The following is a 57671-nucleotide window of genomic DNA, read 5'->3' as shown; positions in this document are numbered from 1 at the left end:
AGTCTTTGTTCGGTCACGTCGCCCTCCTGCTGGTTATATCCTGCGTTCAACGCCGTGCATGCATGCCAGGGGAAACCGTTCAAACCCGCCGGTTATGATCCGGCAAAAGGCAATATTTGACCGTCACGGGCACATCTCTGTACGCGCGTTGTCAAGATTGCGGTTTGTGATTTCCCCGATGGTGGATTTACCCACCCCTATTGCCGCTGCACATCACGTCAGCGCCAGGTCTTTGCCGATATCCAGATCGATCAGGACTTACTTCTGGATGCAGTTCCGGTGTTGATATGCAAGCTATAATCCCTTTTTGTTCTCATTGTAAAGGATTAATTTCCTATTTTCTCAATACCCTGAAATTGCTCGACTTGGGGCCGTTTGAATGAATAATAGGCCCTTGATCAACACAAGATAAGGCAAAGACTCCCATGGGCTGGTTCAGCATCAAGATGACAGAACAAGAAGCACTGGGCATCTCAAACAGCTTTATCGAAAGTTTTGAAAAACTGTTCCAGGCGGCCAACACACCAGAAAATGTGGGTCTTTTCTGCTCGCTTCAGCTTGGCACGGATGATGCCTATTTTCTTTCGCCAGATGCCAAAAAACTTGCCGAACCCGCCCTTGCCATGCGCCCGGCGACAGCCTGCCCACGCCCCTCGAAAAAGGATGTGATCTTGCTGGTTGGAAATGAAAGCGCGCTTAAACTTCTAAGCTGATCGCATTGGCGGAACCTTTGACAAGCAGCACAATGCTAAAAGTGGATTTTCAAAATCCCTAGCATTCCTTGCATAATCACGCCGGAGCTACGGATTAAAAGCCCCATCAAGACTTCTTCTTATATTCGCCCAAAGCCTGAGCAAGATACAAAGGCTCAAGCTTTTTATTTATGTCAATAATACAGTCTACTGCTGACGCGAGGAATGTAACCTCACGATCAGTTTTGTCAGACAACTTTTTGAAGTGTCTGTCCAATTTCGTGGAAGCGAAATCTACCTCAATATCGGAATGAGCAATGTCATTTCTTATAGCGCGCAGTACATGCAATGTTTCATAAGAATTCTGTGAAACCGCACCGAGTGCATATGCCAAGTCAATTTTAGCGCTAAAACTGCCCGCGGGCCCCCGATAATCGAACAGTTTATCCATTAATTTACGGGATTTGTTTTTGAAGTGCAGTTTGACAGCTTTTTCCAACAACATCTCAAGCTTAGTTATCGTAGTTAGTGCAGTTGTGGCATGCCCCTTTTGGTTCCAAGTATCAAGACTCTTCTTGAGAGACGTTGGATCAAAAACTTTGCCTAAACTGTACAGGCCGCTGATTTCAAAGGACATGATGGCTTCGCCTAACAAAGGATCAGAAACATTCCAAACTCTGAACCATACACTGCTAACAATACAATCAAACCAACAATATCAGATTAGCATCGGGTATGGTTGTGGCGAATAGCACTTCAGTTCAGGGCAGGTTTTCCTTCACCACGACTTCCATGGTCAGTTTGGCAACATCCGCATTGGCATCAAGCCCGTTGCGCAGATTTTCAAAAATCCGCAGCGTATTTTGCACAATCACGCCCGGGCTTTGAGTGATGACGACATCCATGATGTCTTCAAGCAAAAACCGCCGTGTATCGGGCGTCAGGCCATGGCCGATAAAGATGATGTCACGCCCCCGACCGCTTTCGCGTAAAGCCCGCGCCACCCCGTCTGAGGATCCCCCGACATTGTAAATCCCGATCAGATCGGGATATTCCGCCAGAAGCGATTTGGTGTGCAGATAGTTTTCGCTGCGATCATCATGGCCTTCGCGGGCCGCGACCACCCGGATATCGGGAAAGGCTTCTTCCATCAGACTAAGGAAACCCATTTCGCGTTCTTCATGGGCGCGATAGGTCCGGCTGGCCGCAATCATCGCTACCCGACCTTGCGTCGGTTTCATGAACCGGCCCAACAAATAGCCTGCTGTCCGCCCCACCGCCCGGTTATCCAACCCGACATAGGCCGCATGCGGCACGCCGGAAATATCGGAAACCACCGTGATCATGTGTTTGCCCGCATCCTGAAGATCCGACACGGTTTCACGCACCAACGGATGATCAATCGCCATAAAGGCAATGCCATCGGCCTTTTCGCCGTGCTGGCGCAGGGCTTCGGATAAAAGCTGCGGATTGAAACTGTCGATGAAAAAGCACCGTGCGCGGATGTTAAAGCCCGTAATCGCCTCTGCCGCGGTTTTGATCCGATCACCGAGCAATTGCAAATAGGGATTGGTGCCTGATGGGAGCAAAAACACCACCCGCATCGGCTTGGGCCGAAAGACTTCCTGCATATCGGTTTCAGGCAGATAGCCAAGTTCGGATGCGGCCTGCAAAACGCGCTTTGCCGTGCGTTCGCGCACACCGGGGCGTTTGTTCAAAACACGGTCGACCGTTGCCGGTGAAACACCGGAAATGTCGGCAATATCCTTGATAATCGGTCCGCTTGTTTTTGGCATCTCACCCTCAAAAACATCAAAACACATCAATTTATGATGTTTGATGATGGGAAATGTTTCACGTACTCTGAGAACATTCAAGGGAAAAGAAAAACAAAATCCCAGCAAAATAGACTAGGGTCAGCGCCTGCTGGTTAACGGCTTCTGCCCCTAAAGAACGCATAGACCATCACGGGAGGAAACCATGGTCATTCAGAACAAATTTCGTCTTATCGCGACGACCCTCGCTGCTGCTGCATCCCTGACCGTCATGGCGCATGGCGCACAGGCGCAGGAATATGAACTGAATTACGGCCACATGAATTCCCCGACCAGCGTGGTTGGTCTACAGGCCGACTGGCTGGCAGAAGAAGTTGCTAAAAACACCAATGGCGCGGTCAAGATTGACGTGTATCCGTCATCCCAGCTTGGCAAGATTCAGGAACTGGCCGAAGGCGTATCGATGGGCTCCATCGCCTTGTCGCATAACACGGCGGGTGCGCTAAGCTCGCTTTATGAAGATTTCGGCGTGCTTGATACCCCGTATCTCTATCGCGACTATGATCACCTGATGAAGGTTGTCGATATCAATTCCCCTGTCATGTCCGAACTTAATCAGGGCCTGATCGACAATACCGGCATGCGCGTTCTCTATGCGTTTTATTTCGGCACCCGTCAGCTGACCGCAAATATGGCCGTTAAAACCCCGGCGGATCTGGCCGGTGTTAAAATCCGCGCCATTCCGTCCCCGGTTTACCTGACCGCGGTTGAAGGCCTTGGTGCGGCACCGGTGCCGGTTGACTGGTCCGAAGTTCCGACCGCCCTTGCCACCGGCATCGTTCAGGGCCAGGAAAACCCGGTCAATGTGGCCGTGGACCACAAACTTTATGATGTACAGACACACATGATGTTGACCGGGCATATTTCAGCCGCCGAGATCGTCGTGATCAACGAAGACCTGTGGCAGAGCTTCCCGCAAGACATCAAGGACGCCATCACCAAAGCGGCCGAAACCGTGCGGATGAAAGCATCCCAGATGATCCTTGATAAAGAAGCCGGCGATCTTGCCAAGCTTAAAGAAGCCGGCATGACGATCATTGGCCCGGATGACGGGCTTGACGTTGCCGCCTTCCGCGCAGGTGTCGAGAAACTTGTTCACGAACGTTTCGACGACAAATTCGGCAAATATTACGAAGCAATTGCTGCCGTAGAATAATCGCGCTTCGGGGCGGCTTTGTGGAACATTTTGTTCGCCAAAGCCGTCCCGAATTTTCTGTGCCCAATTGATTTTCAGGTATCGTCATGCCCTACAGGAACTCCCCGATTTATAGGGGACTGGACCGTGTTTGCCGGGTTCTGACCGCATTTTCGATGGTGATGCTGGCACTGATGACGGTGCTGGTCGTTGGTCAGGTGATCATGCGCAATATGTTTGATCTTGGCCTGCCATGGGCGGATGAGTTGTCGCGCATTTCAAATGTCGCATTGGTGTTTTTCGCGGTTCCCGCCCTGATGCTCCATAACCGCCATATCGCAATTGATCTGCTTTATAGCGCCTTGCGTCCACGCGGCAAAGCCATCCTGCGCTTTGCCAATTACACGCTGATTTCGTTGTTTTCCGCCATTTTCCTGTTTGGTCTTTATAAATTTCTGATCCGGGCGGGCAAGTTCACGACCCCGTCGCTCAATCTTTCGAATTATGCGGTTTATGCCCCGGCGGTGATTGCCATTTCACTGCTGCTGGCTGTTGCGCTTTATCGGTTGATCACGCGCACTGAAACCGCCCCTGACTATGAATCTGATGATGGCAGCAACGCAATTGCCGATGCGATTGCGCAAGAAATGTCGTCCGAACTCTCGCCTGATCCATCCCGTGGGGATTCCGACAAATGATGAGTGCAACCCTTCTTATCCTGTTTCTGGCACTCATGATCATTCGCTTGCCGATTGCCATTTGCCTTGGCCTGTCATCGGCAACCGTCATGATCCTGTTTAACCTGCCGATGACGGTTCTGGCCCAGCGCACGGTCAATGCCCTTGATTCCACCCCGCTTCTCGCCGTGCCGCTGTTTATCTTTGCCGCCAATCTTCTCAGCCTGTCGGGTGTGACCAACCATCTGTTTGAACTTGTGCGCATGATGGTCGGCTGGATCCGGGGCGGCACGGCACAGGTCAGCGTTCTGGTCAGTTTGATTTTCTCAGGTGTTTCTGGTGCGGCCCTTGCCGATATCGGTGCCTTGGGCGCGGTTCAGATCAAAATGATGCGCAAACAGGGCTATACGCCTGAATTTGCATCGGGCATCACCATGGCAGCAGCCACCATTGGTCCGATTTTCCCGCCAAGCATTCCGATTATTATCTTTGCCTCGGTCGCCAATGTATCTGCGGTCAAATTGCTGATTGCCGGGATCGTTCCCGCCATTCTGATCACGCTTCTTTTGATGGCACAGGTGGCAGTAATGGCAAAGATTTATAAGCTGCCGCGTGACGATGTTAAATTCAACATTGCCGCCTTTGCCCGCAAGTTTGTCATTTCCCTGCCCGCCCTTGCCGCCCCGGTTCTTTTGATCGGCGGTTTGATTTCCGGCTATTTCGGCCCGACCGAGGTTGCCGGTGTGACGGTTGCCTATGCGCTTTTGATTGGCAAATTCGTCTATCGTCAGCTTGATCTGAAACGGGTTGTGCTTGCCGCACGTGACAGTGTCGATGCAACGGGCAACGTCCTGTTCATCGTATCGACCGCGGCCCTGTTTGCCTGGGTTCTGACCATGGACCGCCTGCCGGTCACGGCCAGCGAGTTTTTGCTGGGCCTGTCAAGCGATCCGCTGGTGTTGCTGTTGATTGTCAATGTGCTTTTGCTTGTTGTTGGCATGTTCCTCGAATCAATTGCCGCCATCCTGATCATTGCACCGATCATAACGCCTGCCATGACGGCCGCAGGCGTTGATCCGCTGCAGCTTGGTGTGGTGTTCGTGCTCAACCTTATGATCGGGCTTCTGACCCCGCCTGTCGGCATGAGCCTGTATATGGTCAGCATCATTGCCAAGATGCCGCTGCACCGGGTGATCCGTGGTGCATTGCCCTTCCTTCTCCCCCTGTTTTTGTCACTGCTTGCAGTGACCTGCATACCGGCAATCTCTACCTGGTTGCCCAACCTTCTGGATTAAGTGAGGAAACATGAGCAGATTTCTTGGTGAAATTCGCCAGCTCGGTTACGTCGTGCCCGACATTGAAGCGGCCATGGACTATTGGGCCGAAACAATGGGTGTTGGCCCGTGGTATTATAATCCGCGCGTTCCGATCGAAGATTACCGCTATGACGGCAAATCTTATGACGTTCACAACTTGGTCGCGCTTGCCAATTCCGGGTATGTTCAGGTCGAACTGATCCAGACCCGCAATGATGCGCCATCGATGTATCGCGACTTCCAACGGGCCGGAAATACCGGTCTGCAGCATGTTGCCTATTGGACCGAAAGCTTTGATAGCGATCTGGCCCTGATGGAAAGCAAAGGCTTCACCGTCAAGATGAGCGGCAAGGTCGGCGATGCCGGTCGTTTCGTTTATTTCGACAAGGAAATGCATCCGGGCACCGTGATCGAACTTTCCGAAGTTGTCGGCCCGAAAGGCCGCCTGTTCAAATCGATCTATGAAGCGTCCCTTGACTGGGATGGCACTGATCCGATCCGTCCTTTCCCATCGCTTTCGGAAATCTGACCCATGGACTTGATTGAAGCCCGGTATCTTATTGAAACACCGATGGACCCTGAAAAGATCGCCACCATCATGGCTGGCGAGCAAAGCAGTGGGACATTTGTGCGTGTGGCAGGTGAAACCGACGAGCTGCGCGAACGCTGTTCGGCACGGGTGTTGTCCATTCGCGAACTCACCCCGGCCAATCAGCCCAGCCTGCAAAGTGCGTATTTGACCGCACGCGGCGTTACGGGGCCATACCGCCGGGCTGAAATCCGCATCGGTTTTCCGACCGGCAATATCGGGCGCAATCTGGCAACCCTGGCATCAACCGTATCGGGCAATCTTTATGATCTGGGTGAAATCACCGGGCTTAAACTGATTGATCTCAAACTGCCCAAATCCTATCGCGATCTTTATGACTATCCGGTCGCCGGGACCAAAGGCACACGGGCGCGCATGAATGTGCAGGATCGCCCGTTCTTTGGCACGATCATTAAGCCAAATGTCGGCATGCGCACGCCTGATATTGCCAATCTGGTTGAACAGCTTTGCGAAGCCGGGGTTGATTTCATCAAGGATGATGAAGTCTGTGCCAATCCGGAATCCTCCCCGCTTGCCGAACGCATTCCGGCCGTGATGGACCGCGTGCGCCGCTATCGCGATCGCACCGGACGCGATGTCATGATTGCGTTTAACATCACCGATGAAACCGATGCCATGCGCAAGCATGCCGATCTGATTGAAAAAGAAGGCGGTGCGTGCGCGATGGTCAGCATGAACTGGGCCGGGCTTTCGGCCCTTCAGACCCTGCGCAAATCAACCGGCCTTGTTTTACATGGCCACCGCAACGGCTTTGGGGCGTTTTCGCGCCATCCATTGATTGGCATGGCGTTTCCGGCCTATCAAACCCTGTATCGTCTGACCGGCATGGATCACATGCATGTTCATGGCATGGGCGGAAAGTTCTGCGACGAAGACAGCGAAGTTCAGGCATCCGCCCAAATCTGTGCCCAACCCCTCGCCCCTGAAAATGGTGATGAAGACCACGTTCTTCCGGTCTTCTCGTCTGGTCAGTGGGCCGGAACGGTTCCGGCCACCCATGACGCGGTTGGATCGGCTGATTTCATGTTCCTTGCCGGGGGTGGCATTCTGGCCCATCCATCAGGCCCGGCAGCCGGGATAACCAGCCTGCGCCAGGCATGGGAAGCCTGCGAAGCGGGCATTAGTCTCGAACACCATGCCAAGACCAATTCGGCCTTGTCCGAAGCCCTGTCCTTTTACGGGGCAAAAGGCTGATCATGACCAAAATCGTTTTTTGTGCCGATGATTTTACCGGGGCGTCCGATACGCTGGCGACGCTGGCGCGTGCGGGTCTGAATGCACGTCTGTATCTGTCCGCCCCGGACCAATCAAAGTCGGCCGGCAAAAACGATCCTGATCTTGGTCCTGACAGTCTTGACGCCTTTGGTGTCGCAACGTCGCTTCGTGCTATGGGGGTCGAAGACGGCGTTGCCACCATCGGTGCGATTGCCCCCAAACTGGCGGGCGCTGGTTCTGGCCTTTATCATTTCAAGATCTGTTCGACCTTTGACAGCAGCCCTGAAACCGGCAATATCGCCGCCGTTGCCGATCGCTATGCCGTTTCTGTCGGCGCGAAATGGAAGGCGGTTATTGGCGGGCAACCATCGCTTCGCCGGTTCTGCCTGCTGGGCAATCTTTTTGCCGGGGCGGGCAACAGCAAACTTTATCGCATTGATCGCCATCCGGTGATGTCGGTTCATCCCGTCACCCCGATGCATGAATCTGATCTACGCCGCCATCTTTGCGCACAAGGCTGGCCCGATATCGGCTTGATTGATTTCACCATCATTCGCAAAGGCAAGCTTGCACTCATTGCGGAAATTCGCCGCCGTCTGGCAACCGGGGAAACCGAAACCCTGTTTGATGTCAGCGATGAAGCCGATCTTGTGACCATTGGTGAAGCCATCCGCGAGATTGCCAAAACCACCGCAACACTGTGCGTTGGCGCAAGCAGTGTCGCACAGGCGCTGTTTCCGTCGCTCAGCGCCAATACAGAACACCCATCACAGATGTATCGTCGCACAGGCCCGGTTTTTGCCTTTGCCGGAAGCCGATCATCTTTGACCGCCGATCAGGTCGCACTGGCGCGCAACTATGTCAAACGCAGCATCGCCCCATCCGATCTTTGCGATCCAGCAGCCCTTGATGCCCTGCGCGCTGAATGCCTGTCCATTCTGTGTGATGGCAAACATCTTTTGGTGTCGCTTTCCGATGATCGCGACCATGCCATTGCCAGCAACGATCTGGCCCGGGCAAGTGCCGCCTTCATTGCCGGTATCAGTCAAACCGTCAAACTTGGCTTTTTGCTGATTGCCGGCGGCGATACATCCAGCCTTGCGGTTCAGGAACTTGGCATTAACAGCCTGTCATTCGCCGCTGATTTTGACGCCGGTGCACCAATTATTTGTGCGCATGCGTCTTTGGCGACACTTGATGAACTGCCGATGTTGCTTAAAGGCGGGCAAATGGGCAAACCGGCCTTGTTTGATAATATAACGACATTGCCGGTTGCCGCCGTTTAGTCCGCCAACCAGACGACAAAGATTTGACCAAAAGCAGGAATTAATTCCTTTCGCTGGGGCTTTTGCTCCTGCTAGGATGGGGCATGATCCGACATCAGCAAATCTGGGCCGCCCTTGACCAAATCGCAACAGACCACGGTTTAACCCCGTCTGGTCTGGCCCGATTGGCGCAACTTGATCCGACCACCTTTAACCGGTCCAAACGCACGACAAATCAGGGCAAGGCCCGCTGGCCGTCAACCGAAAGCATTTCCAAGGTGCTTTCCGTCACCGATGTCAGTTTTCGTGAATTTTCCGAACTGGTGGATGGCAATGGTGCCGGGCGCATTCCCGTGATCGGCTTTGCCCAGGCAGGCAATCGCGGATTTTTTGATGATGCGGGTTATCCGGTTGGCGGATCATGGGAAGACATCACCTTTCCGGCCCTGCATGATCCGACCGCCTATGGGTTACGGATTTCAGGTGAGTCAATGGCGCCGGTTTTTCGCGATGGCGATCTGATCATTGTCAGCCCCGCATCCAACATTCGCCCACAGGACCGCGTGGTTGTCAAAACCATCGAAGGTGAAGTCATGGCCAAGGAACTGATCCGGCGCGGCGCACTTGGCGTAGAACTTAAATCCTTTAACCCGAATTTTGAGGACCGGTTTGTCCCGGCCAACGAAATTGACTGGGTCGCCCGTGTTCTCTGGTGCAGCCAGTAAATCAAAACGATTTCTGGTACGGATGACGTCAGCGCGTAAATTAAGTCGATTAGGCCAATGGTCTATTCAAATTTGAGATACGCCACCTTACATTAAGGTCCATGACAAAAAGCGATACAGGTCGCACCAAGAAGGGGAAATTTGCTTGAATTTGCAACGCCATTATATCGCGCGCACCTTGGTGATTGCATTTAGCTATTTTCTTACCGGCTATCTTGGTCTGAATCTTTCCTTCTTTGGCACCAGCGTCACCCTTGTCTGGGCCCCTTCCGGCATCGCCCTGGCGGCGATGATTTTCTGGGGATGGCGTTATTTCCCGGCCGTCTTTATCGGGGCCCTGCTTGTCAATCTGGCAACCTCGCCATCGATTGCTGCGTCTTTCATGATTGCAAGTGGCAATACGCTTGCTGCTGTGCTGCCGGCCTTGCTGATCAGACGTCTTGCCGGGAATTACCCCATCACGCAGTTCCGCGGCATCGTGATTTTTTTAGTCATTGGTGCAGTATCTGGCCCGGCTCTGGCGGCGTTTCTTGGTGCAACTTCGCTGAGCTTGACCATCATTGGCGACTTTCAGAAATTCGCCCATATCTGGCAGGGCTGGTTCCTTGGCGATCTGGTCGGGGCCATGGTCATCGGCCCGCTTGCCCTTCGTTTGATGAATTGGCGCGCATTGGCCCGTGCCCCAAAGCAATATCTTGAACTTGTCCTGATCAGTCTTGCCTCAATTGTCATCTCATCTGCGGTTCAGACAACGCCGCTGATCTCAAAACCGGAATATCTGTTTATCTTTGTATCCCTGCCCTTTGTCATCTGGGGGGCCTTGCGGTTTGGCCTGTTGGGCGCGGCACTGATCAATGCGATTGTTGTGTGCGATATCATTGTCTTTGCGACATTAGGCAACAGCACCTTTGTCACGGGCGGGCTTAATACCGGTTTGCGGAACCTGTATGGATATGTCATTGCCATATCCGTCGGTGCCCTTTTTCTGGCCTCTGGCATGGAACGCATTTCATCGATCACCACCCGTGCCGGGGACGGTAGCCTGTCACATGACGTGCACCGCATGCGGCGCACACTTTCCATCATTATTGGTGTGATCGGCTTTGGCGTATCGGGCGTTGCATCCTGGTACACATATACCCAGCTTGTCGAAGCTGATCGGGTATCGACAGAACAATACCGCCTGGCATTTGAAGCATCCCTTCGCGAAGAACTGGGCGGTGCCACCGATGCCTTGATCGCGGTGCGTACCCTGTTTGACGTGCATGGCAGTGTCTCGGCAAGTACATTCGATGCCATGATCGCGCCCTGGGTCAACCGGCGCCCCGGCGTTGCCGCACTGGAATGGGCCCCTTTTGTTGAACATCGCGCCCGGGCATTGATCGAAGACAATGCGTCTTTACGCGGTGTTGAAAACTTTGCCATCCGCGAATTCAAGAACGGAGAACCAGAAGCAGCAAGCACGCGCGATGAATATTACCCGATTTTCTTTGTCTTCCCGCGTTCGGGCAATGAAATGGTTGTCGGGCTTGATCTTGCCAGTGAACCAACCCGTCGCCGTGCCCTTGAAACGGCCCTTCAAACCGGCAACGTGACCTTGACCGAACCGATCAGCCTTGTGCAATCGCAATCTGCTGTTGTCACATCGCTTGCTTTTCTGGCCGTCAATAATCGCCGCAATCCGGGTGGCGACCCGTTGGGGATTGCGATTGGTGTCTTGCGCCTTACCGACATGATCACCCGTGCGGCAAGGGTCGCACGTATACCTCCAGGATTTGAAATCCACCTTGCCGACTTCAAATCCGAAAGCGAAAACAAGCTGATCTATTCCAACCGAAACGCCGACTATGCCATCGGCCATATCAAGGACGAGCTCGAAACCGCCTTCAACCCGAATATTTCGAACTTCACATTCGGCTATCGCGACTGGACGATTGTGCTTCACCCATCGAAAAACGGAATTGCCGGACTGACGTACTGGCAACCTTGGGCGATCTTTGTTTTTGGCAGCATGATCACGATCTTGTTGCTGTTTTACCTGCAATCTTTGAACCGCACCGAAAAGCATATCGTTGATCTGGTCGCCATCCGGACAAAGCAACTTGAAAACGCGCGTCAATCTGCCGAACTGGCAATGAATCAGGCGCAACAGGCCGATCAGGCAAAATCTGAATTCATCGCCCATATGAGCCACGAATTCAGATCGCCCATGACATCCATATTGGGCTACACGCAGCTTGCCGAAGACAGCCTGCAAGCCGAGCTTTCTGTTGAAACCCTGAAAAATTATCTGTCGACCATTCGCGGTGCCGGACGCCATGTCTTGTCGCTTATCGGTGATATCCTTGATATTTCCAAGATCGAGGCCGGAAAGCTTATCCTTGAAGAAGTGCCGTTTGATCTTCGTCGGGTGTGCGAGGAAGTCACATCCATGATGCTGGTCCCTGCCAGCAATCAGGAAAACAAACTTCATCTGGAAATTGATCCCGACATGCCCGGTTGGGTGATTGGGGATCCGGTTCGTCTCAAACAGGTTTTGACCAACTTTGTCTCCAATGCGATCAAATTCACCAAGTTTGGCAACATTTATGTGCAAACATCTGCCGTAAAGATAACCGATGCCGAACTGACCTTCCGCATTACGGTTAAGGATGAAGGGATTGGCATCCCGCACAACAAACTGAAATCGATCTTCGAGGCCTTTGCACAGGTCGATACCTCCACCACGCGGCGGTATGGGGGAACGGGCCTTGGTCTGGCCATCTGTCAACGTATGGTGCAAACCATGGGTGGAATGATCGAGGTTGAAAGCATCGAAGGCAAAGGCAGCACATTCTGGTTTGACCTGACCTTGCCGCGCAGTTCCGAAAAAGCCGCGCGCGAACATGAAGATCAGGACGAAGCAGGCCTCGATGCACAGGAAGAAGTCGAGGTTATCGGGCGCAACCTTCTGTTGGTTGAAGACATTGCAATCAACCGTATCCTTGCGCAAAAGCTCCTTGAACAACAAGGTCACACCATCACCCCGGCGGGCGACGGTCAGGCCGCCCTTGATATCCTTGCACAGCAGGATTTCGATGCTGTTTTGATGGATATTCACATGCCCGTTCTTGACGGGCTCGAAGCCACTCGTCAAATCCGCGCATCCGAAGACCGGGTCAAGGCGACCATTCCTGTGCTTGCCCTGACGGCCGATATTTCCAATGACAATCTTACCGACTTCCGCACAGCAGGGTTTGACGCCTATTGCACCAAACCGCTTGATATTAAGGCGATCAATTCCGAACTTGCGCGGCTTGCCGACCGCATGTTTGTCCAGCGCAGCCAAATCGCCCAAAAGGTCGATGATTAACCATCGCCACTGGTGATGTTTTCTTTGACCCGGCTTGGGCAAAAATCCTATTCTGTGCCCCGGAAAATACCGCCCCACCAACATGACCAAGGCTTTCCTTGGCATCCGCGCAGATTATCAGGAGCATAGAATGGGTCATCACGCCGCCACCGACAGCACCGTCACCACCTGGACGTGGTACAAAGACGAATGGCATGAAGGCAACCCCAACATCATGGGCCCGCAAACCCACGGTGTGTGGATGGCCTCGACCGTCTTTGATGGTGCACGCCGCATGAATGGCAAGATGCCCGATCTTCATCCCCATTGTGCGCGTGTGCTGCGATCGGCTGAATTGATGGGCCTGAAACCGGCCATAACGACTGATGAAATCGTGGCACTGGTCAAAGAAGGTGTCACCAAATTCGACCCCGAGCTCGCCCTTTACATCAAACCGATTGTCTATGGCGGTGAAGGCTTCCTCGCCCCCGTTCCCGAAAGTGCCCAGTTCGTTTTATGCATTTCGGTAACCGAAATGCCCGCAGCCGTTCAAACCGGATTTAGTGCGCGAAAATCAAGTTTCCGCCGCCCGTCGCCCGAAAGTGCCCCGACCGAGGCCAAGGCAGCCTGCCTGTATCCCAATGTCGGCCGTGCCGTGACCGAAGCAACCAGTTCCGGCTTTGATACCGGCGTGATGCTTGATCCGATTGGCAATGTCGCCGAGTTTTCCTATGCCAATCTGTTCTTTGCCAAGGGCGGCACGGTCTATACCCCGGCGATCAATGGCACGTTCCTCAACGGCCTGACCCGGCAGCGCGTCATCACCCTTCTGCGTGAAGACGGTATGGAAGTGGTCGAGAAAACCTGTAAATACGAAGAACTTGAAACCGCCGATGAAATCTTTGGCACGGGCAATTATTACAAGGTCGCCCCTTGCGTCAAACTTGATGAGCGTAACCTTCAACCCGGCCCGATCACGCGGCGCGCGCAAGAGCTGTATCAGGCCTTTACAGCCGCCAGTAAAGACTGATCAACACATCATTTAAAATGCAAAACGGGCCGGAAATTCCGACCCGTTTTTGGTTTCGGCATCTGTAAAAAGATTACTGTGCCAATGGCACCGGCGCACTGCTGCCCGCGACATAGGGATATTTGGCAAAGATCGATGCGACCGCGGTGCGCATGCTTTCATTTGGTGCTTCGCGCACTGAACTGGTAACCCGTCCAACTGCGGTGCCTTCCCAGATCATCTGGTTTGACTGGCGATCAACAAAATCAACACTCAGCGTGCCTTCGGTATAGGTGCTGGTGGTGCCCGGTTCGACATAACCCGGCCAACCGACATACATCCCGCCACGATATCCGTAGTATCCGCCCATATAGACCGGGGCCGAGGTTTGGGTTTTTTCTTCGGTTTTCAGATGAAAGTTCACAAGGAAATCCGGATTGTGGATATCAACCCGATAGCCGCGTGCTTCAAGTGCGGTACTGATCGCATCTTCGATACGCTGGCCTGACAGGGTTGTGTATTTTTCCTCGGCTTCCTTGCCCGCCGTTTCAAAGAAGGCAAAGGTTTGATAGCGGCCAAAATCGGCTGCCGGGTCCGCATCGGTATAGACGCGCGGCCCGCTCGCACAGGCCGCCAGCATCCCGACGAGAATGCCCGCAATGGCGGTTTTAATGATCTGCATATTCTCGATCCTTTGCGATACGCAAAAACGGTCTTTGATTATATGACGTTTCGATCGCACAATACCATCACCAGAAATTGACGTCATGATGGCAATTTTAAAGTGCATATCCCATCGCGCTAAAATCAGCGGTCAGAAACTTGGGGTCAGGACCTAAGCGATTTCAATCAATTGCCGGGTTCGTTTTCGCAGATCCTTGATCTCGTCATCAAGAATGGAACGGTCATTCATCGAATGGGCCAGAACGATTGCACCTTGCCAGCGAACAATAATCCGCTGTCCTTCTGCGGCCGCATCAACCGCGCCTAATCCGCCTTTGATCAACTGGTCTGCCAACCAGTTTACAAGCGATTGAAACACCCCCTGCCCGATGTCACGCGCAGGACCAAACGCATTCTCCTTGGGAAGGTCAAGCATCAGTCTTGCCAACGGGCAACCGTGGCTAACCCGGCGCGGCGTCATCGCATCAAGATAATCAAAGAAGATCGAAAGTCGCTCCCCGGCCGTTCCGTTTGGCGCAATACTTGCCAAAAGCGGGGCAAACTCGCCCGCCATGGTTTCCAATGCCGCCTGTGCCAGATCGTGTTTTTTCGGAAACCGGTAAAATACGCCACCGGCAGGCAATCCGGCCTCCTTGGCGACGGTTTGAATGGTGGCGGCATGATATCCATCGCGCCAGATCACATTCATTGCCGCACGCGCCAGCTTCTGACGTTTTTCTTCGGAACTGAGTTTGACTGCCATATCACCATCACCCAAAACAAGTAAGTTAACTAACTTAATATTGGATTGATAAAAAAACTGTCAACGTGCCGCTTGCTATTTCCCGCGCCCCACCCCGAACGCTGCCCTTAAAAAATGCCGCCAGATCAATCGGGCGGCATGTGAAGGGTGAAGGGTCAACGGTTCAGGCCAGATCGCAACAATAGACCAAGATTTCGCGGGTTTTCGCCAACCCGACGCCAGGCATATGCCCACCAGTCATGACCAAATGGCGCATACAGGCGTAACCGATATCCGGCATTGCGCAATTCGCGCTGCAACGGCTGGTTCACGCCATAAAGCATTTCAAATTCAAACGCATCCCGCGACCATCCGTTTTGATCCGCCAGCGCACCAATTTTGATCGCAAGGTCGCGATGATGGGTGCCAAAGACCGGAAAGAACCCGGATTTCCGCGCATCATCGGACAACATCTTTCCCGCAAGCATCAGATAATTGGCATCGATATCGGGACGCTTGGTAAAGGCCACTGTATCTGGCGGCGCCATGGCCCCTTTGACCAGACGCACCATCGCCCCGCGCCGGATCATCCCATCAAGATCATCCTCGGTTCGATACAGGCGCGCCTGTAATGTCTGCGCTACCGGCACCCCGGCATCATCAAGCCGGTTATGCAATGCCAGCGTCTCGTCGATCATGTCGAAATCTTCCATATCGATCATTAATCGAATGGTTCGCGCCGTTTGCTTTTCACCCTGTACTGGCCCAAGGCCACGGATCAGATCGGCAATGGCATCAACATTGCGGTCCAGAATATCGCGGCCCTGCATATAGCCCAGCTGGGACGGATCAATTGATATATGCACATCCCCGCCTGCCTGATTAAGGGCCGGGACAAGGTCGCGCAATTGCGCAGTGGTTTCCGTTACCTGCGCAATGTCGGTGACATATTCGCCAAGGTAAAAGCTTGATATGCCGACCCCTTCGCCCCCAAGCCGGGTGGCGCGCGCAACATGCCCTTTGATATCAGCAGCACTGACAAACTGTTCTGCCAAACCGGTTTTCCGACCGACGGCCTCGCCCGCACGGCGCAGCGATGTGTTACAGGCAACTGCAATCATGCATTTCTGCCAGATCCCCATGTATGTCTCCTTTCTGATGGCGCAGATCAACGTAACACGGCCTCAAATGATCAATATTGAATGATATGCGCCACAGGCCCAACAAATTTGGACGATCTACTGTCTAAATTGAACCTGACGTGATTGCCGTGTATCACAGTCATAGTCAACGAGCCCCCGAAACAACAAAGAACCGGAGCATTGGTGGAAAACCGTCAATTCACACTTGCAGACATCCGAAATGCCATCTCGGCCGGTGTCATAAGCGAAGAGTCTTTCACAAAGCTTGAAAGCTTCCTGACCGCCCAATCACATCAAGCCGCCGAAACAGAGAAATTTACGCTGTTTCGCGGCATGAATGATATCTTCATTGCCCTTGGTGTTGTCGCCCTGAGTGTTGGCTGGTTCATTCTGTGGGGCATGCTGATCGCAAGCCCGGCTTTCTGGGTCGCCCCATTACTTGCCATTGCGGCCTATGTCGCGCTGGCAGAATATATTGCCGGAAAGCTTAAGGCGTCTCTGCCTTCCATTGCGATCATGGTATCGCTTGGCGTGACGATCATGCTTTATGCGGTCGCGCTTTATATGTCATTTGCCGTGCAGTCAGATGCGGCATCGTCCCTTGAAGAAATCGCTGAATTTGGCAAACGATCGGTCAATGTGCTGGTGGTGGTGTCCCTGATCGGATTTGCGTTTCAGGTCGGATTTTTCCTGCGCTATCGGCTGCCGGTATCCTTTGCCCTGATTGCAGCCGGGATCCTTGGCGTGATGTGGTCCGGCTTGACCGCATTGATCGGCCCGGACATTGCAAATTATCAGCATGCCCTGATTACCGTGACCGGGCTTTTGGTGCTCGGCCTTGGTGTCTATATCGACACCCGCGATCCTGATCGCATCAATGGTTGGGCGGAATGCGCGTTCTGGCTTTATGTCATGGGTGCGCCAATGACCATCCATTCGGTTGCCATCGCCTTTGAGGCATCCGCATGGGTCATGGTGCCCGTCATCATCATTGCCATGCTGTTTTCACTGATCGTTGACCGCCGGTCCCCGATCATCAGTGCGCTGATCTATGTTGGCTATTTGCTGCAATCGGGTTTCGAAGGCGTTGCCATTGATCCATCACTCACGGTTGTTCTGGTCTGCTTTATCATTGGCGGGCTGGTCATGGCCTTTGGCGTTGGCTGGCAAAAAGCCCGCCATGTGATCCTGAACCCGTTCGAGGATCATGCATGGCGGCGTTATCTACCGCCAAGTTAACGCTGCACACACGCAAACACAAAGGCCCGCATCATCACGATGCGGGCCTTTTCATTTCGGATCAGCAAACCGTAATCAGGCGCTAAGATCTTCACCGGCAAGCGCGCGGTCAATCAAGGCAACGCTTTCATCAAGGCCATACAGGGCGATGAAGGAGCCCATGCGCGGGCCCTGTTCCTGCCCCAGCAGGATTTCATAAAGCGTTTTGAACCAGTCACGCAGGTTTTCGTAATTGTGGTTTTTGCCCACGGTGAAAACTTCGGTCTGGATGTCGGATGGCTCCGTACCCTGTTCGATTTTTGAAAGGGTGTCGCGCAAGTCTTTCAGGGCTGCCTGTTCGGCCTCGGTCGCAGCACGGTACTTTTTCGACGGTTTGACGAAGTCGCTGTAATAATTGATCGCATAGCCAACCAGCTTATCCAGATACGGCGAGGTTTCCGGGGTTGCGCCCGTGGCATAGCGTGAAATGAACTTCCACAGAAGATCGCGATCATCGGTATTGCAAACCGACACCAGATTCAAAAGAATGCCGAAGGACAGCGGAATTTCACGGTCCGGTGCGGTTCCGGCGTGAATGTGCCAGGCCGGGTTCTGCAAAATCTTGGTCGGATCGGTTTCGGTTTTAAGCTTTTCGGCAAAGGTCAGATATTCATCAACGGTTTTCGGGATGACATCGAAATACAGACGTTTGGCGGTTTTTGGCTTCTGGAACATAAACAGCGACAGGCTGTCTTCCGGTGCATATTTCAGCCAGTCTTCCATCGAAATGCCATTGCCCTTGGATTTCGAGATTTTCTGTGCGTTCTCGTCCAAAAACAGCTCATAGTTAAAGCCTTCCGGCGGGGTGCCGCCCAATGCCTTAACGATCTTGTTGCCAAGCTCAACCGACGGAATAAGGTCCTTACCGGCCATTTCGTAATCAACACCCAGCGCATACCAGCGCATTGCCCAATCGGGTTTCCATTGCAGTTTGCAATTACCACCGGTGACCGGGGTTTCAACCAGTTTCCCGGTTTCTGGATGTTCATAGACAATGGTGCCGGCTTCGACATTAAGCTCGGTCACCTTGGCCATCAGGACTTTATTGGTTCCCGGTTCGACCGGCATGAACGGGCTATAGGTCGCGCGGCGTTCTTCGCCCAAAGTCGGCAGCATGATTTTCTGGATCGCGTCATAGCGTTCCAAAAGACGCAAGAGTGCCGCATCAAACATGCCCGAACGGTAACAATCGGTCGATGATTTGAATTCATATTCAAATCCGAACCCGTCCAAAAAGTCACGCAGGCGCGCATTGTTATGATGGGCAAAGCTTTCATGCGTGCCAAACGGATCGGGCACAGAGGTCAATGCCTTGCCAAGATGTTCGCCAACCATTTCCTTGTTGGGAATGTTGTCAGGAACCTTGCGCAGGCCATCCATGTCATCGGAAAAGCAGAAAAGCTTGGTCGGAATATCGCACATGGTTTCAAAGGCACGGCGCACATAGGTCGTGCGCGCCACTTCGCCAAAGGTGCCGATATGGGGCAGACCCGACGGACCATAACCGGTTTCAAAAAGGACATAGCCCTTTTCAGGCGCCTTCTGTTTATACCGCTTGACCAGCTTGCTGGCTTCCTGAAAAGCCCAGACGTTGCTGTTAAGTGCGGCATCTCGAAGATCGGCTGTCATTTTTGAAACCTTGTTTGTCAGTTGGATCGGTAAAAATTTCTGGAAAACGTCAAAGCACGTCATCACCCGGACGACGCGCGTGCGAAGCTATACCCCACTCTGGCGCAAGATCAAGCTTCTGTTGCGCATGGCTGCCAAATAATCCCCGAATTGCAAGCACCGGAAATCCACCAAAAAAATGGCAACCTACCCCGAAGTGTAGTTGAAACACATATTTTTACGACAGATATCAAAGTTGGGTACAACTTTGTGTCGTTCGCAAAATTTCGGGCCTGAATGCCTGCCGTTACGGCGCAAAGCAGAATAAGTCAAAAGCCATACGCTTGGTTATGGCATTGGAAAACGGCCAGGTATTTAAATTTACAGGGCCGTTTATAAGGGGGCTGCATGTCGCCTGGCGACAATCTATTGCATCACGTGACCGATAACATTCCGGCCGACAGTGCTGATCAAAGATTTGAACGCGTTGTTGAATACGCGCCAAATGCCATGATCCTGATCAGTGCGGACGGTTTAATGGAAATGGTCAACGCACAGACCGAAATCATTTTCGGCTATGCCCGTGCCGAACTGCTTGGGCAACCGATTGAAATGCTGGTGCCCGAACGTTTTCGTCCCGGGCATCCCAAGTTGCGCGGGTCCTATTCAAACAATCCCAACCCGCGGCCAATGGGGGCAGGACGTGATCTTTATGCCTTGCGTAAGGATGGCAGCGAATTTCCCGTCGAAATCGGCCTGAACCCGATCACCAGCGGCGATCGTCATCAAACCCTTGCCGCCATATCCGATATTTCCGAACGCAAACACCGCGAAGAACAAATCGCACGGTCCCTGCGTGAAAAGGAAACGCTGCTTTCAGAAGTGCATCATCGGGTTAAAAACAACCTGCAAATTGTCCATAGCCTGCTGGATATGCAAACCGCCTCGGTCGAAGATAAGCAGGCCCGTGACGCGCTGGTAGACAGTTGCAACCGGGTCCGCTCGATGGCGCAAATTCACCAGTCGCTGTATCAAAGCGAAGATATCGCCAAGGTCGATTTTGCCAATTTCTGCGAAAGCCTGATTTCATCGCTTTTTGCCGCTTACAATGTTGATCTTGAACGCATCAAGGTTGTTACCGATCTTGCCGAAGTTGAACTTGCCATTGATCAGGCAGTTCCCTGCGGCCTGATTGCCAATGAACTGATCTCAAACGCCCTTAAACATGGCTTTGCCCAAGGGCACCGCGGCGACATCCGGGTTTCGACCCGCAAGGATGAAAACAACATTGTCGAACTGACCGTATCCGATACCGGGCGCGGCATGCCCGACGGGTTCAAGATCGGTCAGGATAGCGGCCTTGGTCTGCAACTGATTGAATTGCTGGTCGATCAAATCGGCGGAACGCTTCTGGTCGACACGAGTACTGCGACCACATTTGTCATTACCTTCGCGATAAGGAACTGATCAGATGCGTCATCCAGTCCATATCATGATTGTCGAAGACGAACGCATCATCGCACTGCATTTGCGCAAGCAATTGGAAAAGCTTGGCTATGAGCGAACCAGTGTCCACACGCAAGGGTCTGACGCCCTTCATGCGATCGAGCGCGATCCGCCTGACATCATCCTGATGGATATCCGCATTGATGGCGACATAGACGGTATCGAAACGGCGGCCGGCATACCGCCAAACCTTATGATCCCGGTGATTTACCTGTCGGCCCATTCCGAAGATGCCACCTTGGCCCGTGCGCAGAAAACACGTCCTTATGGCTTCCTGATCAAGCCGTTTTCGGACCGTGAACTGCATGCCACCATTCAAATGGCGCTTGAACGGCGCATTGCCGAACTGGCCCTGCGCGAGGCGCAGCAACGTCTTTCACTTGCCATGACCGCCGCCCAGATGAGCTGTTGGGAAATTGACGTTGAAACCCGTCAAATGCACAGCACCGGACTTGGCAATTTTGGCCAGACACACGAGACCGAAACTGTCACCGAAGACTGGGATGCCTTTCTTGACCGTGTTGCGTCCGAAGACCGCGACATGGTGCGCAAGGCCTTTGCCTATGCTGTGCGCAATGGTGACTTTTATGATGTCGTCTTCCGCACACTAACAGCAGATCAAAGCTATCGCTGGCTGCGCGCCCGTGGGAAATCCTTTAGCGGAGATAACAACACCCCCCAACGCATTGTCGGCATGATGCAGGACATCACCGATCAGCGTCTGACCAAAGACAAGCTGCGCGAAGCCATGGCGGTTTATGAAACCACACAGGATGGCATTCTGATCCTTGACCCTGATTTGAATATCACCAATGCCAACCGTGCCTATTATCGCATCACCGGCCAAAGCCCGAAAACCACACTGGCCAAACCACCCTACTTCATTGCGCCAGAAGAATTCCCGGCGGAATTCTATTCCGAACTGTTCCTGACCTTGCGCAACCGTCGCCATTGGAATCGCGATATTGAAACCCGAAGTGCACAAGGCACGCCGATCTCGTTGGCAATCCAGATCATCGCAGTGGAAGATGACGAAGGTGAACTGACCCATTTCGTCGCCATTATTTCGGACCGAACTGCCATCCGTCAGGCCGAACAGGAATTGCACTATCTTGCGCAATATGACGGGCTGACAAGCCTGCCCAACCGGCTTCTGGCGACAGATCGGCTAAACCGCGCGATTGAACGAAGCGAAACCCGTGGGTCGATGGTTGCCTGCCTGTTTCTTGATATTGATGGCTTCAAGAATATCAACGACACCCTTGGCCATGCCGCGGGTGATCAGGTGATTGTCATCGCATCAACCCGGATCAAGGCGGTCACCAACCGGGACGATACCGTATCACGGCTGGGTGGGGATGAATTCCTGATCATTCGCGAAAACATCCAGAACGAAGCAGCTGCATCCACCCTTGCCAGCAAAATCCTTCATGAACTTCAACGGCCCTTCTACATTGTTGGCCATGAAATGACCCTGTCGGCCAGCATCGGCATTTCGCTTTATCCGGACAATGCCCTCTCGCCACAGGATCTGATCCGGCTTGCCGATACGGCAATGTATGCTGCCAAGGATCGCGGCAGGCGCACCTATGCCTTCTATGAATCCAAGATGACCGAGCATGCCACCCATTATCTGACCCGATCCCTTGAACTTCGCCGTGGCTTGGAAAATGACGAACTGGTTTTGTATTATCAGCCGCAATTTGATGCCACGGGACAAGAGATGGTCGGCGTCGAAGCATTGCTGCGCTGGAACCATCCGGTTCACGGATTGCTTGGCCCCGGTGAAATCATCCCGATTGCCGAACAAAGCGGCCTGATCGTTGAAATTGGCAACTGGGTGATCCGCGAGGCCTGCACACAAGCGCGGCGCTGGCAGGATCAGTATGATGCGAAAATCCGGGTTGCTGTCAATGTATCGGTGCGTCAGATGCAACTCCCGGGCTTTGCCCAAGTTGTGGAGCACGAACTGAACATTTCAGGACTTCCTGCCGAATATCTTGAAATTGAAGTCACTGAAAGCATGATTCAGGACGAAGACATGATGATCCAGACCCTGCATGAACTGCGCGAGGTCGGCGTATCCCTTGCCATTGATGACTTCGGCACGGGATATTCCTGCCTGCGGTCGATCAAAAGTCTTCCGATCAAACGCATCAAAATCGACCGCGCCTTTATCAAAGGGATTCCGAATAACAAGGATGATGTCGCCGTGGTCGATGCGATGCTGGCCATGGTCAAAGCCCTTGGTCTGGTCGTAACCGCCGAAGGTGTCGAAACCCGCGCGCAGCACGAATATCTTCGGGATATCAAAGACATCGAGTTACAGGGTTTCCTGTTTAGCAAACCCGTTCCTGCTGACCAAATCTTTGCCAGCAAAATCGCCCGAACCAAAATTTCATAAATCGGTCGGGTGCCTGTTCTTTCGAACTTCCGCATAATCAATTCTGTACGTCGGGATAGGACGCGCAAAAAGCGCATCTGAACTCAACGCCAAGTTATTGAATTGATGGGCCTGATATCCATATGGGATAAATACCCCGAAAGAATAGGTCGGAAGGACGGCTGAATGAATTTCTCCACTTTGTCCCTTGGTGCGAAGCTGACACTTGTCAGCGGATTTGCCATCGCCACCTGCCTGATCATCGGCATTTTCTTCCAGACACTTGAAACAAGTGACACCACCGAAGAACTCACCGTTGGCGAGGCAAGGTCAGTCGCGCTCTATCACGCCGAACAGGCAGGCCACGTTTTAAACGGCGGTATGGCCGTTGCCCAAAACCTTGCCGGGGCGTTTCGCGCCATCCGCGATCAGGGGGGTGTGGATCGTTCGGCCTATAACGAAATCCTTAATCGAACCCTGATCGATAATCCGTCTTTGGCCGGGGCATGGTCGGGGTTTGAACCTAATGCCCTTGATGGCAAGGATGCCGATTACAAGGATGAAGGCGAACCGTTTGGCGACGGGTCGGGGCAATATGTCACCTATTATTACAATTTCGGTGATGGCATTACGCCCTATCACCTGACCGGCCTTGATAACCCGGAAATCAACGAATATTACACCGCGCCCAAGGCAACCAATCAGCCCTATGTCACTGATGCAATTACCTATGACATTCAGGGACGCGATGTCGTCCTGACCTCATTTGTCTATCCGGTGCAAGACAAAGCCAAAAAGTTCCTTGGCGTTCTTGGGGTTGATCTTGAACTTAACGCCCTGTCCGAACGGTTTGCCGAACTGACCCCGTTTGGCACCGGCACGGTTAATCTGGTTTCTGCACAAGGAACCTGGGTGGCCCACGAGGATCCCGACATTCGTGGCACCAAGCTTGATTCAAACAATGCGGTTAATGCGGCCATTCTGGCTGCGATGAAAGGCACCGAACCGCTGCGCATTGATGACGAAACCACAATGCACATGATCGTTCCTGTCGAAATCGCGGGCTATCCAAACCGCTGGAGCGTGGTTGTCAATGTCCCGCTTGCCACGGTATTTGCCCCGGCAGACAGTCTGCGCAATGTCACTTTGATTGGTGGCGTCATCTTGCTTGTCATTGTGATTTCAGCTGTTCTGTTTTCAACCAACATCCTTGTCTCGCGCCCGATGACCCGTGTTGCCGGGGTGATTGATCACTTGCAAAAAGGCGATTTTGCCGTCGCGGTTCCCTATCTTGGCCGTCATGATGAAATTGGTGCAATTGCCAAGGCCCTCGAAGCTTTCAAGGAAGCGTCTTCTGGCATGCAGCAGGCCGAACGCGAAAAGCTGGCGGCCGAACAACGTGCCAGCGAAGAACGCAACCGCACGCGCCTGCAAATGGCGGACGAGTTTGAAAAATCGGTTGGTTCGATTGTGGTCAATGTTTCGGACAGTGCCGGAAACATGGAAGCTGTTTCCCGACAGATGCGCCGGGCTGCCGATCAAAGCTCCGAACAGGCTGTTGTTGTTGCCGCTGCCGCCGATGAAGCCAGTGCCAATGTGCAAACGGTTGCCTCGGCCACCGAAGAACTGTCTGCCTCCATTCAGGAGATTAGTTCTCAGGTGACAAAATCATCGGATATCTCCAACACCGCCGTTGAAGAAGCATCCCGCGCCAATGCGATGGTCACCGGCCTTGCCGAGGCCGCAGACCGTATTGGCGAAGTCGTCAACCTGATCAATGACATTGCTGCGCAGACCAACCTTCTGGCCCTGAATGCAACCATCGAGGCTGCCCGTGCTGGCGAAGCGGGCAAAGGCTTTGCCGTGGTGGCACAAGAAGTCAAAAACCTTGCCAATCAAACGGCCAAGGCAACAGACGACATCGCCCAGCAAATCGGATCAATCCAGTCCGAAACCCAAAACACGGTCGGGGCGATTGAACGGGTAACCGAAACCATTTCAAGCATCAACGAAATCGCAACCGCCATCGCATCGGCCGTCGAACAACAGGGTGCCGCCACCGCCGAGATTTCCGGCAATGTCCAACAGGCCGCCGCAGGCACGAACGAGGTATCTTCTTCTATCGGGATTGTGCGCAATGCATCGCAGGAGACCGGTGAAGCGGCCTCAAACGTTCAGGCCGGGGCAACCCAGCTTGCCGAAGAAGCCCGCAACCTTGATACACAGGTCAGAAGCTTCCTTGATCGTTTGCGCAATATCTAGGGCAAACCTAACCCAGACAAATATATTAAAGGCGGCATCGTTCTCGGTGCCGCCATTTTGTTGCTACATAATCCATTCAGTGGTTGAATTGCCAAAGGTGATTGCACCTTGTGCCACTTGCGCGACTTGTGCCATTCTCAAAGGATCAACCTGATGCTGCCAATTCCTGTCACGATCTGCACCATTGCAGTCTTTGCCATCATGCTTACCGGGCTGAGCCTTGCCGTGTCATTCCGGCGGCGTGAATTGAATCTTGCGATCGGGGATGGCGATGACCGTATCTTGCGGCGCCGTATCCGGACCCATGGCAACTTTATTGAAAATGCCCCGCTCTGTGCGCTGGTCGTGCTTGCTTTGGAATCACTTCTGGCGACTTCGGGCATGGTCGCATTTGTGGCATGCCTTCTCATCGGGGCGCGCATTCTGCACGTTTTGGGAACCTTCCAGCGGATGCGCAAACATCTTGTCGCCCCGGCAATGATCATTCAACATCTGACCCTGCTGATTACCGCGGTCTGGCTTTTGATCCAGACCTTTGGAAACGTATTGGCAAGCTTGTCATTATGACCACGCCTGCCTTTCAAAGCGATGAAGTCGCCTCAAAATTTGCATCCTACCCCCAACCGGCCGGACAGATGCTGTTGACCATTCGCGGCTGGCTGTTTGATTTGGCCATGCAAAAGGAAGCCGTCGGCACCCTGGTCGAAAGCCTGAAATGGGGGGAACCGGCATGGCGGCTAAAATCAGGGGCGGGCATTACCATCCGGGCCGACTGGAAAGAAAAAGCACCCGATCAGGTGATGGTGTTCTTTGATTGCAAGACCGATCTGATTGATCGCACGCGGAGCCTGCTGTCAAACGAGCTGACCTGCGAGGGCAACCGCGCCATCATCTTGCCGCTTACGAAACCGCTTAGCGAAGACGCGCTTAAAACCGCCCTTGGCTGGGCATTAAGCTATCATCATGATCGTAAGGTAAGCGCGGGTTAGGCTTACCAGATCAAAGCTTTTTGGCACCGACTTCAAGTTGCGCACGCAAATCACGCAGATCACGGTTCAACCGTTTGGCTGTTTCAAGATCAAGCCCGGTGGCATCAAGAATACAGGCCGGGATTTCTTCGGCCTTTTGACGCAAATCTTTGCCCTCTGCCGTCAGGCTGACACGGACGGATCGTTCATCCTTTGGATCGCGCTTGCGCACGACAAGTCCATGACCCTCAAGCCGTTTGAGAAGCGGTGTTAAGGTGCTTGATTCCAGATACATCTTTTCGCCGATGCTGCTGACCGACTGATCATCTTCCTGCCACAAGGCCACCATCACCAGATATTGCGGATAGGTCAGGCCCAGCTTATCGAGCAACGGCTTATAGATGCGGTTAAAGGCATGGCTTGCCGAATAGACCGAAAAGCACAGAAACTTTTCAAGCTCTAGAAAGTCTTCCTTTGTCGCTTCATCCATCGGTCTCATCCTGTATCTATATCTGAATGGTGTGTCTGCTTACCATTAAGCCAGACCCTATCAAATCAGCCCAGACGATCAAACCCCAGTCATCCCTAACGGGCCGCCGAAACAGGCTGGTTAAAATCAAAGCCAATTAATTTACATCGCACGCGATTTAATAACAAGCGATTTTATTGCATAGCTGGCATTCTCATTTTTATATCGTGCACGATTAATTATTGTGCGATTAATAATCCAACGAAACGACACGCCGCCCGACCGGACGGCCTTTCAAAGGAACAGATCATGACACCGTTCAAAACCAAACTTGCTTCTGCCGCCGTTGCATTGACCACAGTCCTGTCCGCCACCACTGCACTGGCTGAACCCGTTCTGGAACCAACCACCCAGAAATTTATCGATGCCCTGTCCGCATCTGGTGGCCCGGCGATCTACACCCTGACCCCGGCTGCGGCCCGTGACGTTCTGTCTGGCGCACAGTCAGGCAATGTTGCCAAACCCGCCGTTGATATCACCGATACGGTCTTTGCCGTTGGCCCGACCGGCCAAACCAAAGTGCGCATCATCCGCCCACAGGGCAATCAGGATCGCCTGCCGGTGATTGTTTACTTCCATGGTGCTGGCTGGGTGATGGGCGATACCGGCACGCATGACCGATTGGTCCGCGAACTTTCGGTGCGTGCCAATGCGGCCCTGGTCTTTGTCGATTATGAACGCTCCCCCGAACAGCGTTACCCGATCGCCATCGAACAGGATTACGCGGTCACCAAATATGTCGCCGAACATAGCGAACAGCTTAATATAGACCCGACCCGTCTGGCGATTGCCGGTGACAGTGTTGGCGGGAATATGACAGCCGTTGTGTCCCTTCTGGCACAGGAACGCGGCGGACCTGCGATCACGACACAGGTTCTGTTTTATCCGGTGACCGATGCTGATTTCGACAATGGATCCTATACCGAATTTGCCAACGGCCCATGGTTGACCAAACCCGCCATGGATTGGTTCTGGAACCAGTACCTGCCTGACGGCGTTGATCGGACGGATCCGAAAATCACACCGATCCATGCATCTGTTGATCAGCTTGCCGGGCAGGCACCTGCCCTTGTCATCACCGCAGAAAATGACGTTCTGCGCGACGAAGGCGAAGCCTATGCCCGCAAACTCTCAGAAGCCGGCGTTGATGTCACTGTAACCCGCTACAACGGAACCATTCATGACTTTGTGATGCTTGACGTGCTTGCCGATACACCTGCTGCCAAAGGCGCGATTGCGCAGGCAGGTCAGTATCTTCACACCGCCCTTCACGGCAAATAATCACAAATCCGTCACATAATTTCGGGCAGGTGCGCTTGCGCCTGCCCACCCCCGGCGACATATCTTAGGATCAATATCCAAAGCAGCCGGGTAATCACCAAGTCCGAACCAATGTTCAAACAAAGGATGAAACCATGTCTGTAGATGTAAAATATACCGCACACGCTTCTGCCACTGGTGGCCGTGATGGCCATGCCAAAACCGACGATGGCAGCATCGATGTCAAACTGACCACGCCAAAAGAACTTGGCGGTGCCGGCGGTGATGGCAACAATCCCGAACAACTTTTCGCCATGGGCTATTCGGCCTGCTTTATCGGCGCAATGAAATTTGTGTCATCCCAGGGTGGCCCGAAAGTCCCGTCTGATGTTTCTGTTGCCGCCGATGTCGGCATCGGCCCGCGCAGTGCAGGTGGCTTTGGCCTTGCAGTTACCCTGAATGTTTCGCTGCCGGGTCTGGATAAGGCCGAGGGTGAAAAACTGGTCGAAGAAGCCCACAAGATTTGCCCTTATTCCAATTCGGTTCGCGGCAATGTCGAAGTCACGACCGTAATCGTCTAGAATACACGCTCCCCCCTGCTGGTCGGCTCCCCCCAAAAATGGCCGACTGGCAAATACAGGCCCGGTGTTACCCCGCACCGGGCCTTTTCTTTATCCCGGTCTTTGTGCCCGCAACAGACACGCTCGCGCAAAAAAATCGCTCACCATCAGGCAATTAACTGTTGCCCGACCGGCCCCGGGTGGGGATGATCTGCCGATCAGAAGAAAACAATCCAATCTCAGGAAACAGCCATGTCAGACCAGCTTACCCTTGTTGTCTATTCCCGCGCCAAACCGGGCATGGAAGAAGAACTGGGCAAACGCCTTTTGGCCCTTGTCGCCCCGTCCCGCGCCGAAGAAGGCTGCATCAGCTATGACATGCACCAGTCAAAAGACGATCCGGCCGTCTGGATGGCCTATGAAAACTGGCGTTCCGAAGAAGATCTGGAACTTCATTTCCAGAAACCCTATTTGCGCGCGTTCGCCGATTGCAAAGACGAAATCCTTGCCGAACCCCTTGATGTGCGCAAATTTTCGCTGAAATCTTGATCCTTTGAACAGGGGATTTTGGCCCGAGAAGGTCGAGCCCCCTGTTCAAACTTCCGCACTTGCAGCCGAAAGACGCACCTGCGCCTGATAGACCACGCCATCTATCGCAATCTGAAAGTCCTGATCCGTGCTTTGTTCCTGCGCGTTTTTGTCCGAGATCGACTTCTGATTGATCGTACCCGCACTTTTCACGGCATCTGCATCCATTTGCACAAATTTCTCGATCATCTGGGTGATGCCTGATTGGGCGGATTCCAGAAGGGTGACGGCATCTGCAACCGGGCTGATCTGATCGCTTTTCGGTGGTGTCGTCAGCTTTGCCATCGTTGCATCCACCTTGCCCGCAACCGACAAAAATGTCTGATATTTCGGGTCCAGAAGTTTAAGGTAACTCTCGTCGCGCGACGTTACCGACTTGTATTGCGACCATGCCTGGCTGCTCAGCTGCACAAAAAGACCATCGGCCATGATTTTCTCCTTTTTGAATCTGTCAGATATGTTCAGGTAAAATTCAGAAAAACGACGAACCGATTGATGCCAAGCTGGCTGAAGAAAGGCTGTTTTTCCAAGCCTCTATCGAAATCGGATGCATGAAGTCGTCAAACGCACAGGGAACAAGGCGCGTTTCGCTCAAGGCAAAATTACCGCCCGCCCAAGCAACCTGATTTGCCGTAGCATCAAGTAACCAAGCAGCGCCCACCCCCGCCGCCCCGCCGACGGCAGCGGCAGTGGGCATATGCCAATGGGTGAACAATTGCGCCCGCACACCTTGCGCGAAGGCACCGTCATCAATTTCAAGGGTGATTTCGCCATCATACTGCATGGATCGATAGGTCCAGTTACTGGTCCCGACCATCACATATTGATCATCAATGATCGCAAGTTTTGAATGCGGATATGTCCATTTCGTCGGTTCGTTATGGCGATATGTCTTTGGTGCAAACATCACGTCATTGTTCGCCGCAATATCCCAGATATAACGAAGACCAATCTGCGTTGGCACACCTGCTGCGGTGTTAAATGTCACGCGATAGGCCGTCGCAGGGTTAAGGGTCGCCATGTTTGCCGGGTTATAGCCCGCCTTGTCGACATGCGCGCCGACAACATTGGCGGCAGGATAGTTGGTAAGCGGCCCTGCGCGACCGCGCCAACTGTCCGCTGCATCAAACGCGTTCAAATCGGCCAAGGCCAATTCAACATAGGTGTAATACATCAAGTACGAGAACCCCTCAAAACCATCCATTGTCTTATTTGCCGGATGATTCACAACCGGGATCACAGTCCCACCGCCTTGTTTAAAGGCGGCAAGGTCTTCGACAATTGACGGATCGGTCAGGGCGTAATTTTCAAGATAGACATAGTTCGCAGCCGCACCGATCCTTGCTTGTAAACCTGCACGAATGTCACGTTCTGCCGGAATGGCTTCCGAGTTCGTCGTCATCATCGTGATCGTCAGATTGGCCGGGTCTGGCGCGGCAACACCAATTGTTGCTGCCGGTGCAGGCAGCGTTGTTTGCTTGTTCCAACGGCGCACCCATTCACCTTCAATGTCATCGACAATCTGCCCGGTTACGCGAACCGCCGCATCGTGCCACCAGTTCTCCGGGTCATGAATATCTGACGACAAATACTTGTGTGCCATGTTCATGCCACCGACATAGGCCTCCTTTAACGGCCCGGTCGACAGCACAACAATTTTCTGATGTGTGCTCATGCCAAAGGTCCGCCGACCATATGACTCCATATAGATTTCAATCGGGCGATAACCGCCAAGAGCATTGTTGCGCCTGTTGACCTGTTGCACCCATGCGCGTGTTTGCCAGCCCGACTTCATTTCAGGGACAAAGTTATTGAGGACCTGTGCGCCCGCCCAGGCAATGATTTCAACCCGGATACCCAACCGCGCAATCGCTTCAAGCTTGTCGACCAAAAGCGCCCCGGCGCCTCCGCCATACCCCGGAAGAAACGCATCGGGCGCGATCTGCCAAAATGCCATCCGGACAAACCGGTTTGCGCCCGCACCCGCGGCGATGACGCCATCAAGGCTTTGACGAAGACGCGCAAAATAGGCATTCCCGTCCAACAGGAACTGCGCATTGCTATTGGCCCGCGTGACCTGCATGTTTTAATCCTCACACGATATAAATCCTGATTGATTAACTGACGCAGGAAACCGGCATGCGTGAAATTCTAATCACTGGACGGTTCATGCATTCCGGTTTATCGAAGCGTCATGACCACGACATTGACATTGCTTATCGGCCTGTTTTTCTCGGGCCTGACATCCGCAACCCTCCTGCCCGGCACGTCTGAGGCCGCCTTGGCGGCACTGGTTGCATCAGGCGATCATGCAATATGGCTATTGGTGATTGTCGCCACGGCGGGAAATGTTTTGGGGTCCTTGGTGAACTGGGCGCTGGGGCTTTATGTGGATCATTTCAAAAACCACCGCTGGTTCCCGATATCACCCGATCAGCTTGACCGCGCATCGCACTGGTTTGCGCGCTATGGCCTTTGGTCGCTTTTATTGGCCTGGTTGCCGATTATTGGTGATCCGCTGACCCTGTTTGCCGGGGTCATGCGGGTGCGGTTTATTCCGTTTCTGATCCTTGTCACCATCGGCAAGGCCGCACGATATGCGATGATTGCGGGGGGCGCGACCTTCCTGATCTCAGCCTTTGGCAGCTAAAAACATCGAAATATTTCTGTATCAACGATAAATAAAACCATGTTTTCATTCGAAATATTAAAATTAAAACCACTTTAAATTTAAATATAATAATATAAATCAATTGTAATTATTCACAGTAAATGTTTCCCTTTTACATAACAGATCCGTGAAAAATGCTTTTCATAATCTTGATAAAAGGAATTTTATTATGTCAATTACAATTGCCTCATGGGTAAAGCCCGGAATTTGGGGCGGCATTGTCGGTGCTGCGCTTATTGCTATTATCGGTTTCAGCACCGGGTCTGTCGTCTCGGGTAGCACGGCCGAAAAAATGGCCGACACCAGCGGCAAGGAATCCGTTATTGCGGCAATGGCGCCGGTTTGCGTCGCCCAGTTTCAAATGCTGACCCCGAACAATCAGACCGAACAGCTTGCTGCCTTGAAAGAAGAAGCTTCTTACAAGCGCGACGATTTCGTCATCGCCAAGGGTTGGGCCACAATGCCGGGCAGCGAAACAGCAAGCAACGACATCGCAGAACGATGTGCATCGCTTCTGATGGACCTGACGGCAAGCTAAACGCGCCGCCCTATCGGCAATCAATCCTTGCCCAAGATCATATCTTCGCAACCGGATCAGCATTCGGTTGCGATTTTTTTTGCGTAATTCCTGCAAAGGGCAATTTTGTTCAATAAACGCGCCCCAGATCAAGGCAGACTTTGAACATATAAAAACCACCCAAGGAAACGCCTGAATGCTCGGTTTTAGCGCCACCATGAGCCTTTATCTTTCAATGGCGGCATTCGCCCTTGCCGCTTCGATCACCCCCGGCCCGGTCAATATTCTGGTCCTGAGTTCCGGCGTGCAATACGGCTTTCGCCCGTCGCTTCGCCTTGTTTTCGGGGCAACGGCGGGGTTTTGCCTGTTGTTGTTGCTGATCGGGCTTGGCTTACATCAGTTGCTTGAAACCTTCCCGCACCTGACCACAATCATTCAGTGGGCGGGTGTGGCGTTTTTAGTGTTCATGGCCTGGAAACTGTTTTCAAGCAGCGGCGAACTTGGCAAAGGCGACACGAATTCCGGCCCATCGGCCCTGACCGGGGCGGTGATGCAATGGCTTAATCCCAAGGCATGGCTGGCCTCCATCGCCGGGATGGGCGCGTATGCCGCGTCCGGTGCCCCGACCCTGATCTGGGAATTTACCGCAATTTACTTTGTGGTCTGCTTTGCCTCGGTCGCGTGCTGGGCCTATGCCGGGGCGTTTTTATCGCGCTTTCTGGGTGATCCGTCGCGCATTCGCATCTTTAACCGCGTGATGGCGGCATTGCTGGTGGCCAGCGCGCTGTATCTGATTTTGGGATAATCCCCCGCAGTTTGCATTTTTTGCACAGCCCAAGATGCAATCTGCGGCCTTAAAGGCGGGTGGCCATCGTACCCGCCTTCTTTTTTAGTTAAATCTATGCCGCCTGCGCGCGGGCATATTGCCGCGGGGTTGCCGCCATCAGGCGTTTGAAGATGCGTTGAAAATGCGCCTGATCGGCAAAACCGGTTTCAAGCGCAACATCGACTATTCTTTGTCCACGGCGCAAAGCATGCCGCGCACGTTGTACCCGGCAATTGATCAGATAGGCATAAGGCGTCATGCCAAAAGTCTTCTTAAAGGCGCGGACCAGATAAGACCGGGAATAGCCCACCAGTCCGGCAAGTTCATCAAGACTGATCGTTTCGGCATAATGGGTGCGAATATAATCGCCCACCATGTTCATTTTCCAATCAGTGATCGCCCCGATCCCGGCATCAAGCACGCCCCGCTGGCTCAGCTTTACATGCAGATCGCCAAAGAACGATACCAGTGCGGTTTCCTTGCCAAGGATATCAATATCGGCATCAACCAGCGTGTCGGCCAGATCCAGCAACCCACCATAAATCCGGGGATTGTGGCTGAGCGTGTCGGAAAACATCGCAAATTTTCCGGCTGCATCGGCATCGCTTTCAATTTGCACATCCAACAGCCAGTCCGGATCGACAAAAAGCATATCATAACACCAATCCGCCCCCGGCACCGGATTGCAGCCATGGACATCTTCCGGGTTCAGGATCACGACCGACCCGGCCTGCGTTTCATGGGTTTTGCCGCGGTTCCAATAGGTGCTAAATCCCGCATTCACCGTACCGATTGAAAAGGTATCGTGGCTGTGGCGTTCATAACAAACCGCATGCCCGTCGGCCACACGCCGCAACTCGACAAACGGCAAAGCCGCGTCGCGCCAGAAATGCTGATTACGGGTGTTGGGTGCTGCCATCAAACGTGATCTTGTTGCGATTGGGGTCAAAGTCGATAAATTCAAAGATAGGTCAATTTCCCCGGTGGCGCCAGTCGCAGCCTGTGCTTATAGTGCCCCAAATGTTCGATGATCGTTCCGAAGAGTCCCAACCGCGATTTATGCCGCCCAATGCGCCCGTGATGGTCGTTGGATTGCGGCATGCCGTGTTTTTGTCCCCCGATGGCGAGATCGAAGAACTCCCGCACGGGGCGGCCGCCAAAAAGGCGCGATCAACCCGGCCGATCCTGGTTCATACCCCGGCCTGCGCCCGGCGTTTGAAATCCGATCCGTTTCCGGCCCATGATTTGTTGGAACTTTTTGCCTTTGTCCGCCCGGCACAGTTTTGTGTGCCGACCCCGCGCGGCATTGCGCTGGCCACCGGGCAAAAGCCATCAGACGATTTAATCGGACAGGCCGAAGCATTGGCCGAGGCCATGAAGCGATTGCTTCAGGAACTCGCCACCCTTCATCGCAATAAACGCGCGCCCGCCACATCAATCGCATGGCCGATGGCGCGCGGGCATTGGCCGTGGGGCATGTCGGTTCTGGCCGCCCTTGGTGCGGATGGTGATGGTCCGCATCGTTATGCGGTGTATGAAGGACTTAAAGTCTGGAAAAAGCTTGGCGAATGGGCCGAACATGCCCCGCCCCCGCCACCGGCCAATTATCCGGTGGATCCCAAGGATGCCCGTAAACGCCTGAAAGAATTGCTAGGCGATGGGGCGGAAGAACGCCCGCAACAGGCCGATTACGCGTCATCGGTTTGCTCGGCCTTTGGCCCGCGTCTTCATGATGGCGCCCCCAATATCGTTCTGGCCGAGGCCGGGACAGGGACCGGCAAAACATTGGGCTATGTCGCCCCGGCGTCCCTTTGGGCACAAAAGAATGACGGGGCGGTGTGGATTTCGACCTATACCCGCAATCTGCAACGCCAGATTGATCAGGAACTTGATCGCCTGTATGACGATCCCAAGGATAAGCGTCTTAAGGCCGTTGTCCGCAAAGGCCGGGAAAACTATTTCTGTCTTTTGAATTTCGAAGAAGCCCAAAGGCCGCTGAACCAGCAACCGCATCAAGCCACCCCGCTGGGTCTGATTGCGCGTTGGGCATTGCATACCCGCGATGGCGATATGGTGGGTGGTGATTTCCCCGCCTGGCTGACCGAACTTTTGGGCAATCGCTTTACCGGGGCCCTTGCCGATCAGCGCGGCGAATGCATTTATGCCGCCTGCCCGCATTATTCACGCTGCTTTATCGAAAAGACCGTGCGCCGTGCACGTTCGGCCGAAATCGTGGTGGCCAACCATGCGCTGGTGATGGTGCAAGCCGCCCTTGGCGGGCTTGATGATGCCTCTATGCCAACCCGTTATGTGTTTGATGAAGGCCATCATTTATTTGATGCCGCCGACAAGGCCTTTTCATCGCACCTGACCGGGATGGAAGGTCAGGAACTCCGCCGTTGGTTACTGGGTGCTGAGCAAAAAGGATCATCGCGCGCACGCGGTCTTAAACAGCGGCTTGAAACCCTGATCCTTGATCGGGATGAGCTGCGCGATGCGGTCAATGCCGTGATTGTCGCCGCCCAATGCCTGCCGGAACAGGGATGGTTATCGCGCATTCATGATGGATCGCAATATGCCAAGGGTCCGGCGGAATTGTTCCTTGCCCATGTCCGCGCGCAGGTTATGGCGCGATCTGCTGAAGGGGATCGGGGTTATTCGATTGAAACCGATTGCAAGCCGGCCCTTGATGATGTGTTGGCCAGTGCGGCCGATCTTGATCGCGCGCTGGAAGCGATGGAAAAACCGGCCAAGGCGCTGATTAAAATCATCGCCTATATGCTGGATGAAAAGGCCGATGAACTTGAATCGGCCGAACGCCAACGCCTTGATGCCGCGATCCGATCCCTTGAACGCCGTGCGATCATGCAGGTCGCTGCATGGCGCGAAATGCTGTCATCCTTAGTCGATGAAACGCCGAAAACCTTCGTCGACTGGTTTGCGATTGAACGCCAGTTTGGTCGGGATTTTGATGTCGGCATGCACCGCCATCACCTTGACCCGACCCTGCCCCTGACCTTGGCACTGGCCCCGACCGCCCATGGCATGGTGGTTACATCCGCGACCTTGCGCGATGGCACAGGCGATGATGATTTCGACTGGGCCGTGGCCGAGGACCGAACGGGGGCGGCACATATGCCGCTTCCTGCCATCCGGGCGGCGATGAAAAGCCCGTATAATTACCGCGAACAAACCCGCGTTTTCATCGTAAATGATCTGGGCCGGGATAACCCGGACCATATTGCTGCGGCTTACCGCGAACTGTTCTTGGCATCCGGCGGCGGGGCACTTGGCCTGTTTACCGCCATCACGCGGCTGCGCGCAATTTACGAACGCCTGACCGGGCCGATGGATGATGCCGGATTGCAATTGCTCGCCCAGCATATTGACGGCATGGATGTCTCGACCCTGATTGATATTTTCCGGGTCGAACGCGATGCCTGCCTGCTCGGCACCGATGCAGTACGCGACGGGGTCGATGTGCCGGGTGATAGCTTACGCCTGATCGTCTTTGACCGCGTGCCTTGGCCGCGTCCCGACATCCTGCACCGGGCCCGCAAATCAGCCTTCCACGGCGCACGCTATGACGACATGCTGACACGTTTGCGGATGAAACAGGCCTTTGGCCGACTGGTGCGCCGTGCCGAAGATCGCGGAGTGTTTGTCCTGCTTGATAACCGCATGCCATCGCGTCTTTTGGCGGCGTTTCCTGAAGACGTTGAAGTCCAGCGTGTTGGATTGCGTGAGGCGATTGAGCAGACGCGCGCATTTCTGCATCCGAACGAGACTTAACGCCGCGCCTTACACCTCATCGCGTTATTCCGCCATTATGTCCGCATCAATATCATGCTTGAGCGCAAGCCGGAGCGCATTGAGGATGGCAATCACATCAATGCCTTCCTGCAAAAGCGCGCCCGCGACCGGGGTGATATACCCCCCTGCCGCAAAGCCCATGGCAACAATGGACAGCACCATGCCGCCAATGACGCTTTGCAGAAGAATGCGACGCATCGCCATGCTGATGTGAAGAAGTTCATCCACCGTGGCCAGTGATGCTTCGGGGATCACCGCACCAGCAGCATCGGCGGTCACGGCACTTTCTTTGCCGAACGCTATGCCAACCGTGGCAACGGCAAGTGCCGGGGCGTCATTGATGCCATCGCCCATGAACAATGTCGGGGCCTTGGCGGTTTCGGCCCGGACAATAGCGACTTTTTGCTCCGGGCTTTGCGATGCCAGACTTTCGGGAATGCCCAGAAGATCGGAAAGATAGCTGACCTCGCTTTCGCGGTCGCCAGATACCAGCATGACCTTTTTGAAATGATGAATGTCACCCAGATGGCCGACAAAGCTTTCGCCCTCCGCCCTTGGCGTATCGCGGAAACGGAATGTCGCGCCATATTTACCATCGATCAGCACCACACATTCAAGTCCTGCGGCGGTTTCGGGCAGAAGTGCCGCAATATCCGGATCAGACTTCATCAGTTTATTCCGATGGGTCACTGCAACCTCATGGCCATCAGCCTGCCCGCTTAACCCCTGCCCCGGCTTTTCCGACGCATGGGAGACGTCATCAAGCGGCAGGGTGCGGTCCCTGGCTGCGGTCAAAACGGCTGAGGCCAGCGGATGCTTGGAATAGCGTTCCAGACTGGCTGCAAGACGCAAAACCAGATCGCCCGAAAATTCCGGACCGGGAAGGACTTCCACCAGTTCCGGTCGGCCATAGGTCAGCGTACCGGTCTTATCAAAAATGGCGGTTTGGCAAGTCGGCAACCGTTCCAGCACAGTCGGATCACGAATGACGATCCCGCGCCTTGCCGCGATGGAAATCGCACTCATCACCGTGATCGGAATGGCAATCAAAAGAGGACATGGCGTTGCGACCACAAGAACGGCCAAAAACCGCGATGAATCACCGCTGAGATAGCCCACCAAAAGTGCAAATAAAAGGGCCGCCGGAGCAAACCACGCGCCGATCTGATCGCCAAGTCGGCGGATATGCGGGCGTTTTTGCTCTGCCTCGGCCATCACATTCATGATCTGGGCATATCGGGAATCCCGGGCGCGCTTTTCCGCCCGAATGATCAGAACGGCTTCGCCATTGATTGCGCCCGACAGCACCGCCGTTCCCGGTGCCTTGGCCACCACATAGGGCTCCCCCGTCAGATAGCTTTCATCCATGCTGCCGTGGCCATCGATCACTGTGCCGTCAACCGGAGCGGTTTCGTGCGGAAACACGGCAATCTGATCACCAATCTCGATGTCATCAAGGGCGATATCGACAATCTCTCCGCGTGCCGTTTTGCGGTGCGCTATGCTGGGCATGCGACGTGCCAGCGCATTAAGTGCCGAGGATGCCTTGCGCATGGCAAAGCTTTCGAGAACCTGCCCGCCAGTCAGCATCAGAATAATCAGGCTGGCCGCCAGATATTCGCCCAACCAAACACCCGTGACAAAGGCAATGGCCGCAAGAAAATCCGCGCCCATTTCACGCCGCAGTAACTTTAGGGCAAGCTGGGCGAGGATCGGCACCCCACCAAACACAAACAGCACAAACAACGGAAAATCTGGCGCATGAACGCTGCCAATCATCTGAGGCCCGAGCCACAGAACGGCGAAATGGGCGATCAGAGCACAAAGGGTAACAATCAGGATCGCACGATTAAGGCCCGGCGCGGACAAGGTGCTGTCTAGGCGTTCAAGAACTGTGTCAGCTGCATGTTTCGCCATGATCATCTCCCGAAAGTGGTCAGTTGATCATGGCGCAGTTTCATCCCCCGCGCCATTAGCTGTGTCAAAGACATCAACGGCATGCGATGTTATAATTTGTCGGAAATTTTGCGATCTAGCCTTGGGAAACCTTCCCCATCGCCATCGACACCATCAGGTAACTAAAGCCCGATGACAAAAGATTGACGCCCAAAAGCAAACCAATCGCCCATGTCGCGGAACTTGGCAGTTCGGCAAAGATCAAAACGCCGGCCAAAATCGCTACCCCGCCGGAAAACAGCATCCATTTCCAACCGGGAAACTGGCTCAGCCGCGATGCCATCAGGATTTCAAGCAAGCCTTGCAGGATAAAGGCAATCGCCAGCAACACCGTTAGGGTCACAATCCCCCCCAACGGGAAGAAGGCCAGCCAAACACCGATCAATCCGAAAATAACCCCTTGGACAATATCGACACTGCGCCGGGTTGGCGTATCGGCATTCCATGCGCCGTAAAAATGACCAATCGCCCCGATCAGGAACAACCAGCCAATCACGGTTTTAAAGGCAATTGTCGTGGCAAAGGGAAAAGCCACCGCAAGAATGCCAAGCACCAGCATGATCACGCCAACATTGCGCAACCGTTTGCGCCCTTTGTCCAAAAGCCCGCGCATTTCGGGCGTTCCGTCATTTACGATCTGTGTCATGATCAGATTCTCCCAAGGACAATTCACCGCGCATGAACGTGAAAAACTCAATTTACAGTAGCTCAAATAACAACATGCGCACACTAAAAGTTCCATCCCCACAACGAGATGGCCAGGGTCAGCTTTAAAGTCCCGATGTTTTCTCTCAGAAGACACAATCACCCTGACATAGCGCAGCAGTCTGGAGCGATTATAAAGAAACAGTGATAACTGGTTCACAATTGCAGGCTTTGACAGGCGGGTTTCAAAGGTCTATTGAAATCTCGTATCTTTCCAATATGGATAGAAAGCCGTGTCCGTCACCCGCAACAACAATCCGGTCGTTCGACGCACGCTGTCACTCTTTGTCGGGTGGCTGTTGTTGGTCAACGCCTTGATGTTCGGGTTCATGCATGCACCGGTTGCCTTGGCCTCAGTACCAAGCGGCGCGGAAGCATCCGAGATGGTCTATGTTCCGCTGATCATTTGTACGGCCAACGGGATCAAAACCATTTCGGTCCCGGCCGACATGGCCAAAAATGGCGGCACATTCCCCCACAGTTCAGACGCCTATGAAGGGTTCCAATGTGCCAGTTGTGGCCTTGGCAACCATGCGGTTGGTTTGCCGGTTGAACCGGAATTGCCCGTTTTACATCGGCTGAAACTTTCCAATCAGGTCACTGCCCTTCACATCACCGCACGGCTGCATGATTTCTGCCCGATTGCGGCCTCGCCGCGCGCACCGCCTGCGGCCATCTGATCTTGTTTTGGCTCCATTGGGCTACTGACGCCACAGATGCGTCCGAATGCCGCGAAACGTGATCAGAACCCATCCTTTTTGCCCATCCAAACGGGCACTTATCCCGGATGCCATGCCGGGTTCACAGACTGGTGTCGATACGCGACCCCGCCTTTGCCGCGTATCTTTATTTTGCCAATGGGGGAAAACCCATGAACAAAGAAGACGCCCTGACCGTTCTGGAAAAACTTGCTGAACCTTCTGCCTTGAACCTGCCCGCGGATGCCAGCATCGGTCATCATGCCGATGATCAGTCCTTTGTCTATTTGCTGGCAACCGGACTGGCACTTCGGTGTAAATATACCGAAGACGGCGAAAGACAGGTTTGCCGGGTCTATCGACCGGGAGATCTGATTGGTCTGGAAATGCTTGCCGTGACCGATCCGTCGCTTGTGATCGAAACCATTTCGCCGTCCATGATCAAACGTATCCCGATCAGCCGGATACGCACCGCCCAGCAAACAGATCAAAAGATACAGGCCGCCGTCATGTCGCTTCTGGCAAGCGAGGTGATGGATGGCCAGCAGCTTAAGATCAGTTTTGGCACCGGATCGGCGATGCGCCGCATTTGCCGGTTCCTGTTATGGGCATCGCACAAGGATCAGGTGGCCCTGCCCAACCGCGAAAAGCTTGGCAATATCATCGCGACAACCACCGAAACCGCCAGTCGCATGATCGCCAATTTGCGGCGCGACGGGGCCATTTCCAAAAACCCGGTCATGCCCGCCATCATGCAGATCAACCGGGCAAAGCTGTGCAAAGGGGCCGGAGATGCCCAGCAGCAAACAGCGGCCTAGGATCATTTACTGATCAAGAACAAACCAAAGGCGCACGGGACAAATCCGGTGCGCCTTTTAAAATTTTACCCAATGTCCGAAACAGCACGGCCTAATGCGGGCCCATCCCCTGATCAAGCGGGAAATGGGTTGGTGTGACCTTGTTCGATTTCAAAAGGCTTTCCATATCACCGGCTGAAATTGGCTTGCTGAAATAGAAGCCCTGAACTTCGTCCACCCCTTCGGATGCAATATGTTCAAGCTGGGTTTCGGTTTCGATCCCTTCAACATTAACAGCCATGCCAAACGATCTGGCAAGGAAGACAACGGCGCGGACAATCGCGGCATTGCCATCCGAACTATCAATATCAATGATAAAGGATCGGTCGATCTTGATTTTGTCGACCGGGAACCGTTTCAGATAGGCCAGCGACGAATAGCCGGTACCGAAATCATCTATCGCAATCCGGATCCCCTGATTGCGCAAAATGCCAAGGGTAATGGCCGCTTCGCGCGGATTGTCCATCACCGCACCTTCGGTTACTTCAAACTGCAACTGGCGCGGATCAAGCCCGGATCGGGACAAAACATCGCCGACACTTTCAATCAGGTCTTCATGGCGGGCAAGTTCAAGCGGCGACAGATTGACCGAAATGGTCAAATCACCATATCCGTCATCAAACCATGCACGGGTTTGATCGCACGCCCGGTTCAGCACCCATTTTCCGATATCGGCAATGATCCCCATCCGTTCGGCAACCGGGATAAAATCAACCGGGCTGACCAGACCGCGTGACGGGCTGAACCAGCGGACCAAGGCTTCCATCCCGATGATGCGGTGCCCGCCCATATCAATGATCGGCTGATAGAACAGTTCCAGTTCATCATTTTCAATTGCGTGGCTCAGGTCGCGTTCCATCGCCTTGCGTTCCTGAACCTCAACCTGAAGCTTGGGTTCAAAGAAATGGTAACGATTGCGGCCTTCAGCCTTGGAGCAATAAAGCGCAAGGTCGGCATTGCGCAAAAGGTCTTTTTCATCGCGCCCGTCTTGCGGATACATACATATCCCGACCGAAGTCGATGCCTGAACTTCGTTGCCTTCCAGCATGAAGCGTTCGGAAACCCGTTCAATCAGGCGCTGCGCAACAAAGGTGACTTCTTCGATTGATCCGGGCTCATGGATCAGAACGGCAAATTCATCCCCGCCCAAACGCGCCACGACATCTTCATTGCGCAGACACACCCGCATGCGTTCACCCACCCCCTGTAAGAGTAGGTCGCCAATCGGGTGGCCAAGCGTGTCGTTGATGTCCTTGAAGTTATCAAGATCAAACATCATCAGAACGAAGTTGCGTTTTTCGCGTTTGCTGCGCTCGACCGCAGCGCCAAGGCGTTCCTGAAACAGGGTCCGGTTGGGAAGACCGGTCAAGCCATCATGATGGGCAAGGAACTGAATACGGGCTTCGCTGCGTTTGCGATCGGTAATATCCGTGATCGATCCTTCGATCAGATGCGGGCGACCATGCTCATCGCGCACCAATCGGGCATTTTCCTCGACCCAGATAATCTTGCCATCGGTTCGGCGCAGTTCGGTTTCATACCCTTGAATCAAACCGTCGCGCAACAAACGCCCCGTCAGGCGCAACCGGCTTATCGGGTTCAAATAATGGTTTTGAAGTTCTTCTTTCTGGGCCATCAGTTCATCAACTGATTCATATCCCAAAATTGAAACGAATGCAGGATTGGCCGACAGAACCTGACCCAACGGCAAACTTTGATAAAGTCCCTCGGCCGAATTTTCAAAAATGCCACGGAATTTTTCTTCGGCATAGCGAAGCGCGCGTTCGACCGACAGCTTTTCGGTTACGTCCTGCCCGATGCAGATCACACCGGCAATATCACCATCTTCGCCAAAATGCGCCCGCGCATTCCACTGCAAAAGCCGGACCTCGCCATCGCGGCGTTTGAATGAAAAAACTTCATCCTTGATGATTTCGCCTGACATCAATCGGCGTACCGCCATGCGGACCCGCGCACGGTCGCTTTCAATCAACAGGAAATCAAAGAAGTTCTGACCGGCAGCTTCCATCCAGGAATAGCCGAACGTCCATTCACATTCGCGGTTATATTCTAAAATGCGCCCGTCGGAATCAAGGAACATGATCACGCTGCCAGCGGTCTGCACCAGTGCGCGATAGCGTTCCTGACGACGGCGCAAATCATATTCCGCCTGCCGGTTTTTGGTGATGTCGGTAATGGTTACGCTGTACCCAAGCAGCCCGCCACCTTCGCCGCGAATTTCCGTTGCGTTGAACCGCACCCAGATCTGACTGCCGTCGGAGCGGCGCATTTCGATATCGCGGGCATGGATGCCTTTCCCGGATGCCAAATCGCGGCGCAATTGCAGCCGGTCACTGTCCTGGGCATAAAAGGTTTCCGGGCGGCGCAAATAGGCCTGAATGACGCTGCGCACCGAATCATAGCTGAACAATGCCGCCGTCTCGTCATTGACATTGGTAATCGTGCCTTCGGCATTCAGGTCGATAATACCGTGAACCGCATGTTCCAGTGCGCGGCGATAGCTTTCCTCGCGCGTGCGTTCCTGACCGAAAAGAACGATGTAGTCAGCGCCAAAAAGCGGCATGCATTGCCACTGAAAGAACCGCTGACCATAATGGACTGTGCGTGAATTTTCGGGATCAAACTGCGGGCCATCCTGATTGACAAGATCGCGCTGATCACTGGGATGGGCCAGCGCAAGCGGCGTTGACAATCCCATTTCCAGCACGACCTTTTCGGCCGCACTGTTGGCGCATCGCAATTCGCCATTGCGTTCAAAGATCAAAACAGGCTGGGGGGAAATCAGGCTACCGATGCCTGACGAGATATCATTATCCATCACCACCAGACGGATATAGTCCTGCCCGCCAAGGGTTAATGGCCAGCCAAACAAAACCCGTTCAATGCCGTCAACTTCACTGGTCCGGCTATGATAACCGCCAGATTCAAGAATTTCGTTTGAAAGTTCAGGAAGAAGTTCCGGGAGACCGCCCAAGCCATCGGTTTCGTACCAATGTGATTCATCGAGAACCGGCTTGAACCATGGGCCCCATGCCGAATTGACAAGCAGACGCTTCCCGACAGGATCATATACTCCTGAAGGCATGCGTAAATGGCTGATCAACGCTGTCAGTGTCCCAACAGAATTGATTGCGTTGATGTCTCCCATAACCGCTTTGATCGTCATTTTCGTTATCGCTGCGCGACCATAACTGCTACCCCATGCCCTGCAAAGGCAAATCTTGCCTTACAATGCCAAGCACCCACTTTATTTTCGCTATTGTTTTGTAACGGCTTCATTTTTCTGTCCGACCTATCCATGCACATCATTTGATGCGTATTTCACCCCAGATCATCGGCGCAAACAGAATGAGCGGAATTTCACTACGTAATCATTAAAATCCCGAAAATTTAATCGCTTAACTGTTGCCGACGGATTGTTATCGGCTTACCCTTTAGCTGTCCAATGGTTGTCACAACATGTCGTTGGGAACGTCAAAGGTCGAGATAGACTGCGTTTCTGGCAACCTTTTCGGGAAGGAGCAACCAACGTGATTTCGCATCAAGATGCCTTGATCTACACAATGGTTATGGTTTCGGCCGCCGATAATGACATTACCGACGCTGAACTTTCCGCAATGGGCCGTCGGGTCCGTTACCTTCCGATCTTTGCCGGTTTTGACAATGACGGTGTCACCAGTGTTGCCCGTGATTGCGCCAGCTTGCTGGGCGAAGAAGACGGTATGGATCGTGCCCTGGACCTTATCCGTGATGCGCTGCCGCGTAAATTGCGCGAAACGGCATATGTCTTTGCCTGCGAGATTGTTCTGTCAGACAGTGAAATCAGTCAGGAAGAACTCCGTATTCTTGAACTCCTGCGCCACCGGCTTGATATTGACCGCCTTGTTGCTGCGGCCATTGAACGGGCCATGGCGGCACGCTATGTTCGGCCCGGCGATTTTTAATTCCGGGTTCCGGTCATGTGCCTTGCCAAACGGTAAGGCCGTTCACCTAACCCGTTTGGCCCGCGCGCCAAAAGACAGCAGATTTAGATAAACTCTGAACCCAAACATTCAGGAAACAGCAAAGCCATCTGATCAAATTCGTGTCTCACAAAGCGCATTTCGGAGTTCCATTCCTTGAAATCGCAGCTTTCCTTGACGCCACAATGTGATATGGCCTAGCCGACATTTCTTGCCACACCTGTACCGATCCGGGCACAGGGTGGTTCTGTATCGACCAACCTGATATTGCCCACCGCCAAAAAGGGACTACAGCCATGACCGCTCTTGCCGGGGAAAAAATCGCCTTTATCGGACTTGGACTGATGGGGCGCCCAATGGCGCTGAACCTTGAGAAGGCCGGTGCAGTCCTGACCGTAAACACCCGTAATCCCGAAACGCTAAACGCCTTTGAAGACCTTGGCATCGCAACGGCAGGCACCCCTGCCGATGCTGTGGCCGATGCCGATATTGTCATCATTTGCGTTGCCAATACCGTCGCGCTTGAGAACGTTCTTCTGGGCGAAGACGGCATCATTGACGGCATGGAAGAAGACACCATCGTCATCGATATGGGCACAACGGCCGTTGACGCCACACGCCGTTTCGCCGATGTGGTCGAAGAAGCTGGCGGCACATGGATTGATGCCCCGGTATCGGGTGGCACCCACGGTGCGGAAAGCGGCACACTTTCGATCATGGTCGGTGCCGATGAAGACGATTTCAACCGCGTTCGCCGCATATTTGAAGTTCTGGGATCGCGCGTGACCCATGTTGGTGATGTCAGTTCCGGCCAGATTGCCAAGGCCGCCAACCAAATGATCGTTGGCATCACAATCGGTGCGGTTGCCGAAGCCTTTTCCATGGCCGATGAAGCCGGTGTTGATCTTTCAAAACTGCGATCCGCCCTGACCGGTGGCTTTGCCGATTCTGCAATCTTGCAAAAGCACGGCGAACGCATGATCGAACGCAACTTCGAGCCGGGCGGCAAAGTCGTCACCCAGCGCAAGGATCTTTTCCAGGCGCTTGAGTTTTCCGAAGGCGAACTGGGCGTTGAACTGCCCTTCTCGCGCCTTGCCATGGAACTGTATGACGAAGTCATTGGCATGGGCGATGGTGATCTTGACCATTCAGCCCTGATCAAAGTCTATGAAGAAGACTGATCGACAAAATATTGAACTTGTTTCCGTCCTGACCTGCCCGGAATGTGGTCATCAGGTACGCGAAACCATGCCTACAGACGCCTGCCAGTATTTCTATGACTGCAAGGGATGCGGCGTTGTACTGCGTCCGCTTGCGGGTGACTGTTGCGTATTTTGCTCCTACGGCACTGTGCCCTGCCCACCGGTGCAGATTGATGGCAAGAATGCCGGGTGCTGTGGCTAACCTGGTTTGTGGCTGCCAAACCGATACAGATAAAGCCGGTCTGGCCCGGATGTCATCGGCACTTCGCCAAATGCCTGCCAGCCGGGAATGGCAAAGGCCCGCGAAATCACAATCGCCCCTTTGTCCATACGGGCGGATAAAACATCACCGACATCCCCCATCACCCGTGGGTCGAGAAAACACACAACAACCTCGCCCGGATCGCGGTCGATCTTGCGGAAATCGCCACGGATCAGCTCAAGATTGGGAAGGGCGGCCACAACCGCCCGCATCCGGCTGATGGCAAAGGGAATGGGCGATAATTCAATCCCCGTGACGCGCACATCGGGCCGTGCCCGTGCAATTGCAATGGCAAGATCCCCCCACCCTGATCCAAAGTCGGTCACACTCTTTGTGTCAGACGGGATATAGGCAATGATTTCATCAGATGCGACACGCAATGTCGGCATCGGAACGGATCGCAACCTGATGGCATAAACCGCAATCAGCGCCAGAATAATCATCACGAAAACAAGTACGGATAAATCGGTCATCGGCCTGCAATCTGTGTTAAGTTCCGCCAAAGACAGTCGTGCCACAGCGTGGTATGTGCTGCAACATACATTGATCCCCATTTCCAGAAGATACCGATATGAGCCAGCAAGATACGGAAGACCGCGTTACCGAGCTTGAAACAAAGATCGCACACATGGAAACCGTGGTGAACGACCTGTCCGATATGATCAAATCCCAATGGGATCGCATTGATGTTCTTGAACGCCGCAATAAATTAATGTCGGAAGATGTTAAACGGATGGGCGATTATATGCGTACATCACCAGAAGACGATGCACCACCGCCACACTACTGATCCTTGGTACATCCGTCCGACGACCGCTAGGCCGCCATAATCAAGCGAGACTGATGTGACCAATCTGTATCTGGATATCCCTGTATTTGACGACTTCGCCAAAGTTCTCGACGCGTCGATTTACCATGAACTTCCAGATGACTGGTGGGTCGGCACATCCGATATTGTCGGATCAACCAAGGCGGTTGCCGCGGGCCGGTTCAAGGATGTCAATATGGTTGGCGCATCGGTCATATGCGCGGTCAGCAACGCCCTTGGTCATTCAGATTATCCGTTCATGTTTGGTGGCGACGGGGCAAGCTTTGCCTGCCCGCCCGATCACATCGATGCCGTGCGCGATGCCATGGCCGCAACCGCAATTTGGGCAGTGGAAACACTCCAGCTTGATCTGCGTGTTGGCCTGACCCGGATTTCTGAAATTCGCGCAAGCGGTCGCAGTGTGCGCGTTGCCCGCTATGCGGTTTCTCACCCGGTGTCCTATGCCATGTTTAATGGCCGTGGCATGCGCTGGGCCGAAGATCAGATGCGCGCAGGCCATAACGTCATCCCCCCCGCAGCCCCCGGAACGCGCCCCGATCTGACCGGGCTTTCATGCCGTTGGTCCCCGATCAAGGCCGAAGGAACCGATCAGATTCTGTCGATCATTGTTCAGCCCGATGAAGACCGCGACAAATTTAACGCCGTGGTATCGGGCCTCTTTGAAATCCTTGATGACAGCCCGCGCAAAAGCAGCCCGGTTCCGGAAGACGGCCCGGACTTTGCCTTTCCGCCACCGGGATTGAAACTTGAAGCCCGGGCGACCCAGCATAAAGAAGGCGGCTATGTCAAAGCGTGGTTCAAGGCATTTTACATTGCCTTTATCGCACTGATTTTGATGAAAACCGGCTGGAAGCTTGGCGAATTTGATCCAAAACGCTATCGCGACTATACCGGCTACAACACCGATTTTCGCAAATTCGGCGATGGCCTGTGGATGACGGTGAATTGCACCGCCGCCCGCGGGGCCAAGATTGATGAATACCTCAAAGCTGCCGAAGAACGTGGCGACATTCATTTTGGTACCCATCATCAACGCACTGCGATCATGACCTGCATAGTGCCATCCATCACCAATGATGCCCATTTCCATTTCCTTGATGGCGGCGAAGGCGGCTATACCGCAGCTTCATCCGTCTATAAGGCCAAAATGGCCCGCACACAGGCAGCGTCCTGATCTATCAAATTCATCAAATGCGCAAAGATTATCAGCTTCATAAGTCGAATGAATTGGACGCATAAGCCAACAGCGTTCAAAATCGCCGCCAAATACATATTCGCCCCACGGAGACAAATCTATGCGCCCCACCGAAAATGCCGGCAATTCACCCGGCACACCTGCTGCTGTCAGCCCGACACGCCTGACACTTGCGCGTGCGACCAAATGGTTCCCATGGCTGGTTTTGCTGTGTGGCTGTCTGGTTTTATCGCTTAATCTTGGTGTGCGTCAGTCGCTTGGCCTGTTCATTCCCGATATGCTGAACGATACGGGCTGGAGTGCCACGACCTTTGGTCTGGCCTTTGCCATTCAAAATCTGATGTGGGGGATTTCAGCCCCCATCGCCGGTGCCATTGCCGACCGGTTCGGCACGACCCGCACCCTGATTGGGGGTGGCCTTGTTTATGCGCTTGGTCTTTATCTGATGGGGACGTCTGCCTCGCCGGGGGAACTTCATCTGACCGCAGGTTTCCTGATCGGAACCGGGGTTGGCATCACAAGTTTCCCTGTTGTCCTTGCCGCCATCAGCCGCGTTTTCACGGCTGAAAAACGAAGCCTTGCTCTTGGTCTGGCGTCTGCTGGTGGTTCTGTCGGTCAGTTGGTCATGGCGCCAACCACGCAGGCGCTTAACAGCTCCTTTGGCTACGTCGCCGCCCTTGTGATCCTGGCAGGCATTTCAATGCTGATCATTCCGGCGGCCTTTGCGCTCACCGGCAAGGCAGAAGGCAACAGCCCGACGGCAACACCGGATTTGGGACCACAAGGCCTGATCGCTGCCTTCCACGAGGCCCGCAAGCATCGCGGCTTTGCCCTTTTAAATGCCGGGTTCTTTGTCTGCGGTTTTCACATTGCGGTCATCGCCACACACCTGCCGACCTTTACCGAGCTTTGCGGCCTGCCGCGTTCGGTTGCAGCCGAAGGACTGGCATTGATTGGCCTGTTTAACATCATTGGTACGTTGACGGCGGGTTGGGCCGGTGGCAAATGGCGCAAGAAATATGGCCTGTCATTCATTTACGGCATGCGGGCCGTGGTTATTGTCATCTTTATCTTTGCGCCCAAAACGTCTGAAACCATCTTGCTGTTTTCGGCATCGATGGGCGCACTTTGGCTATCGACTGTCCCGCTGACCAGCGGATTGATCGCACAGGTCTTTGGCCCGCGTTACATGGCAACGCTGTTTGGCATTGTGATGTTTTCCCATCAGATCGGTGCGTTCTTTGGCGCATGGATGGGCGGCCTTGTCTATGACCTGACCGGTAATTTCGATGCGGTCTGGTGGGCGTCTGTCGCCCTTGGCGTATTTGCCGCACTGGTTCATTTGCCCATTGATGACAAAGAACTGCGCAGCGCGCCCAAGCCCGCCTAACAGGTTAAGGTCTTGGTATGAATTGCCACTCGGAAAAGTTCTGACCGAGATGCTTTAGCTTGATAGAAGATCATTGATGGCCGGGCCGTGACGAGATATTTCCCGTCACGGCCCGGTTTCATTCTGGATCAATCCATCGTCACAAGAACCTTGCCGCGTGCCCGGCCAGATGCCTGACGGGCAAAGGCATTGGCAAAGTCATCCAACGGCACAACCTGGTCGATCAGGGTTTTAAACCCGTTTGTGCCGATTGACGACATCACGGATCTTAACCGCACGCCATCCGACATATGAAAGACAAAACTGGCTGTCACATTATGTGCACTGGCCAGCGCCTCATCAGGGGGTGCAACAAGCGACAGCAACTTGCCCCCGCTACGGAGCACACCAAACGATTTTTGCTGTGTCTCGCCCCCGACGGTGTCAAGCACCAGATCGACATCAGAAAGCATCTCGGCGAAATCATCACTGCGGTAATCAATCACCTGATCCGCCCCCAATGTCCGGGCAATCTCAACACCATCGCCCGAGGCCGTCGCAATCACCCGCGCCCCCAAGGCACGGGCCAACTGGATTGCAAAACTGCCTACACCACCGGCCCCGGCATGGATCAGAACCGTCTGCCCGACCTGAAGATCGCCAATCTCCAAAAGCGCCTGCCATGCTGTTCCCGCCGCCGTCGGAATGCCCGCAGCAGTTTCAAACGACACGGAATCGGGCACAGTTGCAAGTTGCTTCGCGGGAATGCAGGCAAAGGCTCCAAAGGCTCCTCCGCTTACAGGATCAAGGCGGGCAACGACTTTATCGCCTTTTGACCAGCCGGTTACATCCGTGCCAACGGCCTCAATCGTCCCGGCAAGGTCGGAGCCAAGCGTATAGCCAAACTCAAGCGGGAAATAGTCGTGCAAAACCCCGGTTTGGAGTTTGACATCAAGCGGATTAAGGGCGCTGGCATGCACACGGACCAACACATCATCCGGCCCGATTTCCGGTACGGCAATGTCACGGATCACCGGCACCTCATTATATCCATCAAGTCGTACGGCTTTCATTGTGCAGCATCCTTTTCACCAAAAGGAAACGCCCCGACCTGAAAGAACCAGCCAAACCAATCTTCAAGATGCCAGGTATGGGTCAATCTTCCGTTTTCAAGATAATGAAATTCATGAATGGGCATGCGGAATGACTTTCCGGTTGGCGCCACACCGAACCACTCGCCACGATGGGTTCCGGTGATTTCAGCCCGGACAGCAACCCGGCCCGGTGCCCCGATCATTTCGTGGATGGTGATCTTCAGATCGGAAAAGGCGTCACGGAATGCATTGATCAATGGCTTCATGCCATCCCGGCCCGGCTGCTGTCCGGGGGCAAGTGGAATATCCTGCCAATCGCTGGTGACGGCTTCATCAAGAAGGTCAGTGCTTTCGGAAAACGACCGGTAAAGCAGTTCGATGGCTTTGCGGTCGGTATCTGAAACGCCAAATATTTTTGGCTGTTGGAATGTATCAGTCATTGTCGTTTTTCCATTTCGGATCGTTGAATATGGAAAAACACTACTGCCCGCCGCATTATACTAGAAATCGATATAACATATATGGCATCATCCATTTCATGGATTTACACGGGATCGACCTTAACCTGCTGGTGGCCTTTGATGCCTTGATGGCTGAGCGTAATGTAACGCGCGCAGGCATCCGGATCGGGCGCACACAACCTGCCATGAGTGCGGCTTTATCACGGTTGCGCGGATTGCTTGGCGATGAGTTGTTTATTCGCAGTCCCAATGGTCTTCAGCCCACCCCGCGTGCGATCGATCTTGCCGAACCGCTGGGACATGCGCTTGCCGAAATTCAGCGGACACTCGACTTCACCCAGACATTCGATCCGACGACCTCGACCGCAACATTTTCCATCGCCCTGTCCGATCATCCAACCTTCAAAGTTCTCCCTGTGCTGCTCAATGCCTTGCGTGAAAAGGCACCGGGCATCACTCTTCGCATCGGCAGTTTCACAGCACGCGACGATGCAATTACCCTGCTTGATGCTGGCGAAGCGGATCTGACGATTGGCGTTCCTCCGTCTGCGACCGGTCGCATATTGACCCGGCCTTTGTTCGAAGAACACTTTGTCTGCGTCCTTCGCCGCACCCATCCCGCCGCCTCCGCCGCACTTGATCTCGACACGTTCCTGTCTTTGTCGCATTTGCTGGTATCGCCGGAAAATGAACGGTTTGGTCTGGTTGATTCCGCACTGGCACGCATGGGCCACAAACGCCGTCTTGCCGTGACCCTTCCGAACTTATATGCCGCCCCGCCCTTGATCGCGCGATCCGATCTGATCGCCACGTTGATGCAGGGTGTGGTAACAGCGTCCGGACATTCCCATCACCTTGCCATCAAACCATGCCCCATCGCGATTGACCCCGTTCCCTTCGCCCTGGCATGGCATCGGCGCAATGATGTCCATCCGGCCCAACGCTGGTTTCGCGATTTCATTGCCGGGTTGGATTTGGCATGAGATTTCGCTCGGTTTGGCCATGCATTCCAAGCCGTGATCGACACCTCAATACGCCCTCTTTCTTCCCTGCCTGATTTCAGTTAAAACCCGCCCATGGACAAACCGATATACATCACCCCCGAAGGCCTTGACGCCCTGCGCGCCGAACTCGACCATCTTTGGAAAAAGGACCGGCCCGAAGTCGTCGCCGTTGTCCATTGGGCGGCAGGCAATGGCGACCGTTCGGAAAATGGTGATTACATCTATGGCAAGAAACGCCTGCGTGAAATTGACCGGCGCGTCCGATACCTCCGCAAACGGATCGAAGATGCGGTTGTTGTCCGCCCGGAAGAACAACCTGATCATTCCCGTATCTTTTTCGGTGCGACGGTCAAATATATCAATGCCCGCGACGAAGAAAAAACCATCCGCATCGTTGGCGAAGACGAAGCCGATAGCCTGAATGGCTTCATCAGCTGGGTGTCACCGGTTGCCCGTGCCCTGATGAAGGCAGGTGTTGGCGATGTCGTCACCGTCCGCACCCCGGCGGGCGAGGATGAGCTGGAAGTGCTGGAAATCAGTTATCCGACCTGATTGGAAACATCGGCTACACCAGTTACATCCGGCTTTTAACCCGACGTGTCGGCTCCGCCTGCAACGGATCATCGGGCCAGTAATGTTTGGGATAGCGTCCCTTCATTTCTGATTTGACCTGTGCGTATGATCCGTTCCAGAACCCGATCAGATCGCTGGTGATCTGGATCGGGCGTTGTCCGGGCGATAATAAATGCAAGGTCACGGCGACCTTTCCACCGGCAATTTTGGGCGTCTCGGTCGCGCCGAACATTTCCTGCATCCGCACCGGCAAAGCAGGATTTTCACCACTATAATCAATGCGGATATTTGATCCGGTGGGCACTTGCAAATGGGTCGGAGCCAGTCGATCCAGTTCCTGTCGCTGGTTCCAGTCAATCCCGGCCAAAAGGGCCTCGGACAGGTTAATCTGTTTAAGTTGTGTGCGCTTGGTCATCCCGGTCAAATACGGTGCCAGCCAGCTTTCAAGCGATGCCAACAACCCGGCATCAGACACATCGGGCCATGGATCGCCAACCACCCGGTGCAAGAAACCAAGCCGTTCACGAAGCCCATCAGATGCCTTATCCCACCCCAGACAATGAAGCCCCGATTTTCGAATGCCTTCGATCATTGCCGACGCAATCGCATCGGGATCAGCTTCGTCATGGGTGGCTTTTTCATCTAGAACCAACGCACCAATTTTACGCTGCCAACGTGCCTGCACTGCATTTGATTGGCTGTCCCAGAAAACTTCGGTGCCTTCGGTAATCTGGGTGGCAAAATGGAGTTCAAGCGTTGCACGGGCCAGTGGGGCGGCCAAATAAATTTTGGCTTCGCGCGCCTGCCCGTCCAGTTCGGCCACCGCGATATAGGGCTCGGACGCCAAACCGTCATTATTGGGCAAAACACCGCCGCGTCCACCTGACAGGCGATAACGGGCATCTTGTCCTTTGCGTCGCTCGCCAATCCGGTCGGGATAGGCAAAGGCCAGAAGCAACCCCACTTCATCGGCGCGATCAACTTTGCCACCAACACCCGCAGATGACCCAAGCAAGCTTTGCTTCATCAGCATCCCCAAACGCCGGGCAAGCTGCTTGGCGGCCTCAACGATCATTTTCGGCGCTTGGCCTTTTTGTATTGCTTCAATCCGCAATCGCAAATCTGCCCCCCGCCCGCGCATAAAATCGCGATCCGACAGTAAGGCGGCCAAGGCACACGCCACCGGGTCCAGTCCAAGTTGCGCCCCACGCAACATCATATGCGCCAAGCGCGGATGGACCGGCAACCCCGCCATCGCGGTTCCCATGGCGGTGATGCGGTTATCGCTATCAATCGCTTCAAGCCCGCGCAACACATCGCGCGCCTGATCAATTTTGGCTGTATCTGGGATATCAAGCCACGGAAGGGATTTGGGATCGATCACTCCCCAGCGGGCCAGCTCAAGGGTCAGCGGCGCCAGATCGGCCTCGCTTATTTCCGGTGCGGTAAAGGCCGGGCGGGCGCGGTGTTCGTTTTCCGCCCACAGGCGATAACACACACCCGGCTCCAACCGTCCGGCACGGCCACGGCGTTGTTCGGCACTGGCCTGGGATGATTTCACGGTTATCAAGCGGGTCATGCCCGATGCCGGATCAAACCGCGGCAAACGTTGTAACCCGCAATCCACCACCACCCGGATACCATCAATGGTCAATGAGGTTTCAGCAATCGCGGTTGCCAAAACCACCTTGCGCTTGCCATCCGGTGCCGGTTGAATTGCGATATCCTGCGCGCGGGCATCCATCGCGCCATAAAGCGGGGCGATTATGACATCTGCGGCAACCGATTGTTTTAAGGATGCTTCGACACGGGTGATTTCGCCCTGTCCGGGCAGGAACGCCAAAATTGATCCGCTTTGATCATGAAGGGCGGTTTTGATCGCGGATGTCATTTCAGCATCGATGCGGATATTGCCCCAATTATCGGGTTTCGAAACGATATATGTTGTCTCGACCGGATAGGCTCGACCGTCACTGGTGATGACCGGACAATCGCCCATCAGGGCGGCAATCGGATCGCCATCAAGGGTGGCGGACATGACCAGAATGCGCAAATCATCACGAAGTGCACCTTGGGTTTCAAGGGCAAGGGCCAAGCCAAGATCGGCATCAAGCGATCGTTCATGAAATTCATCAAAGATCACCGCGCCAATGCCGGTCAGTTCCGGGTCATCCTGAATCATGCGGACCAAAATACCCTCGGTCACGACCTCGATCCGGGTTTTGGCCGATACCTTGGCATCGAACCGCACGCGATAACCAACCCGGTCCCCCACCGCCTCGCCCAAAATCTGGGCCATGCGCCGTGCCGCAGCCCGTGCCGCCAAACGACGCGGTTCAAGCATAATGATCTTCTGATCGCCCCGCCATGCAGCGTCCAACAAGGCCAAGGGCACCTTTGTCGTCTTCCCCGCGCCCGGTGGGGCTTGCAACACGGCATTGGTGCCGTTTTCGAGCGCAGAACAAAGGTCTGGCAGGACTGCATCAATGGGTAAAGCAGGAAAGGCGTTGGACATGCGCGACTTTCGGTTGGATGAAGGTGTTGAGCATCTATCTGCTGCGGTTATTTATCAAATCGCTATCAAGCGTCACAAAAGTCTGCTGACGAAGCTAGGACCATTGCCAACAATATCCTCACTGTCTCACAAATCCCAAGCAGATCATTTGGATGAGAAACGGGTCTCGCACTAGTTGTGAACCTTCGTTCCAGAAATAAATAAATCTGTCCCCGTTTTCACGTTTTCAAATTCTTTGATTAAGATCACACACCTTAAAATGCTTTTGATCTCTTCTTTCTATGAGCCACGCATTAAGAGCCTTCAATCAAACATTTTACGATTCAGCAAAGCAAGGACTCGTCAAACCAAACATCCTCATAATCTCCCGCGATTAAAAACCTCCACCCCGGAGCCAAGCCCAAGTACTTAGTAACCTGTGGGCACCAATCATCAAGGTGCTCAACATGCAGTGGTTTGAAAAGATCTGGCTGCACTGAAAGCTCCTCACCCGCATAAATATACCAACCTGTTGTATCTCCTACTGGTGAGTGACGCAGTCCGTGAATAGGTATCTCACCTTCCCGGACGTTAAGTGAGATACCAACCTTTAAATTTATAGGAGAAGAAACAAACTCGGCATCATATTTGCGGCAAAGTTCTTTTTGCATTTCTTCTACGGCTAACATCCTCAAAACCCTAATTCCTTTTTCATTTGCCTAGAATATCTACTCATTGCCGCTCCCTGTCGAGCCGAACACGATGGGTATTGTGGCAGATCATTAGGATGTGAACACTCGTTGTGAACCGTCGTTCCAGAAACAAATAAATCTGTCCCCGTTTTCCCCAAATAAATCTGTCCCCGTTTTCCCCAGGGGGCGCTTGCAAAACCGCATTGGTTCCAGCTTCCAGCACAGAACACAGCTCTCGCAGGACGGCATCAATGGGTAAGGATGGAAATTCAGACATGACAGCTTTCATTAATCGGCAGGATTTGCCAGTTTATGCAGCAAAGCCGCACTTGCTGCAATATCGGCACATATAGCTAGTCTTTGACATCGAACATCTCTGCGATCTCATCATGCGCCATACTGTCGAAGTCACTCGGCGTCACGATTTCGGCACCAGTTAGAAATCCAACACGCTTCGCACCAAGCATTATTCCCCGCTGCCCACCAATCCGTTGCAGAGTTTTCATACCGCGGGTCAAGCCATACAACCGATCCATCTCGCCCGATGCCTTTACCCGGGCCGCCTCCTTACGGGTAAGAGCATAAAGGTTGCGAAATACCGTTTCAGACAATCCGGCCAACGCGGCTTCCTTTGCCGTCCGATCCGGATCGGGATGGGAAAATGAAAGCGGTTTTTCTGGATCAAATGCATCATTCATCGCCGTCTTTTCTATCACGATTGAAAGCGCCCACACCATCCAGCTTTGCGTCCAGCGCATATAGTTCTGTTGATCTGGCCCCAACCGCCCAATCCCGGCGTAAAACACATCGCGCTTGGCATCAAACAGATGTGCGGTTGCCCAATTGGCAATCTTGATAGCACCTCTCACATCGCCAAACCGGCACAGGCTTGCCATGGATTGCGCCACCGCATGGGCATCAATATAGCCGCCTTTACCCGCGAAAGTGCGCGGGATGCCATCATTGTTAAAACAATGGTTTCGGTAGAAAGACCAACCCCGGTCGATTGCACTTTCAAACCCGTCAATACCCGATATGCGCAACCGAACCAGCAGATCAAGGATGTAACCGGTGTGAAATCCATCGACAAAGCGATGATGCCTGCAGGTGCCATAGGCCCAACTGCCATCATCGTGCTGCGCCTCCAATACGCGATGCACTGCCTTGGCTG

General features: G+C 53.8%; 53 protein-coding genes (2 of these 53 running past the window's edge). 33 read left to right on the top strand and 20 right to left on the bottom strand.

Annotated features, from left to right (window positions below):
- Window positions 1–17, bottom strand: the beginning of a protein-coding gene (locus RIC05_RS07215) for a hypothetical protein (protein WP_350046520.1). It extends 424 nt beyond the left edge of the window; only the first 17 of its 441 coding nucleotides appear in the window; the start codon lies at window positions 15–17; the stop codon falls past the left edge of the window.
- 429 nt (window positions 18–446) lie between these two features.
- On the opposite strand from RIC05_RS07215, the gene RIC05_RS07210 reads away from it, so the two are divergent.
- Window positions 447–713 (top strand): hypothetical protein, encoded by a 267-nt coding sequence (locus RIC05_RS07210; RefSeq protein WP_350059750.1) that lies wholly within the window; start codon window positions 447–449, stop codon window positions 711–713.
- Window positions 714–819: 106 nt separating this feature from the next.
- Here the strand turns inward: RIC05_RS07210 and RIC05_RS07205 are convergent, their stop codons facing one another.
- Together RIC05_RS07205 and RIC05_RS07200 are read right to left on the bottom strand one after the other, a co-directional pair.
- Window positions 820–1329, bottom strand: a complete 510-nt coding sequence (locus tag RIC05_RS07205) for an MltR family transcriptional regulator (RefSeq protein ID WP_350046518.1) — start codon at window positions 1327–1329, stop codon at window positions 820–822.
- A 124-nt stretch (window positions 1330–1453) separates the two neighbouring features.
- Window positions 1454–2488 carry a LacI family DNA-binding transcriptional regulator gene (locus tag RIC05_RS07200; protein ID WP_350046517.1) on the bottom strand — a complete coding sequence of 345 codons (1035 nt, stop codon included), beginning with the start codon at window positions 2486–2488 and terminating at the stop codon, window positions 1454–1456.
- Window positions 2489–2672: 184 nt separating this feature from the next.
- Here RIC05_RS07200 and RIC05_RS07195 point away from each other — a divergent pair, with 184 nt between their 5' ends.
- The 9 genes from RIC05_RS07195 to RIC05_RS07155 all read left to right on the top strand — a co-directional run bounded on the left by RIC05_RS07195 (window position 2673) and on the right by RIC05_RS07155 (window position 13831).
- Window positions 2673–3683, top strand: a complete 1011-nt coding sequence (locus RIC05_RS07195; RefSeq protein ID WP_350046516.1) for a TRAP transporter substrate-binding protein — start codon at window positions 2673–2675, stop codon at window positions 3681–3683.
- Between the two features lie 86 nt (window positions 3684–3769).
- Window positions 3770–4360 (top strand): TRAP transporter small permease, encoded by a 591-nt coding sequence (locus RIC05_RS07190; RefSeq protein ID WP_350046515.1) that lies wholly within the window; start codon window positions 3770–3772, stop codon window positions 4358–4360.
- The gene (locus RIC05_RS07185; protein WP_350043420.1) at window positions 4360–5634 is read left to right on the top strand and encodes a TRAP transporter large permease; all 1275 of its coding nucleotides are present in this window, start codon (window positions 4360–4362) and stop codon (window positions 5632–5634) included. Before RIC05_RS07190 ends, RIC05_RS07185 begins: the two co-directional genes overlap by 1 nt.
- Before the next feature lie 10 nt (window positions 5635–5644).
- Window positions 5645–6184 carry a VOC family protein gene (locus RIC05_RS07180; protein WP_350046513.1) on the top strand — a complete coding sequence of 180 codons (540 nt, stop codon included), beginning with the start codon at window positions 5645–5647 and terminating at the stop codon, window positions 6182–6184.
- 3 nt (window positions 6185–6187) lie between these two features.
- A complete protein-coding gene (locus RIC05_RS07175; RefSeq protein ID WP_350046512.1) occupies window positions 6188–7459 on the top strand; it encodes a ribulose-bisphosphate carboxylase large subunit family protein in 1272 nt (423 codons plus the stop codon).
- Window positions 7460–7461: 2 nt separating this feature from the next.
- Window positions 7462–8766 carry a four-carbon acid sugar kinase family protein gene (locus tag RIC05_RS07170; RefSeq protein WP_350046511.1) on the top strand — a complete coding sequence of 435 codons (1305 nt, stop codon included), beginning with the start codon at window positions 7462–7464 and terminating at the stop codon, window positions 8764–8766.
- 83 nt (window positions 8767–8849) lie between these two features.
- Complete coding sequence (locus RIC05_RS07165; protein WP_350043424.1) at window positions 8850–9470, top strand: S24 family peptidase; 621 nt, start codon at window positions 8850–8852, stop codon at window positions 9468–9470.
- A gap of 145 nt (window positions 9471–9615) precedes the next feature.
- A complete protein-coding gene (locus tag RIC05_RS07160) occupies window positions 9616–12822 on the top strand; it encodes a CHASE domain-containing protein (RefSeq protein WP_350046510.1) in 3207 nt (1068 codons plus the stop codon).
- A gap of 130 nt (window positions 12823–12952) precedes the next feature.
- Window positions 12953–13831: a branched-chain amino acid aminotransferase gene (locus tag RIC05_RS07155; protein ID WP_350046509.1), complete on the top strand. Its 879-nt coding sequence runs from the start codon at window positions 12953–12955 to the stop codon at window positions 13829–13831.
- A gap of 73 nt (window positions 13832–13904) precedes the next feature.
- On the opposite strand, the gene RIC05_RS07150 is transcribed toward RIC05_RS07155, so the two are convergent.
- The 3 genes from RIC05_RS07150 to RIC05_RS07140 form a co-directional block, all read right to left on the bottom strand.
- Window positions 13905–14492 (bottom strand): DUF4136 domain-containing protein, encoded by a 588-nt coding sequence (locus tag RIC05_RS07150; RefSeq protein WP_350043427.1) that lies wholly within the window; start codon window positions 14490–14492, stop codon window positions 13905–13907.
- A 153-nt stretch (window positions 14493–14645) separates the two neighbouring features.
- Complete coding sequence (locus RIC05_RS07145; RefSeq protein ID WP_350046508.1) at window positions 14646–15236, bottom strand: TetR/AcrR family transcriptional regulator; 591 nt, start codon at window positions 15234–15236, stop codon at window positions 14646–14648.
- 155 nt (window positions 15237–15391) lie between these two features.
- The gene (locus RIC05_RS07140; protein WP_350046507.1) at window positions 15392–16357 is read right to left on the bottom strand and encodes a proline dehydrogenase family protein; all 966 of its coding nucleotides are present in this window, start codon (window positions 16355–16357) and stop codon (window positions 15392–15394) included.
- A gap of 183 nt (window positions 16358–16540) precedes the next feature.
- Here RIC05_RS07140 and RIC05_RS07135 point away from each other — a divergent pair, with 183 nt between their 5' ends.
- Window positions 16541–17596 (top strand): hypothetical protein, encoded by a 1056-nt coding sequence (locus tag RIC05_RS07135; RefSeq protein ID WP_350046506.1) that lies wholly within the window; start codon window positions 16541–16543, stop codon window positions 17594–17596.
- A 75-nt stretch (window positions 17597–17671) separates the two neighbouring features.
- On the opposite strand, the gene RIC05_RS07130 is transcribed toward RIC05_RS07135, so the two are convergent.
- Window positions 17672–19264: a lysine--tRNA ligase gene (locus RIC05_RS07130; RefSeq protein ID WP_350046505.1), complete on the bottom strand. Its 1593-nt coding sequence runs from the start codon at window positions 19262–19264 to the stop codon at window positions 17672–17674.
- 387 nt (window positions 19265–19651) lie between these two features.
- On the opposite strand from RIC05_RS07130, the gene RIC05_RS07125 reads away from it, so the two are divergent.
- The 5 genes from RIC05_RS07125 (at window position 19652) to RIC05_RS07105 (ending at window position 26383) form a co-directional block, all read left to right on the top strand.
- Window positions 19652–20710, top strand: a complete 1059-nt coding sequence (locus RIC05_RS07125; RefSeq protein WP_350046504.1) for a sensor histidine kinase — start codon at window positions 19652–19654, stop codon at window positions 20708–20710.
- Window positions 20711–20714: 4 nt separating this feature from the next.
- Window positions 20715–23153, top strand: a complete 2439-nt coding sequence (locus RIC05_RS07120) for a two-component system response regulator (RefSeq protein ID WP_350046503.1) — start codon at window positions 20715–20717, stop codon at window positions 23151–23153.
- A gap of 165 nt (window positions 23154–23318) precedes the next feature.
- Window positions 23319–25394, top strand: a complete 2076-nt coding sequence (locus tag RIC05_RS07115; protein WP_350046502.1) for a methyl-accepting chemotaxis protein — start codon at window positions 23319–23321, stop codon at window positions 25392–25394.
- Between the two features lie 153 nt (window positions 25395–25547).
- On the top strand, window positions 25548–25961 hold the full coding sequence (locus RIC05_RS07110; protein WP_350046501.1) for an MAPEG family protein: 414 nt from the start codon (window positions 25548–25550) through the stop codon (window positions 25959–25961).
- Entirely contained in the window at window positions 25958–26383 is a 426-nt protein-coding gene (locus tag RIC05_RS07105) for a DUF1801 domain-containing protein (RefSeq protein ID WP_350046500.1), read from the top strand. Before RIC05_RS07110 ends, RIC05_RS07105 begins: the two co-directional genes overlap by 4 nt.
- A gap of 10 nt (window positions 26384–26393) precedes the next feature.
- On the opposite strand, the gene RIC05_RS07100 is transcribed toward RIC05_RS07105, so the two are convergent.
- Entirely contained in the window at window positions 26394–26852 is a 459-nt protein-coding gene (locus RIC05_RS07100; RefSeq protein ID WP_350046499.1) for a MarR family winged helix-turn-helix transcriptional regulator, read from the bottom strand.
- Window positions 26853–27140: 288 nt separating this feature from the next.
- On the opposite strand from RIC05_RS07100, the gene RIC05_RS07095 reads away from it, so the two are divergent.
- From RIC05_RS07095 to RIC05_RS07085, 3 genes are all read left to right on the top strand, one after another.
- Window positions 27141–28172, top strand: coding sequence for an alpha/beta hydrolase (locus RIC05_RS07095; RefSeq protein WP_350046498.1), 1032 nt, complete (start codon window positions 27141–27143; stop codon window positions 28170–28172).
- A 134-nt stretch (window positions 28173–28306) separates the two neighbouring features.
- Window positions 28307–28732, top strand: a complete 426-nt coding sequence (locus RIC05_RS07090; protein ID WP_350046497.1) for an organic hydroperoxide resistance protein — start codon at window positions 28307–28309, stop codon at window positions 28730–28732.
- A 231-nt stretch (window positions 28733–28963) separates the two neighbouring features.
- Window positions 28964–29260 carry a putative quinol monooxygenase gene (locus RIC05_RS07085; protein ID WP_350046496.1) on the top strand — a complete coding sequence of 99 codons (297 nt, stop codon included), beginning with the start codon at window positions 28964–28966 and terminating at the stop codon, window positions 29258–29260.
- Window positions 29261–29305: 45 nt separating this feature from the next.
- On the opposite strand, the gene RIC05_RS07080 is transcribed toward RIC05_RS07085, so the two are convergent.
- Both RIC05_RS07080 and RIC05_RS07075 read right to left on the bottom strand, forming a co-directional pair.
- Window positions 29306–29728: a hypothetical protein gene (locus tag RIC05_RS07080; protein ID WP_350046495.1), complete on the bottom strand. Its 423-nt coding sequence runs from the start codon at window positions 29726–29728 to the stop codon at window positions 29306–29308.
- Between the two features lie 43 nt (window positions 29729–29771).
- Window positions 29772–31382, bottom strand: coding sequence for a phospholipase D-like domain-containing protein (locus RIC05_RS07075; RefSeq protein WP_350046494.1), 1611 nt, complete (start codon window positions 31380–31382; stop codon window positions 29772–29774).
- A 111-nt stretch (window positions 31383–31493) separates the two neighbouring features.
- On the opposite strand from RIC05_RS07075, the gene RIC05_RS07070 reads away from it, so the two are divergent.
- The 3 genes from RIC05_RS07070 to RIC05_RS07060 all read left to right on the top strand — a co-directional run bounded on the left by RIC05_RS07070 (window position 31494) and on the right by RIC05_RS07060 (window position 33292).
- Complete coding sequence (locus RIC05_RS07070; RefSeq protein ID WP_350046493.1) at window positions 31494–31949, top strand: YqaA family protein; 456 nt, start codon at window positions 31494–31496, stop codon at window positions 31947–31949.
- A 190-nt stretch (window positions 31950–32139) separates the two neighbouring features.
- On the top strand, window positions 32140–32508 hold the full coding sequence (locus tag RIC05_RS07065) for a hypothetical protein (protein WP_350046492.1): 369 nt from the start codon (window positions 32140–32142) through the stop codon (window positions 32506–32508).
- A gap of 175 nt (window positions 32509–32683) precedes the next feature.
- Window positions 32684–33292: a LysE family translocator gene (locus RIC05_RS07060; protein WP_350046491.1), complete on the top strand. Its 609-nt coding sequence runs from the start codon at window positions 32684–32686 to the stop codon at window positions 33290–33292.
- Window positions 33293–33386: 94 nt separating this feature from the next.
- Here RIC05_RS07060 and RIC05_RS07055 read toward each other — a convergent pair whose 3' ends face one another.
- Complete coding sequence (locus RIC05_RS07055; RefSeq protein WP_350046490.1) at window positions 33387–34232, bottom strand: AraC family transcriptional regulator; 846 nt, start codon at window positions 34230–34232, stop codon at window positions 33387–33389.
- A 101-nt stretch (window positions 34233–34333) separates the two neighbouring features.
- Between RIC05_RS07055 and RIC05_RS07050 the strand changes: the two genes are divergently transcribed.
- Window positions 34334–37105 (top strand): ATP-dependent DNA helicase, encoded by a 2772-nt coding sequence (locus RIC05_RS07050; protein WP_350046489.1) that lies wholly within the window; start codon window positions 34334–34336, stop codon window positions 37103–37105.
- Between the two features lie 24 nt (window positions 37106–37129).
- On the opposite strand, the gene RIC05_RS07045 is transcribed toward RIC05_RS07050, so the two are convergent.
- Both RIC05_RS07045 and RIC05_RS07040 read right to left on the bottom strand, forming a co-directional pair.
- On the bottom strand, window positions 37130–39043 hold the full coding sequence (locus tag RIC05_RS07045) for a heavy metal translocating P-type ATPase (RefSeq protein WP_350046488.1): 1914 nt from the start codon (window positions 39041–39043) through the stop codon (window positions 37130–37132).
- 115 nt (window positions 39044–39158) lie between these two features.
- A complete protein-coding gene (locus RIC05_RS07040; protein WP_350046487.1) occupies window positions 39159–39728 on the bottom strand; it encodes an HdeD family acid-resistance protein in 570 nt (189 codons plus the stop codon).
- A gap of 292 nt (window positions 39729–40020) precedes the next feature.
- Between RIC05_RS07040 and RIC05_RS07035 the strand changes: the two genes are divergently transcribed.
- Both RIC05_RS07035 and RIC05_RS07030 read left to right on the top strand, forming a co-directional pair.
- The gene (locus RIC05_RS07035) at window positions 40021–40467 is read left to right on the top strand and encodes a DUF2946 family protein (protein WP_350046486.1); all 447 of its coding nucleotides are present in this window, start codon (window positions 40021–40023) and stop codon (window positions 40465–40467) included.
- Between the two features lie 191 nt (window positions 40468–40658).
- Window positions 40659–41303, top strand: coding sequence for a Crp/Fnr family transcriptional regulator (locus RIC05_RS07030; protein WP_350046485.1), 645 nt, complete (start codon window positions 40659–40661; stop codon window positions 41301–41303).
- 91 nt (window positions 41304–41394) lie between these two features.
- Here RIC05_RS07030 and RIC05_RS07025 read toward each other — a convergent pair whose 3' ends face one another.
- Entirely contained in the window at window positions 41395–44529 is a 3135-nt protein-coding gene (locus RIC05_RS07025; RefSeq protein ID WP_350046484.1) for a sensor domain-containing protein, read from the bottom strand.
- Window positions 44530–44893: 364 nt separating this feature from the next.
- On the opposite strand from RIC05_RS07025, the gene RIC05_RS07020 reads away from it, so the two are divergent.
- The 3 genes from RIC05_RS07020 (at window position 44894) to RIC05_RS07010 (ending at window position 46729) form a co-directional block, all read left to right on the top strand.
- Entirely contained in the window at window positions 44894–45307 is a 414-nt protein-coding gene (locus tag RIC05_RS07020; RefSeq protein ID WP_350042036.1) for a tellurite resistance TerB family protein, read from the top strand.
- Window positions 45308–45531: 224 nt separating this feature from the next.
- Window positions 45532–46506 carry an NAD(P)-dependent oxidoreductase gene (locus RIC05_RS07015; protein WP_350046624.1) on the top strand — a complete coding sequence of 325 codons (975 nt, stop codon included), beginning with the start codon at window positions 45532–45534 and terminating at the stop codon, window positions 46504–46506.
- On the top strand, window positions 46493–46729 hold the full coding sequence (locus tag RIC05_RS07010) for a GDCCVxC domain-containing (seleno)protein (RefSeq protein WP_350046483.1): 237 nt from the start codon (window positions 46493–46495) through the stop codon (window positions 46727–46729). Before RIC05_RS07015 ends, RIC05_RS07010 begins: the two co-directional genes overlap by 14 nt.
- Here RIC05_RS07010 and RIC05_RS07005 read toward each other — a convergent pair.
- Window positions 46726–47262 (bottom strand): SAM-dependent methyltransferase, encoded by a 537-nt coding sequence (locus RIC05_RS07005; RefSeq protein ID WP_350046482.1) that lies wholly within the window; start codon window positions 47260–47262, stop codon window positions 46726–46728. The genes RIC05_RS07010 and RIC05_RS07005 overlap by 4 nt on opposite strands.
- Window positions 47263–47360: 98 nt before the next feature.
- Between RIC05_RS07005 and RIC05_RS07000 the strand changes: the two genes are divergently transcribed.
- From RIC05_RS07000 to RIC05_RS06990, 3 genes are all read left to right on the top strand, one after another.
- Complete coding sequence (locus RIC05_RS07000) at window positions 47361–47579, top strand: SlyX family protein (RefSeq protein WP_350042040.1); 219 nt, start codon at window positions 47361–47363, stop codon at window positions 47577–47579.
- A 55-nt stretch (window positions 47580–47634) separates the two neighbouring features.
- Entirely contained in the window at window positions 47635–48792 is a 1158-nt protein-coding gene (locus RIC05_RS06995) for a DUF3095 domain-containing protein (protein ID WP_350046481.1), read from the top strand.
- Between the two features lie 121 nt (window positions 48793–48913).
- Window positions 48914–50203, top strand: a complete 1290-nt coding sequence (locus RIC05_RS06990) for an MFS transporter (protein WP_350046480.1) — start codon at window positions 48914–48916, stop codon at window positions 50201–50203.
- A gap of 128 nt (window positions 50204–50331) precedes the next feature.
- On the opposite strand, the gene RIC05_RS06985 is transcribed toward RIC05_RS06990, so the two are convergent.
- Together RIC05_RS06985 and RIC05_RS06980 are read right to left on the bottom strand one after the other, a co-directional pair.
- Window positions 50332–51255, bottom strand: a complete 924-nt coding sequence (locus RIC05_RS06985) for an NADP-dependent oxidoreductase (protein ID WP_350046479.1) — start codon at window positions 51253–51255, stop codon at window positions 50332–50334.
- A complete protein-coding gene (locus RIC05_RS06980; protein WP_350046478.1) occupies window positions 51252–51716 on the bottom strand; it encodes an ester cyclase in 465 nt (154 codons plus the stop codon). The genes RIC05_RS06985 and RIC05_RS06980 overlap by 4 nt, the downstream gene beginning before the upstream one ends.
- A gap of 98 nt (window positions 51717–51814) precedes the next feature.
- Here RIC05_RS06980 and RIC05_RS06975 point away from each other — a divergent pair, with 98 nt between their 5' ends.
- Both RIC05_RS06975 and greB read left to right on the top strand, forming a co-directional pair.
- Complete coding sequence (locus tag RIC05_RS06975) at window positions 51815–52720, top strand: LysR family transcriptional regulator (protein WP_350046477.1); 906 nt, start codon at window positions 51815–51817, stop codon at window positions 52718–52720.
- 93 nt (window positions 52721–52813) lie between these two features.
- Window positions 52814–53293, top strand: coding sequence for a transcription elongation factor GreB (gene greB / locus RIC05_RS06970; protein WP_350046476.1), 480 nt, complete (start codon window positions 52814–52816; stop codon window positions 53291–53293).
- 22 nt (window positions 53294–53315) lie between these two features.
- Here greB and hrpB read toward each other — a convergent pair whose 3' ends face one another.
- From hrpB to RIC05_RS06955, 3 genes are all read right to left on the bottom strand, one after another.
- On the bottom strand, window positions 53316–55829 hold the full coding sequence (gene hrpB / locus RIC05_RS06965; RefSeq protein ID WP_350046475.1) for an ATP-dependent helicase HrpB: 2514 nt from the start codon (window positions 55827–55829) through the stop codon (window positions 53316–53318).
- 323 nt (window positions 55830–56152) lie between these two features.
- Window positions 56153–56497 (bottom strand): immunity protein Imm33 domain-containing protein, encoded by a 345-nt coding sequence (locus RIC05_RS06960; protein WP_350046474.1) that lies wholly within the window; start codon window positions 56495–56497, stop codon window positions 56153–56155.
- A 356-nt stretch (window positions 56498–56853) separates the two neighbouring features.
- Window positions 56854–57671 carry the 3' portion of a prenyltransferase/squalene oxidase repeat-containing protein gene (locus RIC05_RS06955; RefSeq protein WP_350046473.1) on the bottom strand. The gene runs 586 nt beyond the window's last position, so 818 of the gene's 1404 nt are visible here — the last part of the coding sequence; the start codon falls outside the window, past its right edge; the stop codon is at window positions 56854–56856.

This window comes from Thalassospira sp. (genome assembly GCF_040218635.1).
Lineage (GTDB): Bacteria > Pseudomonadota > Alphaproteobacteria > Rhodospirillales > Thalassospiraceae > Thalassospira.
The sequence above is the reverse complement of the archived record's forward strand: the minus strand, read 5'-3'. Positions and strand labels throughout refer to the sequence as shown.

What these genes read in the sequence shown, in the direction of transcription:
- RIC05_RS07095 (WP_350046498.1), top strand. Translation starts at nt 27,141, where the DNA reads ATGACACCGTTCAAAACCAAACTTGCTTCTGCCGCCGTTGCATTGACC.
- RIC05_RS07070 (WP_350046493.1), top strand. Translation starts at nt 31,494, where the DNA reads ATGACCACGACATTGACATTGCTTATCGGCCTGTTTTTCTCGGGCCTG.
- RIC05_RS07010 (WP_350046483.1), top strand. Translation starts at nt 46,493, where the DNA reads ATGAAGAAGACTGATCGACAAAATATTGAACTTGTTTCCGTCCTGACC.
- RIC05_RS07180 (WP_350046513.1), top strand. Translation starts at nt 5,645, where the DNA reads ATGAGCAGATTTCTTGGTGAAATTCGCCAGCTCGGTTACGTCGTGCCC.
- RIC05_RS07115 (WP_350046502.1), top strand. Translation starts at nt 23,319, where the DNA reads ATGAATTTCTCCACTTTGTCCCTTGGTGCGAAGCTGACACTTGTCAGC.
- RIC05_RS07000 (WP_350042040.1), top strand. Translation starts at nt 47,361, where the DNA reads ATGAGCCAGCAAGATACGGAAGACCGCGTTACCGAGCTTGAAACAAAG.
- RIC05_RS06975 (WP_350046477.1), top strand. Translation starts at nt 51,815, where the DNA reads ATGGATTTACACGGGATCGACCTTAACCTGCTGGTGGCCTTTGATGCC.
- RIC05_RS07045 (WP_350046488.1), bottom strand. Translation starts at nt 39,043, where the DNA reads ATGGCGAAACATGCAGCTGACACAGTTCTTGAACGCCTAGACAGCACC.
- RIC05_RS07105 (WP_350046500.1), top strand. Translation starts at nt 25,958, where the DNA reads ATGACCACGCCTGCCTTTCAAAGCGATGAAGTCGCCTCAAAATTTGCA.
- RIC05_RS07055 (WP_350046490.1), bottom strand. Translation starts at nt 34,232, where the DNA reads ATGGCAGCACCCAACACCCGTAATCAGCATTTCTGGCGCGACGCGGCT.
- RIC05_RS07165 (WP_350043424.1), top strand. Translation starts at nt 8,850, where the DNA reads ATGATCCGACATCAGCAAATCTGGGCCGCCCTTGACCAAATCGCAACA.
- greB (WP_350046476.1), top strand. Translation starts at nt 52,814, where the DNA reads ATGGACAAACCGATATACATCACCCCCGAAGGCCTTGACGCCCTGCGC.
- RIC05_RS06980 (WP_350046478.1), bottom strand. Translation starts at nt 51,716, where the DNA reads ATGACTGATACATTCCAACAGCCAAAAATATTTGGCGTTTCAGATACC.
- RIC05_RS07090 (WP_350046497.1), top strand. Translation starts at nt 28,307, where the DNA reads ATGTCTGTAGATGTAAAATATACCGCACACGCTTCTGCCACTGGTGGC.
- RIC05_RS07065 (WP_350046492.1), top strand. Translation starts at nt 32,140, where the DNA reads ATGTCAATTACAATTGCCTCATGGGTAAAGCCCGGAATTTGGGGCGGC.
- RIC05_RS07005 (WP_350046482.1), bottom strand. Translation starts at nt 47,262, where the DNA reads ATGACCGATTTATCCGTACTTGTTTTCGTGATGATTATTCTGGCGCTG.
- RIC05_RS07155 (WP_350046509.1), top strand. Translation starts at nt 12,953, where the DNA reads ATGGGTCATCACGCCGCCACCGACAGCACCGTCACCACCTGGACGTGG.
- RIC05_RS07185 (WP_350043420.1), top strand. Translation starts at nt 4,360, where the DNA reads ATGAGTGCAACCCTTCTTATCCTGTTTCTGGCACTCATGATCATTCGC.
- RIC05_RS07080 (WP_350046495.1), bottom strand. Translation starts at nt 29,728, where the DNA reads ATGGCCGATGGTCTTTTTGTGCAGCTGAGCAGCCAGGCATGGTCGCAA.
- RIC05_RS07085 (WP_350046496.1), top strand. Translation starts at nt 28,964, where the DNA reads ATGTCAGACCAGCTTACCCTTGTTGTCTATTCCCGCGCCAAACCGGGC.
- RIC05_RS07120 (WP_350046503.1), top strand. Translation starts at nt 20,715, where the DNA reads ATGCGTCATCCAGTCCATATCATGATTGTCGAAGACGAACGCATCATC.
- RIC05_RS07200 (WP_350046517.1), bottom strand. Translation starts at nt 2,488, where the DNA reads ATGCCAAAAACAAGCGGACCGATTATCAAGGATATTGCCGACATTTCC.
- RIC05_RS07050 (WP_350046489.1), top strand. Translation starts at nt 34,334, where the DNA reads ATGTTCGATGATCGTTCCGAAGAGTCCCAACCGCGATTTATGCCGCCC.
- RIC05_RS06960 (WP_350046474.1), bottom strand. Translation starts at nt 56,497, where the DNA reads ATGTTAGCCGTAGAAGAAATGCAAAAAGAACTTTGCCGCAAATATGAT.
- RIC05_RS07170 (WP_350046511.1), top strand. Translation starts at nt 7,462, where the DNA reads ATGACCAAAATCGTTTTTTGTGCCGATGATTTTACCGGGGCGTCCGAT.
- RIC05_RS07100 (WP_350046499.1), bottom strand. Translation starts at nt 26,852, where the DNA reads ATGGATGAAGCGACAAAGGAAGACTTTCTAGAGCTTGAAAAGTTTCTG.
- RIC05_RS07140 (WP_350046507.1), bottom strand. Translation starts at nt 16,357, where the DNA reads ATGGGGATCTGGCAGAAATGCATGATTGCAGTTGCCTGTAACACATCG.
- RIC05_RS07145 (WP_350046508.1), bottom strand. Translation starts at nt 15,236, where the DNA reads ATGGCAGTCAAACTCAGTTCCGAAGAAAAACGTCAGAAGCTGGCGCGT.
- RIC05_RS07210 (WP_350059750.1), top strand. Translation starts at nt 447, where the DNA reads ATGACAGAACAAGAAGCACTGGGCATCTCAAACAGCTTTATCGAAAGT.
- RIC05_RS07110 (WP_350046501.1), top strand. Translation starts at nt 25,548, where the DNA reads ATGCTGCCAATTCCTGTCACGATCTGCACCATTGCAGTCTTTGCCATC.
- RIC05_RS07075 (WP_350046494.1), bottom strand. Translation starts at nt 31,382, where the DNA reads ATGCAGGTCACGCGGGCCAATAGCAATGCGCAGTTCCTGTTGGACGGG.
- RIC05_RS07025 (WP_350046484.1), bottom strand. Translation starts at nt 44,529, where the DNA reads ATGACGATCAAAGCGGTTATGGGAGACATCAACGCAATCAATTCTGTT.
- RIC05_RS07205 (WP_350046518.1), bottom strand. Translation starts at nt 1,329, where the DNA reads ATGTCCTTTGAAATCAGCGGCCTGTACAGTTTAGGCAAAGTTTTTGAT.
- RIC05_RS06990 (WP_350046480.1), top strand. Translation starts at nt 48,914, where the DNA reads ATGCGCCCCACCGAAAATGCCGGCAATTCACCCGGCACACCTGCTGCT.
- RIC05_RS07195 (WP_350046516.1), top strand. Translation starts at nt 2,673, where the DNA reads ATGGTCATTCAGAACAAATTTCGTCTTATCGCGACGACCCTCGCTGCT.
- RIC05_RS07150 (WP_350043427.1), bottom strand. Translation starts at nt 14,492, where the DNA reads ATGCAGATCATTAAAACCGCCATTGCGGGCATTCTCGTCGGGATGCTG.
- RIC05_RS07175 (WP_350046512.1), top strand. Translation starts at nt 6,188, where the DNA reads ATGGACTTGATTGAAGCCCGGTATCTTATTGAAACACCGATGGACCCT.
- RIC05_RS07040 (WP_350046487.1), bottom strand. Translation starts at nt 39,728, where the DNA reads ATGACACAGATCGTAAATGACGGAACGCCCGAAATGCGCGGGCTTTTG.
- RIC05_RS07130 (WP_350046505.1), bottom strand. Translation starts at nt 19,264, where the DNA reads ATGACAGCCGATCTTCGAGATGCCGCACTTAACAGCAACGTCTGGGCT.
- RIC05_RS07125 (WP_350046504.1), top strand. Translation starts at nt 19,652, where the DNA reads ATGTCGCCTGGCGACAATCTATTGCATCACGTGACCGATAACATTCCG.
- RIC05_RS06985 (WP_350046479.1), bottom strand. Translation starts at nt 51,255, where the DNA reads ATGAAAGCCGTACGACTTGATGGATATAATGAGGTGCCGGTGATCCGT.
- RIC05_RS07190 (WP_350046515.1), top strand. Translation starts at nt 3,770, where the DNA reads ATGCCCTACAGGAACTCCCCGATTTATAGGGGACTGGACCGTGTTTGC.
- RIC05_RS07060 (WP_350046491.1), top strand. Translation starts at nt 32,684, where the DNA reads ATGCTCGGTTTTAGCGCCACCATGAGCCTTTATCTTTCAATGGCGGCA.
- RIC05_RS07030 (WP_350046485.1), top strand. Translation starts at nt 40,659, where the DNA reads ATGAACAAAGAAGACGCCCTGACCGTTCTGGAAAAACTTGCTGAACCT.
- hrpB (WP_350046475.1), bottom strand. Translation starts at nt 55,829, where the DNA reads ATGTCCAACGCCTTTCCTGCTTTACCCATTGATGCAGTCCTGCCAGAC.